Origin of the sequence: Streptococcus mitis (assembly GCF_005144795.1) — a bacterium.
Taxonomy (GTDB): domain Bacteria; phylum Bacillota; class Bacilli; order Lactobacillales; family Streptococcaceae; genus Streptococcus; species Streptococcus mitis_BB.
In genome coordinates, this window is sequence record NZ_SWFJ01000012.1 from 1 (window position 1) to 57,671 (window position 57,671).

Annotated in this window: 54 protein-coding genes, 1 other RNA gene, 3 pseudogenes and 1 riboswitch; of the genes and pseudogenes, 42 read left to right on the top strand and 16 right to left on the bottom strand. The window is 41.6% G+C overall.

Features of this window, described 5'->3' with window-relative positions:
* Positions 1-189: 189 nt before the first annotated feature.
* Positions 190-2,379 (bottom strand): penicillin-binding protein PBP1A, encoded by a 2,190-nt coding sequence (gene pbp1a / locus FBF73_RS08485; protein ID WP_136937542.1) that lies wholly within the window; start codon positions 2,377-2,379, stop codon positions 190-192.
* Complete coding sequence (gene recU / locus FBF73_RS08490; protein ID WP_136937543.1) at positions 2,376-2,972, bottom strand: Holliday junction resolvase RecU; 597 nt, start codon at positions 2,970-2,972, stop codon at positions 2,376-2,378. The genes pbp1a and recU overlap by 4 nt, the downstream gene beginning before the upstream one ends.
* A gap of 66 nt (positions 2,973-3,038) precedes the next feature.
* On the opposite strand from recU, the gene FBF73_RS08495 reads away from it, so the two are divergent.
* The 17 genes and pseudogenes from FBF73_RS08495 (at position 3,039) to tig (ending at position 18,256) form a co-directional block, all read left to right on the top strand.
* On the top strand, positions 3,039-3,566 hold the full coding sequence (locus FBF73_RS08495; protein WP_124787540.1) for an SLOG family protein: 528 nt from the start codon (positions 3,039-3,041) through the stop codon (positions 3,564-3,566).
* A 69-nt stretch (positions 3,567-3,635) separates the two neighbouring features.
* Positions 3,636-3,965 (top strand): cell division regulator GpsB, encoded by a 330-nt coding sequence (gene gpsB, locus FBF73_RS08500; protein ID WP_124787539.1) that lies wholly within the window; start codon positions 3,636-3,638, stop codon positions 3,963-3,965.
* Between the two features lie 20 nt (positions 3,966-3,985).
* Positions 3,986-4,367: RNase P RNA component class B (rnpB, locus tag FBF73_RS08505), an RNA gene on the top strand.
* Positions 4,368-4,451: 84 nt separating this feature from the next.
* Positions 4,452-5,609: a THUMP domain-containing class I SAM-dependent RNA methyltransferase gene (locus FBF73_RS08510; protein ID WP_136937544.1), complete on the top strand. Its 1,158-nt coding sequence runs from the start codon at positions 4,452-4,454 to the stop codon at positions 5,607-5,609.
* Positions 5,610-5,621: 12 nt separating this feature from the next.
* On the top strand, positions 5,622-7,058 hold the full coding sequence (gene mapZ, locus FBF73_RS08515; protein WP_136937545.1) for a cell division site-positioning protein MapZ: 1,437 nt from the start codon (positions 5,622-5,624) through the stop codon (positions 7,056-7,058).
* A gap of 75 nt (positions 7,059-7,133) precedes the next feature.
* Positions 7,134-8,558 (top strand): NADP-dependent phosphogluconate dehydrogenase, encoded by a 1,425-nt coding sequence (gene gndA, locus FBF73_RS08520; protein ID WP_000158778.1) that lies wholly within the window; start codon positions 7,134-7,136, stop codon positions 8,556-8,558.
* 11 nt (positions 8,559-8,569) lie between these two features.
* The gene (locus FBF73_RS08525) at positions 8,570-9,259 is read left to right on the top strand and encodes a response regulator transcription factor (protein ID WP_136937546.1); all 690 of its coding nucleotides are present in this window, start codon (positions 8,570-8,572) and stop codon (positions 9,257-9,259) included.
* Positions 9,260-9,358: 99 nt separating this feature from the next.
* A pseudogene (locus FBF73_RS08530) lies at positions 9,359-9,886 on the top strand (hypothetical protein).
* A 121-nt stretch (positions 9,887-10,007) separates the two neighbouring features.
* Positions 10,008-10,886: a mevalonate kinase gene (mvk, locus tag FBF73_RS08535; protein WP_136937547.1), complete on the top strand. Its 879-nt coding sequence runs from the start codon at positions 10,008-10,010 to the stop codon at positions 10,884-10,886.
* Complete coding sequence (mvaD, locus tag FBF73_RS08540) at positions 10,868-11,821, top strand: diphosphomevalonate decarboxylase (RefSeq protein ID WP_136937548.1); 954 nt, start codon at positions 10,868-10,870, stop codon at positions 11,819-11,821. Before mvk ends, mvaD begins: the two co-directional genes overlap by 19 nt.
* A complete protein-coding gene (locus FBF73_RS08545) occupies positions 11,808-12,815 on the top strand; it encodes a phosphomevalonate kinase (protein ID WP_136937549.1) in 1,008 nt (335 codons plus the stop codon). Before mvaD ends, FBF73_RS08545 begins: the two co-directional genes overlap by 14 nt.
* Complete coding sequence (gene fni / locus FBF73_RS08550; RefSeq protein ID WP_136937550.1) at positions 12,799-13,809, top strand: type 2 isopentenyl-diphosphate Delta-isomerase; 1,011 nt, start codon at positions 12,799-12,801, stop codon at positions 13,807-13,809. The genes FBF73_RS08545 and fni overlap by 17 nt, the downstream gene beginning before the upstream one ends.
* A 76-nt stretch (positions 13,810-13,885) precedes the next feature.
* A complete protein-coding gene (gene liaF, locus FBF73_RS08555; protein WP_136937551.1) occupies positions 13,886-14,584 on the top strand; it encodes a cell wall-active antibiotics response protein LiaF in 699 nt (232 codons plus the stop codon).
* On the top strand, positions 14,581-15,576 hold the full coding sequence (locus FBF73_RS08560; RefSeq protein WP_136937552.1) for a sensor histidine kinase: 996 nt from the start codon (positions 14,581-14,583) through the stop codon (positions 15,574-15,576). Before liaF ends, FBF73_RS08560 begins: the two co-directional genes overlap by 4 nt.
* Before the next feature lie 13 nt (positions 15,577-15,589).
* Positions 15,590-16,222: a response regulator transcription factor gene (locus FBF73_RS08565; protein WP_077804270.1), complete on the top strand. Its 633-nt coding sequence runs from the start codon at positions 15,590-15,592 to the stop codon at positions 16,220-16,222.
* Positions 16,223-16,880: pseudogene (locus FBF73_RS08575) on the top strand (DNA alkylation repair protein). It abuts the gene before it with no gap.
* Positions 16,881-16,972: 92 nt separating this feature from the next.
* Positions 16,973-18,256, top strand: a complete 1,284-nt coding sequence (gene tig / locus FBF73_RS08580; RefSeq protein WP_136937554.1) for a trigger factor — start codon at positions 16,973-16,975, stop codon at positions 18,254-18,256.
* 153 nt (positions 18,257-18,409) lie between these two features.
* Here tig and FBF73_RS08590 read toward each other — a convergent pair whose 3' ends face one another.
* The 3 genes from FBF73_RS08590 to rnhC all read right to left on the bottom strand — a co-directional run bounded on the left by FBF73_RS08590 (position 18,410) and on the right by rnhC (position 22,510).
* The gene (locus FBF73_RS08590) at positions 18,410-20,776 is read right to left on the bottom strand and encodes an ATP-dependent RecD-like DNA helicase (RefSeq protein ID WP_136937555.1); all 2,367 of its coding nucleotides are present in this window, start codon (positions 20,774-20,776) and stop codon (positions 18,410-18,412) included.
* A gap of 234 nt (positions 20,777-21,010) precedes the next feature.
* Positions 21,011-21,625, bottom strand: a complete 615-nt coding sequence (gene lepB / locus FBF73_RS08595; protein ID WP_084864825.1) for a signal peptidase I — start codon at positions 21,623-21,625, stop codon at positions 21,011-21,013.
* 3 nt (positions 21,626-21,628) lie between these two features.
* On the bottom strand, positions 21,629-22,510 hold the full coding sequence (gene rnhC / locus FBF73_RS08600; RefSeq protein ID WP_136937556.1) for a ribonuclease HIII: 882 nt from the start codon (positions 22,508-22,510) through the stop codon (positions 21,629-21,631).
* A gap of 86 nt (positions 22,511-22,596) precedes the next feature.
* Between rnhC and zapA the strand changes: the two genes are divergently transcribed.
* The 9 genes from zapA (at position 22,597) to FBF73_RS08645 (ending at position 35,073) form a co-directional block, all read left to right on the top strand.
* Positions 22,597-22,899: a cell division protein ZapA gene (gene zapA, locus FBF73_RS08605; RefSeq protein ID WP_136937557.1), complete on the top strand. Its 303-nt coding sequence runs from the start codon at positions 22,597-22,599 to the stop codon at positions 22,897-22,899.
* Positions 22,896-23,444, top strand: a complete 549-nt coding sequence (locus FBF73_RS08610; protein ID WP_136937558.1) for a CvpA family protein — start codon at positions 22,896-22,898, stop codon at positions 23,442-23,444. The genes zapA and FBF73_RS08610 overlap by 4 nt, the downstream gene beginning before the upstream one ends.
* Before the next feature lie 103 nt (positions 23,445-23,547).
* Complete coding sequence (locus FBF73_RS08615; protein ID WP_136937559.1) at positions 23,548-25,884, top strand: endonuclease MutS2; 2,337 nt, start codon at positions 23,548-23,550, stop codon at positions 25,882-25,884.
* 185 nt (positions 25,885-26,069) lie between these two features.
* A complete protein-coding gene (locus tag FBF73_RS08620; RefSeq protein WP_136937560.1) occupies positions 26,070-27,974 on the top strand; it encodes a DNA methyltransferase in 1,905 nt (634 codons plus the stop codon).
* Between the two features lie 3 nt (positions 27,975-27,977).
* A complete protein-coding gene (locus FBF73_RS08625) occupies positions 27,978-30,620 on the top strand; it encodes a DEAD/DEAH box helicase family protein (protein WP_136937561.1) in 2,643 nt (880 codons plus the stop codon).
* Positions 30,621-30,805: 185 nt separating this feature from the next.
* Positions 30,806-30,894: riboswitch (glycine riboswitch) on the top strand.
* Positions 30,895-30,984: 90 nt separating this feature from the next.
* Positions 30,985-32,307 (top strand): alanine/glycine:cation symporter family protein, encoded by a 1,323-nt coding sequence (locus tag FBF73_RS08630; RefSeq protein ID WP_136937562.1) that lies wholly within the window; start codon positions 30,985-30,987, stop codon positions 32,305-32,307.
* 131 nt (positions 32,308-32,438) lie between these two features.
* A complete protein-coding gene (locus tag FBF73_RS08635) occupies positions 32,439-32,987 on the top strand; it encodes a carboxymuconolactone decarboxylase family protein (protein WP_042901607.1) in 549 nt (182 codons plus the stop codon).
* Positions 32,988-33,001: 14 nt separating this feature from the next.
* Positions 33,002-34,066, top strand: a complete 1,065-nt coding sequence (locus FBF73_RS08640; protein WP_136937563.1) for an acyl-CoA dehydrogenase family protein — start codon at positions 33,002-33,004, stop codon at positions 34,064-34,066.
* Positions 34,067-34,173: 107 nt separating this feature from the next.
* Positions 34,174-35,073: a TDT family transporter gene (locus FBF73_RS08645; protein WP_136937564.1), complete on the top strand. Its 900-nt coding sequence runs from the start codon at positions 34,174-34,176 to the stop codon at positions 35,071-35,073.
* A 24-nt stretch (positions 35,074-35,097) separates the two neighbouring features.
* On the opposite strand, the gene serS is transcribed toward FBF73_RS08645, so the two are convergent.
* The 3 genes from serS to FBF73_RS08660 form a co-directional block, all read right to left on the bottom strand.
* Positions 35,098-36,372, bottom strand: coding sequence for a serine--tRNA ligase (gene serS, locus FBF73_RS08650; protein WP_136937565.1), 1,275 nt, complete (start codon positions 36,370-36,372; stop codon positions 35,098-35,100).
* A gap of 212 nt (positions 36,373-36,584) precedes the next feature.
* Positions 36,585-36,956, bottom strand: a complete 372-nt coding sequence (locus FBF73_RS08655) for a DUF956 family protein (protein ID WP_042751659.1) — start codon at positions 36,954-36,956, stop codon at positions 36,585-36,587.
* Positions 36,957-36,958: 2 nt separating this feature from the next.
* Entirely contained in the window at positions 36,959-38,323 is a 1,365-nt protein-coding gene (locus FBF73_RS08660) for an aspartate kinase (protein WP_070842771.1), read from the bottom strand.
* Between the two features lie 212 nt (positions 38,324-38,535).
* Between FBF73_RS08660 and FBF73_RS08665 the strand changes: the two genes are divergently transcribed.
* The 15 genes from FBF73_RS08665 to FBF73_RS08735 all read left to right on the top strand — a co-directional run bounded on the left by FBF73_RS08665 (position 38,536) and on the right by FBF73_RS08735 (position 50,177).
* Complete coding sequence (locus FBF73_RS08665) at positions 38,536-39,321, top strand: enoyl-CoA hydratase (RefSeq protein WP_124788334.1); 786 nt, start codon at positions 38,536-38,538, stop codon at positions 39,319-39,321.
* Positions 39,322-39,413: 92 nt separating this feature from the next.
* Positions 39,414-39,848 carry a MarR family winged helix-turn-helix transcriptional regulator gene (locus FBF73_RS08670; protein WP_000386351.1) on the top strand — a complete coding sequence of 145 codons (435 nt, stop codon included), beginning with the start codon at positions 39,414-39,416 and terminating at the stop codon, positions 39,846-39,848.
* Positions 39,848-40,822 carry a beta-ketoacyl-ACP synthase III gene (locus tag FBF73_RS08675; RefSeq protein ID WP_124788335.1) on the top strand — a complete coding sequence of 325 codons (975 nt, stop codon included), beginning with the start codon at positions 39,848-39,850 and terminating at the stop codon, positions 40,820-40,822. Before FBF73_RS08670 ends, FBF73_RS08675 begins: the two co-directional genes overlap by 1 nt.
* Before the next feature lie 58 nt (positions 40,823-40,880).
* Entirely contained in the window at positions 40,881-41,105 is a 225-nt protein-coding gene (locus tag FBF73_RS08680; RefSeq protein WP_000257838.1) for an acyl carrier protein, read from the top strand.
* 116 nt (positions 41,106-41,221) lie between these two features.
* Positions 41,222-42,196, top strand: coding sequence for an enoyl-[acyl-carrier-protein] reductase FabK (gene fabK, locus FBF73_RS08685; RefSeq protein WP_049500269.1), 975 nt, complete (start codon positions 41,222-41,224; stop codon positions 42,194-42,196).
* Positions 42,189-43,112, top strand: a complete 924-nt coding sequence (gene fabD, locus FBF73_RS08690) for an ACP S-malonyltransferase (RefSeq protein WP_136937566.1) — start codon at positions 42,189-42,191, stop codon at positions 43,110-43,112. Before fabK ends, fabD begins: the two co-directional genes overlap by 8 nt.
* Before the next feature lie 40 nt (positions 43,113-43,152).
* Entirely contained in the window at positions 43,153-43,884 is a 732-nt protein-coding gene (fabG, locus tag FBF73_RS08695) for a 3-oxoacyl-[acyl-carrier-protein] reductase (RefSeq protein ID WP_024057010.1), read from the top strand.
* Positions 43,885-43,905: 21 nt separating this feature from the next.
* Positions 43,906-45,141 (top strand): beta-ketoacyl-ACP synthase II, encoded by a 1,236-nt coding sequence (fabF, locus tag FBF73_RS08700; RefSeq protein WP_136937567.1) that lies wholly within the window; start codon positions 43,906-43,908, stop codon positions 45,139-45,141.
* 2 nt (positions 45,142-45,143) lie between these two features.
* Complete coding sequence (gene accB / locus FBF73_RS08705) at positions 45,144-45,629, top strand: acetyl-CoA carboxylase biotin carboxyl carrier protein (protein ID WP_136937568.1); 486 nt, start codon at positions 45,144-45,146, stop codon at positions 45,627-45,629.
* Positions 45,626-46,048, top strand: a complete 423-nt coding sequence (fabZ, locus tag FBF73_RS08710; protein WP_136937569.1) for a 3-hydroxyacyl-ACP dehydratase FabZ — start codon at positions 45,626-45,628, stop codon at positions 46,046-46,048. Before accB ends, fabZ begins: the two co-directional genes overlap by 4 nt.
* An 11-nt stretch (positions 46,049-46,059) precedes the next feature.
* Positions 46,060-47,427: an acetyl-CoA carboxylase biotin carboxylase subunit gene (gene accC / locus FBF73_RS08715; protein WP_136937570.1), complete on the top strand. Its 1,368-nt coding sequence runs from the start codon at positions 46,060-46,062 to the stop codon at positions 47,425-47,427.
* Positions 47,428-47,463: 36 nt separating this feature from the next.
* Positions 47,464-48,330, top strand: a complete 867-nt coding sequence (gene accD / locus FBF73_RS08720) for an acetyl-CoA carboxylase, carboxyltransferase subunit beta (protein ID WP_136937571.1) — start codon at positions 47,464-47,466, stop codon at positions 48,328-48,330.
* Positions 48,327-49,094, top strand: a complete 768-nt coding sequence (locus tag FBF73_RS08725) for an acetyl-CoA carboxylase carboxyl transferase subunit alpha (RefSeq protein WP_136937572.1) — start codon at positions 48,327-48,329, stop codon at positions 49,092-49,094. The genes accD and FBF73_RS08725 overlap by 4 nt, the downstream gene beginning before the upstream one ends.
* A gap of 156 nt (positions 49,095-49,250) precedes the next feature.
* Complete coding sequence (gene briC, locus FBF73_RS08730; protein ID WP_084941318.1) at positions 49,251-49,436, top strand: biofilm-regulating peptide BriC; 186 nt, start codon at positions 49,251-49,253, stop codon at positions 49,434-49,436.
* Between the two features lie 18 nt (positions 49,437-49,454).
* Positions 49,455-50,177: a CPBP family intramembrane glutamic endopeptidase gene (locus FBF73_RS08735; RefSeq protein WP_136937573.1), complete on the top strand. Its 723-nt coding sequence runs from the start codon at positions 49,455-49,457 to the stop codon at positions 50,175-50,177.
* Positions 50,178-50,225: 48 nt separating this feature from the next.
* On the opposite strand, the gene nusB is transcribed toward FBF73_RS08735, so the two are convergent.
* The 8 genes and pseudogenes from nusB to gatC all read right to left on the bottom strand — a co-directional run bounded on the left by nusB (position 50,226) and on the right by gatC (position 55,798).
* A complete protein-coding gene (gene nusB / locus FBF73_RS08740; RefSeq protein ID WP_136937574.1) occupies positions 50,226-50,648 on the bottom strand; it encodes a transcription antitermination factor NusB in 423 nt (140 codons plus the stop codon).
* Entirely contained in the window at positions 50,641-51,030 is a 390-nt protein-coding gene (locus FBF73_RS08745; protein WP_136937575.1) for an Asp23/Gls24 family envelope stress response protein, read from the bottom strand. The genes nusB and FBF73_RS08745 overlap by 8 nt, the downstream gene beginning before the upstream one ends.
* Positions 51,031-51,051: 21 nt before the next feature.
* Positions 51,052-51,612, bottom strand: coding sequence for an elongation factor P (efp, locus tag FBF73_RS08750; RefSeq protein ID WP_000568643.1), 561 nt, complete (start codon positions 51,610-51,612; stop codon positions 51,052-51,054).
* A 131-nt stretch (positions 51,613-51,743) separates the two neighbouring features.
* A pseudogene (locus FBF73_RS08755) lies at positions 51,744-52,037 on the bottom strand (glutamyl-tRNA amidotransferase); the annotation flags it as partial.
* 108 nt (positions 52,038-52,145) lie between these two features.
* On the bottom strand, positions 52,146-52,541 hold the full coding sequence (locus FBF73_RS08760) for a hypothetical protein (protein ID WP_136937577.1): 396 nt from the start codon (positions 52,539-52,541) through the stop codon (positions 52,146-52,148).
* Positions 52,542-52,584: 43 nt separating this feature from the next.
* The gene (gatB, locus tag FBF73_RS08765) at positions 52,585-54,030 is read right to left on the bottom strand and encodes an Asp-tRNA(Asn)/Glu-tRNA(Gln) amidotransferase subunit GatB (protein WP_136937578.1); all 1,446 of its coding nucleotides are present in this window, start codon (positions 54,028-54,030) and stop codon (positions 52,585-52,587) included.
* Entirely contained in the window at positions 54,030-55,496 is a 1,467-nt protein-coding gene (gatA, locus tag FBF73_RS08770) for an Asp-tRNA(Asn)/Glu-tRNA(Gln) amidotransferase subunit GatA (RefSeq protein WP_124788343.1), read from the bottom strand. The genes gatB and gatA overlap by 1 nt, the downstream gene beginning before the upstream one ends.
* Positions 55,496-55,798 (bottom strand): Asp-tRNA(Asn)/Glu-tRNA(Gln) amidotransferase subunit GatC, encoded by a 303-nt coding sequence (gene gatC / locus FBF73_RS08775; RefSeq protein WP_124788344.1) that lies wholly within the window; start codon positions 55,796-55,798, stop codon positions 55,496-55,498. Before gatC ends, gatA begins: the two co-directional genes overlap by 1 nt.
* Before the next feature lie 212 nt (positions 55,799-56,010).
* Between gatC and FBF73_RS08780 the strand changes: the two genes are divergently transcribed.
* Positions 56,011-57,555, top strand: a complete 1,545-nt coding sequence (locus FBF73_RS08780) for a peptide chain release factor 3 (RefSeq protein ID WP_136937579.1) — start codon at positions 56,011-56,013, stop codon at positions 57,553-57,555.
* The last annotated feature ends 116 nt before the right edge of the window (positions 57,556-57,671 follow it).

Here is a 57,671-nt window from a genome sequence, read left to right on the forward strand (position 1 = left end):
CATATGATTCTTTCTAATGAGTTGTTTAGTCGCTTTTCATTATAGGTCATATGGGACTTTTTTTCTACACAAAAATAGGCTCCATAATATCTATAGGGGATTTACCCACTACGAATATTATAGAGCCTCTAATTATTGATTTAACAAAGAAAAGATTGAAAAACCACCCAAAATTGGGTGGTTAGTAATTTATTGTTGAGCTGGTTGAGGATTTTGGTTAGGCTGACCTTGATTGGTACTTGGTTGTTGTGTTACCGTATTCTCATTGGTTCCAGCATTGGGAGTAGCTGTATTTGCATTTGGATTTGGATTTGCGTTTGGTGTCGCTACACTTGACTGAGAGGTTGAGGTCTCTGGAGCCTGACTCGCAGGAGCGGGTGTAGAACTTTGTTGAGTAGCAGGAGCAGTCCATGTAGGACGAGCACCGTTCTTAAAGACATATTCTCCACTTCGATATAAGCCCTCAGGCATAGTCCAATCTCCAGGATGATTATCTTCAGAAAGATAAGTCATCATTGAGCGGTAAACCTTGGCTGCAACATAGAAGCCATCACCAACAATAGGAGTAAGACGATTTGAGTAACCCGTCCATACAGCCATCGAATATTTACGAGTATAGCCGACAAACATTTCATCTGGTGCAACATAGCCTGAGTTTTTGATATATTTCTCAATTTCTTCATCTGTATAGTTTGATGTACCAGTTTTACCAGCTTGAGGTAGCCATGGAAGATAGGCACCACGACCTGTTCCGTATGCTAAAACAGTTTTCATCATTTCTGTCATCATATAGGCAGTCGTCTCTTTCATAGCCCGAGTGCCAGGGTCAGAAAATTCTTTTGAGCTGCCGTCACTAAAGACAACTTTGTTAACATACATTGGTTTATGGTAGATACCACCATTTGCAAAGGCTGCATAGGCAGCTGCCATTTTCTCACTACTTGCTCCGTACTGTTTGTTGGATTCAGTTGTATTACTAGAGATAGCATTCGCATAGTGCATACTTGGATAATCAATACCAAGTCCGTTTAGGAAGGTTTTTGCTTTATCTAAACCGACCTTATTAAGAGTTTCAACCGCTGTGACATTACGTGATTGTTGAAGAGCATACTGGATAGTAATATTTCCAAAGTAACCTTTATCCCAGTTGTAAACAGGTGTATTTGTGCCAGGATAATTATAAGGTACATCGTGAACAATTGAAGCAGTTGAATCGTAGATACCGTATTCTAAGGCAGGAGCATAGTCTGTGATAGGTTTCATAGTAGAACCCCAGTCACGGTTGGTTTCAACGGCTTGGTTGACTCCGAAAGATACATTACTTGATTGGTGACGGGCACCTAACTGAGCAATGACTTTACCATTTGTTACATCTACGATAGTTGAAGCTACTTGGAGTTCATCATCAGGATAATTAACGTATTCATCAGTATTGTAAATATCCCAGAGATGTTGTTGAACTTCGGTGTCAACATTGGTGTAGACTTCCATACCAGTAGTTAGAAGGTTGTAGCCAGTTTCTTGTTCTACTTGATCAATTACTTCTTTAAGGTAATTGTCCATGTAAGCAGGATAGCTATTACCAGATTTTAGGCTTTGTAGACCTTCAGTAATTGGTGTGTTGATTGCTTTTTCATATTGCTCAGCCGTGATGAATTCTTGTCCCTTCATCTCAGATAGGACAAGATTACGTCGTTCTTGAGCTACTTCAGGATGAGAGTATGGGTCATACTGATTTGGAGCCTGAGGCATTCCTGCGAGGAGTGCTAACTGCGGTAAGTTCAAATCTTTAAGATCTTTCCCGTAGTAGTTCTGTGCAGCAGTTTGCATTCCATAGTTACCGTTTGACATGTAGACCTTATTAATGTAGTAGGTTAGGATTTCTTGTTTCGTAGCTTTTTGCTCTAGTTGAACAGCTAGCCAAGCTTCCTGAGCTTTACGTGATAAGGTTTGATCGGCAGTTGAAGTAGAGAAATAAGTCAACTTAATCAATTGCTGAGTTAAGGTTGAAGCTCCTTGGAGTCCCCCTCCACCTCGGAGATTTCTCAATGCTGCCCCAAGAATACGAATAGTATCAACTCCACGGTGATTAAAGAAACGATGGTCCTCAATAGAAGTAATAGCATTAACTAATTCCGTTGGAATTTCATTTGATTGCGCATTGACACGACGTTCTGCTCCAAGATCGGCAATCAGTTCGTCTTTGCTATCGTATATCTTACTTGAGGTTGTCGCGACTAGTTTACTTTCGGACAGAGACGGAGACTTGCTAACATAGTAGAGGAAAAGCCCTCCGCCTAGGACAACAGCTGCGATAAATACAGTTAAGAAGCCGATGCTTATATACTTAGCTATTCGCAGGATAGTTTGTTTGTTCATCTTGTTTTACCACCTAGTAAATGTTCTTTGATAATGTCGAGATAGGGAATTTGAGGAAAGGCGCCTTGCTCAATCAAATATCCATATTCTTGAATATATCCAAGTGGCATTGACTTTTGTCCCTTGTCTTGATAATAGAAACGAATCAAGTCAATAGCCGGCAATAAATAAGTTTCTTGCTGAGAAGAAAAGTGCAGGAGCACAAAGCAAATTCCTTGCTGGGCAAGGACTTGTTCCATGTGATGAATCTGGTGAAGGTGAAAATTCTTCATCGGAATCGCATGTTTCTGCCTAGTTTCCTTAGCTTCAAAGTCGATGTAGTATCCATCATAAACACCCGAATAGTCAGTAGTTGAAGCTTGTCTAAAGTAGGCTTCGACAATCTTTGCTCGACTTCGTTGTGGATAATCGACACGTACGATTTGGATGGGAGTGGGTTTCTTGTGGATAACAGCCAGCCCATGAGACAAGTAGTAGTCGTTCGTGGCATTAATCATCTTTTCAAAGGACATTCCTCTATTTGCGAAATTTTTAGTTTTGGATAGAGGAGTGTTTCTTTTTGATGATAAAATTTTATGAGGATAGTTGACCATAATTCTCCTTATTGGTACAATAACATCACTCTATTATATCATAAAATTACAAAGAAAGGGTTAAAAATGACTACAGCTTTAATTTTAGGATATTCAGCTTTTGATCTGGGACTTTATAATGATAAAGATCCTAGGTTGAAAGTGATAAAAAAAGCGATTCAAAAAGATTTAGAATCTATGGCTCAAGAAGGTGTGACTTGGCTTGTATTCACAGGAAATCTAGGATTCGAATACTGGGTATTAGAAGTAGCTCGAGAGATGAAAGAAGATTATGGCTTTCAGCTGGCGACAATATTTGATTTTGAAACTCATGGAAGTAATTGGAATGAAGCTAACCAAATAAAATTAAGTGAGTTCAAACAAGTTGATTTTGTAAAATATGCCTATTCAAAGTATGAACATAAGGGACAATTACGAGATTATCAACATTTTCTACTAGAAAACACGGATGAATCTTATCTATTTTATGATGAAGAAAATGAGACAAAATTACGGCATTTTTATCAAATGATGAAAAATCAAGAGAACTATTTTACAAGAAGGTTAACTTTTGAATCCTTAAATGAAATGGCAGAAAATTTTTCTGAAAAGTAAGCCTTTGACCTTGATTTTTGTTTGCCTTTTTTTATATAATAATACTAGCAACCGAGAATGGAGAGGGACATGGCAAGTATTATTTTTTCAGCAAAAGATATTTTTGAGCAAGAGTTTGGACGTGAGGTCCGTGGATATAGTAAGGTTGAAGTTGATGAATTTTTGGACGATGTCATCAAGGACTATGAGACTTATGCAGCTTTGGTTAAATCACTACGTCAGGAGATAGCTGATTTGAAGAGTGAATTATCTAGTAAACCGCAGGTTACTACACCTCAGCCGGATTCAATTGAGGTAACAAGCTCTACTTCAGTAACAAATTTTGATATTTTAAAACGCTTAAATCGACTTGAAAAAGAAGTGTTTGGTAAACAAATCTTAGATAATCAAGATTTATAATAGAACTATGGATGAGTGCAATTTTTGGATAATCGCGTGAGGAGAATTGCTTTTCATGAGGAAAGTCCATGCTAGCACAGGCTGTGATGCCTGTAGTGTTTGTGCTAGGCGAAATCATAAGCCTAGGGACGAGAAATCGTTACGGCAGTTGAAATGGCTAAGTCCTTGGATAGGTCAGAGTAGGCTTGAAAGTGCCACAGTGACGGAGTCTTTCTGGAAACAGAGAGAGTGGAACGCGGTAAACCCCTCAAGCTAGCAACCCAAATTTCGGTCGGGGCATGGAGTACACGGAAACGAACGTAGTACTCTGACTGCTATCAGCTGTAGGCTGTTAGTGGTAGACAGATGATTATCGAAGGAAGTGGTCCTAGTCACTTCTGGAACAAAACATGGCTTATAGAAAATTGCATATAGGTTGGGGCTGAGAAAATTTTCTCAACCTCATTTTTTAAAGTGAACAAAAGAAAGGTCTTACAAGACTGTAAAATGAAAAAAGAATTTAATTTAATCGCGACTGCTGCAGCAGGACTCGAGGCTGTTGTGGGACGTGAAGTGCGAGAGCTTGGCTACGATTGTCAGGTTGAAAACGGTCGTGTTCGTTTCCAAGGAGATGCAAGAGCCATTATCGAAACCAACCTCTGGCTTCGGGCAGCAGATCGTATTAAGATTATTGTAGGAACTTTCCCAGCTAAGACTTTTGAGGAGCTCTTTCAAGGAGTTTTCGCATTAGATTGGGAAAATTATTTACCGCTTGGAGCTCGGTTCCCAATTTCAAAAGCAAAATGTGTTAAATCTAAACTTCACAATGAGCCCAGTGTTCAGGCTATTTCAAAGAAAGCTGTTGTCAAGAAATTGCAGAAACACTACGCCCGCCCAGAAGGTGTTCCTCTGATGGAGAATGGTCCAGAGTTTAAGATTGAGGTCTCTATTCTTAAAGACATAGCAACTGTCATGATTGATACGACAGGGACTAGCCTCTTTAAACGTGGTTATCGTACGGAAAAGGGTGGCGCTCCTATCAAGGAAAACATGGCGGCAGCCATTTTACAACTTTCTAACTGGTATCCAGATAAGCCTTTGATTGATCCGACCTGTGGTTCAGGAACTTTCTGTATCGAGGCAGTTATGATTGCTAGGAAGATGGCACCAGGACTTCGTCGCTCTTTTGCATTTGAGGAATGGAACTGGATTAGCGATCGACTAATTCAAGAAGTACGTACAGAGGCGGCTAAAAAAGTGGATCGTGAACGGGAACTGGACATCATGGGCTGTGATATCGATGCACGTATGGTGGAAATTGCTAAGGCTAATGCCCAGGCGGCAGGGGTTGCAGGAGATATTACCTTTAAGCAGATGCGCGTGCAGGATTTACGTTCCGATAAAATCAATGGAGTGATTATCTCTAACCCGCCTTATGGTGAACGCTTGTCAGATGATGCAGGGGTTACCAAGCTTTATGCTGAGATGGGACAGGTCTTTGCACCACTGAAAACGTGGAGCAAGTTTATCCTAACTAGCGATGAAGCCTTTGAGACCAAGTACGGTAGTCAAGCGGATAAGAAGCGTAAGTTGTACAATGGAACCTTAAAAGTTGATTTATATCAATATTTTGGTCAGCGTGTTAAACGCCAAGAAGTGAAGTAGAAAGGATAAGATATGGATCAGAAGAGACGTGATTGGCATGAGAAACATGACCAAGAACCACAATTTGATTTTGATGAAGCTAAAGATTTGACAGTAGGTCAAGTTATTCGTAAGAATGAGGAAGTTGAAGCTGGGGTGCTTCCAGAAGATAGTATTTTAGATAAATATATAAAGCAACATCGTGAAGAGATTGAAGCAGATAAGTTTGAAACACGACAGTTCAAAAAAGAAGAGCTAGTAGCCACTCAAAGTTTAGAGGAATTGATTCAAGCAGTTCGAGAAACGAGTGATACTACTGCAGATGAGGAGTTAGGAGAAAAAGCCTCTACAGATGCTACAGACACAAATAGTTCAGACTTTGTTTTGCCTCCTCTAGAGGAAAAAAGTCAAAAGATAGAACCTCTAGTTGTAACTAGGGAAGGTGTTGATGAAGATGACGAGGTCCAAGAAGATGAGACAGTTTTACTGTCGAGAGCTACTGCTATAGAGCCAGAAACAGAAGCAGACTCTATAAAGAAACGAGTGATGATCATCGCTTCAGTACTGATTGCAATTGTTATCTTATTGGGGAGCTATTTTGTCTACCGTCAAATCTCACGTTCAAACCAAGAGATACAATCTTCACAATCAGCTTCAACCGACCAAGCTACGCAAACAGCATTACAAGAGTTTAATACTCTCTATGATGCCTTCTATACAGATAGTAACAAAACGGCTTTGAAAAATAGCCAGTTTGATAAGCTGAGCCAACTTAAAACCTTGCTTGATAAGTTGGAAGGTAGTCGTGAATATACGCTTGCAAAATCTAAGTATGACAGCCTTGAAACGCAAATTAAGGCTATTCAAGATGTAAATGCTCAATTTGAGAAGCCAGCTATTGTTGATGGTGTTTTGGACACTAACGCTAAAGCTAAATCGGATGCTAAATTTACAGAGATAAAAACTGGAAATACGGAGCTTGATAAATTACTAGATAAGGCTATTAGTCTAGGTAAGAGTCAACAAACAGCTCCTTCAAGTTCAAGCTCAAGTCAAGCAAGTTCAAGTTCATCAACAGAGAGGGCTACAGACAACACAAGTCCATCTTCAAGCGCCTCATCAAACAATTCAGTTTCTGCACGTGATGATAGCCATGGCGGTTTATCAAGTTCTGGAGTTGACCTCCAGAGAGCTTCGAGTCGTGTGCCGTTCAATCAATCGGCTGTTGATGATAGCAATAACTCTGCTTGGGATTTCGCGGATGGCGTCTTGGAACAAATCCTAGCGACTTCACGCTCACGTGGTTATATCACTGGTAACCAATACATCCTTGAACGTGTCAATATCGTTAATGGCAATGGTTATTACAACCTCTACACGCCAGATGGAACCTATCTCTTTACTCTTAACTGTAAGACAGGATACTTTGTTGGAAATGGTTCTGGACATGCGGATGCTTTGGACTACTAAGCAGTCGTTACAAAATTCTTTCTTTTCAAAAGTAAAAATGATAAAATAAAACAAATCAAATAAGAGGAGTGTCAAATGACAAAAGCTAACTTTGGTGTCGTAGGTATGGCCGTAATGGGTCGTAACCTTGCCCTTAATATTGAATCTCGTGGTTACACAGTTGCTATCTACAACCGTAGTAAAGAAAAAACTGAAGATGTAATTGCTTGCCATCCTGAAAAGAACTTTGTACCAAGCTATGACGTTGAAAGTTTTGTAAACTCAATCGAAAAACCTCGTCGTATCATGCTGATGGTTCAAGCTGGACCTGGTACAGATGCTACTATCCAAGCCCTTCTTCCACACCTTGACAAGGGTGATATCTTGATCGACGGAGGAAACACTTTCTACAAAGATACCATCCGTCGTAATGAAGAATTGGCAAACTCAGGTATCAACTTTATCGGTACTGGGGTTTCTGGTGGTGAAAAAGGTGCCCTTGAAGGTCCTTCTATCATGCCTGGTGGACAAAAAGAAGCATACGAATTGGTTGCGGATGTTCTTGAAGAAATCTCAGCTAAAGCACCAGAAGATGGCAAACCATGTGTGACTTACATCGGTCCTGATGGAGCTGGTCACTACGTGAAGATGGTCCACAACGGTATCGAGTATGGTGATATGCAATTGATCGCAGAAAGCTATGACTTGATGCAACACTTGCTAGGTCTTTCTGCAGAAGACATGGCTGAAATCTTTACTGAGTGGAACAAGGGTGAGTTAGACAGCTATTTGATCGAAATCACAGCTGATATCTTGAGCCGTAAAGACGATGAAGGTCAAGATGGACCAATCGTAGACTACATTCTTGATGCCGCAGGTAACAAGGGAACTGGTAAATGGACTAGCCAATCATCTCTTGACCTTGGTGTGCCATTGTCACTAATCACTGAGTCAGTATTTGCACGTTACATCTCTACTTACAAAGAAGAACGTGTACATGCTAGCAAGGTTCTTCCAAAACCAGCTGCCTTCAAATTTGAAGGAGACAAGGCTGAGTTGATTGAAAAAATCCGTCAAGCCCTTTACTTCTCAAAAATCATTTCATACGCACAAGGTTTTGCGCAATTGCGTGTAGCTTCTAAAGAAAACAACTGGAACTTGCCATTTGCAGATATCGCATCTATCTGGCGTGATGGCTGTATCATCCGTTCTCGTTTCTTGCAAAAGATTACAGATGCTTACAACCGTGATGCAGACCTTGCAAACCTTCTTTTGGATGAATACTTCTTGGATGTCACTGCTAAGTACCAACAAGCAGTGCGTGATATCGTAGCTCTTGCTGTTCAAGCTGGTGTGCCAGTGCCAACTTTCTCAGCAGCTATTACTTACTTTGATAGCTACCGTTCAGCTGACCTTCCAGCTAACTTGATCCAAGCGCAACGTGACTACTTTGGTGCCCACACTTACCAACGTAAAGACAAAGAAGGAACCTTCCACTACTCTTGGTATGACGAAAAATAAGTAGGTCTGCCATGGGGAAACGGATTTTATTACTTGAGAAAGAACGAAATCTAGCTCATTTTTTAAGTTTGGAACTCCAAAAAGAGCAATACCGAGTTGATCAGGTTGAGGAGGGGCAAAAAGCCCTCTCCATGGCTCTTCAGACAGACTATGACTTGATTTTATTGAATGCTCATCTGGGGGATATAACAGCCCAGGATTTTGCAGACAAGCTGAGTCGGACTAAGCCAGCCTCAGTTATCATGGTCTTGGACCATCGTGAAGAATTGCAAGATCAGATTGAGACAATCCAACGCTTTGCCGTTTCTTACATCTATAAGCCGGTTATTATTGACAATTTGGTGGCTCGTATTTCAGCGATTTTCCGAGGTCGGGACTTCATCGACCAACACTGTAGTCAGATGAAGGTTCCAACGTCTTACCGCAATCTGCGTATGGATGTAGAACATCATACCGTTTATCGTGGCGAGGAGATGATTGCTTTGACTCGTCGTGAGTATGATCTTTTGGCTACTCTTATGGGAAGCAAGAAAGTCCTGACTCGTGAGCAGTTGTTGGAAAGTGTCTGGAAGTATGAAAGTGCGACCGAAACCAATATCGTGGATGTCTATATTCGTTATCTACGTAGCAAGATTGATGTAAAAGGTCAAAAAAGCTACATTAAAACCGTTCGTGGTGTTGGTTACACCATGCAAGAATAGAGAAGCAGTTGCAGTTTTGTAACTGCTTTTTTGAGGGGTTTTCTATATATTGACATGCGGTTTGGTCTTTGCTATAATCAGTTATGGAGGATAGGTCTAATGAAAATAATAAAAAAATTGATGCAAATCGCATTAGCAGTCTTTTTCTTCGGTTTGCTAGCAACAAGTGCAGTATTGGCGGATGATGCTGATTCAGAAGGCTGGCAATATATACCTGCTCCACACAAAGGGGTTACGATTGGTTCTTCTCTGAGGCAAGATGTTACTTTTAGACCAGATTGGTTTTACTTTAGTCAAGATGGGGTACTACAAGAATTTGTTGGAAAGTAAATTTTAGAAGCAAAAACTGCTACAAACACCAACAAACATCATGGGGAAAAATATGATAGCCCAGCAGAGAAACGAGTCTATTATTTTGAAGATCAGCGTAGCTATCATACTTTAAAAACTGGTTGGTATCAAGATGGTTCAACTTGGTACTACCTAAATGCAAGTAATGGAGATATGAAGACAGGTTGGTTCCAGGTCAATGGCAAATGGTACTATGCTTATAGCTCAGGTGCTTTAGCAGTGAATACCACTGTAGATGGCTACTACGTTAACTATAATGGCGAATGGATTCAATAATGAAAGAGGCGATTGTGAAGGAAACAATCGCTTTTTTTGTGAAAATATAATAAAATAGATAGGAAAGAATAAATACTTGTGTGAAAAATAAGACGGTCTTTCCGTCTAGTAAAAGGATAACATGACAAAAAAAGTTGGTGTCGGTCAGGCACATAGTAAGATAATTTTAATAGGGGAGCATGCGGTCGTTTACGGTTATCCTGCCATTTCCCTGCCTCTTTTGGAGGTGGAGGTGACTTGTAAGGTAGTTCCTGCAGAGAGTCCTTGGCGCCTCTATGAGGAAGATACCTTGTCCATGGCAGTTTATGCTTCACTGGAGTATTTAGATATCACAGAAGCCTGCATTCGCTGTGAGATTGACTCGGCTATCCCTGAAAAACGGGGAATGGGTTCGTCAGCTGCTATCAGCATAGCGGCCATTCGTGCGGTATTTGACTACTATCAGGTAAATCTGCCTCATGATATATTAGAAATCTTGGTCAATCGGGCGGAGATGATTGCCCATATGAATCCAAGTGGTTTGGATGCCAAGACCTGTCTCAGTGACCAGCCTATTCGATTTATTAAGAATGTAGGATTTACAGAGCTTGAGATGGATTTATCTGCCTATTTGGTGATTGCTGATACGGGCGTTTATGGTCATACTCGTGAAGCTATTCAAGTGGTTCAAAGCAAGGGGAAGGATGCCCTGCCGTTTTTGCATGCCTTGGGAGAATTGACCCAGCAGGCAGAAGAAGCGATTTCACGAAAAGATGCTGAAGGACTGGGACAAATCCTTAGTCAAGCGCATTTACATCTAAAAGAAATTGGTGTTAGTAGCCCTGAGGCGGACCATCTGGTTGAAACGGCTCTTAGCCATGGTGCTCTGGGTGCCAAGATGAGCGGTGGTGGGCTAGGAGGCTGTATTATAGCCTTGGCAGATAATTTAACACACGCACAAGAACTAGCAGAAAGATTAGAAGAGAAAGGAGCTGTTCAGACATGGATAGAGAGCCTGTAACAGTACGTTCCTACGCAAATATTGCCATTATCAAATACTGGGGAAAGAAAAAAGAAAAAGAGATGGTTCCTGCTACTAGCAGTATCTCTCTGACTTTGGAAAATATGTACACGGAGACGACTTTGTCATCTCTACCGACGGATGCGACAGCTGATGCCTTTTATATCAATGGTCAGCTACAAAATGAGGCTGAGCATGCCAAGATGAGTAAGATTATTGACCGCTACCGTCCAGATGGTGATGGCTTTGTTCGTATTGACACTCAAAACAATATGCCTACCGCAGCGGGCTTATCATCAAGTTCTAGTGGTTTGTCCGCCTTGGTCAAGGCTTGCAATGCTTATTTCAAGCTTGGATTGGATAGAAGTCAGTTAGCACAGGAGGCTAAGTTTGCCTCAGGCTCTTCCTCTCGGAGTTTTTATGGACCATTAGGTGCCTGGGACAAGGATAGCGGAGAGATTTACCCTGTAGAGACAGACTTGAAACTAGCTATGATTATGTTGGTGCTAGAGGATGAGAAAAAACCAATCTCTAGCCGTGACGGGATGAAACTTTGTGTGGAAACCTCGACGACCTTTGATGACTGGGTGCGTCAGTCTGAGAAGGATTATCAGGATATGTTGGTTTACCTCAAAGAAAATGATTTTGCCAAGGTTGGGGAATTAACTGAGAAAAATGCCCTTGCTATGCACGCTACGACCAAAACAGCATCACCAGCCTTTTCTTATCTGACGGATGCAAGCTATGAAACCATGGACTTTGTTCGCCAGCTTCGTGAGCAAGGGGAATCCTGCTACTTTACTATGGATGCTGGTCCTAATGTCAAAGTACTCTGTCAAGAGAAAGACTTGGAGCATTTATCAGAAATCTTCGGTCAACGTTATCGCTTGATTGTGTCAAAAACAAAGGATTTGAGTCAAGATGATTGCTGTTAAAACTTGCGGGAAACTCTATTGGGCAGGTGAATATGCTATTTTAGAGCCAGGGCAGTTGGCTTTGATAAAGGCCATTCCCATCTATATGAGGGGCGAGATTGCTTTTTCTGATAGTTATCGTATTTATTCGGATATGTTTGATTTCGCAGTGGGTTTGACGCCAAATCCTGACTATAGCTTGATTCAAGAAACGATTGCTTTAGTGGAAGATTTCCTCGTTTATCGTGGGCAGACCTTGCGACCGTTTTCTTTGGAAATCCGTGGAAAAATGGAACGAGAAGGGAAAAAGTTTGGTCTAGGTTCTAGCGGTAGCGTCGTTGTTTTGGTCATCAAGGCTCTGCTGGCTCTGTATAATCTTTCGGTTGATCAGAATCTCTTGTTCAAGCTGGCTAGCGCTGTTTTACTCAAGCGAGGAGACAATGGTTCTATGGGAGACCTTGCCTGTATTGTGGCAGAGGAATTGGTTCTTTACCAGTCATTTGATCGCCAGAGGGTGGCTGCTTGGTTGGAAGAAGAAAATTTGTCGACAGTTTTAGAGCGTGATTGGGGCTTTTCAATTTCACAAGTGAAACCAACTTTAGAATGTGATTTCCTAGTGGGATGGACCAAGGAAGTGGCTGTATCTAGTGATATGGTCAAGCAAATCAAGCAAAATATCAATCAGAATTTTTTAAGTTCCTCAAAAGAAACGGTGGTTTCTTTGGTAGAAGCCTTGGGGAAGGGAAAAACAGAAAAAATTATCGAGCAAGTAGAAACAGCCAGCAAGCTTTTAGAAGGCTTGAGCACAGATATTTACACGCCTCCGCTTAGACAGCTGAAAGAAGCCAGTCAAGATTTGCAAGCTGTTGCCAAGAGTAGTGGCGCTGGCGGTGGTGATTGTGGTATTGCCTTGAGTTTTGATGAGCAATCAACTGAAACCCTAAGAAACCGTTGGGCCGATCTGGGGATTGAGCTCTTATACCAAGAAAGGATAGGACATGACGACAAATCGTAAGGATGAGCACATCCGCTATGCTCTTGAGCAGAAAAGTTCTTATAATAGCTTTGATGAGGTGGAGTTGATTCATTCTTCCTTGCCTCTTTACGACCTGGATGAAATCGATCTGTCGACAGAGTTTGCTGGTCGAAAGTGGGATTTTCCTTTCTATATCAATGCCATGACAGGTGGAAGCGATAAGGGAAGAGAAATCAATCAAAAGCTGGCTCAGGTGGCAGAAACCTGTGGAATTTTATTTGTGACGGGTTCTTATAGCGCAGCCCTTAAGGATCCAACAGATGCCTCTTTTTCTGTTAAGTCTAGTCATCCAAATCTCCTCCTTGGAACCAATATTGGATTGGACAAGTCTGTCGAGTTAGGACTTCAGACTGTAGAAGAGATGAATCCTCTCCTCTTGCAAGTGCATGTCAATGTCATGCAGGAATTACTCATGCCCGAGGGAGAAAGGTCGTTCAGAAGCTGGCAATCACATCTAGCAGACTACAGCAAGCAAATCCCTGTACCTATTGTTCTCAAGGAAGTGGGCTTTGGAATGGATGTGAAAACCATCGAAAGAGGCTATGAATTGGGCGTTCGAACCTTTGATATATCGGGTCGTGGTGGTACCAGCTTTGCCTATATCGAAAACCGTCGCAGTGGTCAACGTGATTACCTCAATCAATGGGGCCAGTCCACCATGCAGGCCCTTCTCAATGCCCAATACTGGAAAGACAAGGTCGAACTCTTGGTCAGTGGAGGGGTTCGCAATCCGCTGGATATGATTAAGTGCCTGGTCTTTGGTGCCAAAGCCGTGGGACTGTCTCGAACAGTTCTGGAATTGGTTGAAAGCTACACGGTTGAAGAAGTGATTGGCATTATTCAAGGCTGGAAAGAAGATCTGCGTTTGATTATGTGTGCCCTTAATTGTGCTACCATAGCCGATCTGCAAAAAGTAGACTATCTTCTTTATGGAAAATTAAAAGAAGCAAAGGATCAGATGAAAAAGGCGTAACCACCGCCTTTTTTCCATCCTCAGACTGAGGTGACTTTTTTGAATTGTGATAAAATAGAAGGGAGAGGATGCACCTATGAGAAAATTTAAAATCTTTTTATTTATTGAAGCCTGTCTTTTGACAGGAGCTCTGATTTTGATGGTATCAGAGCATTTTTCGCGTTTTCTGCTGATTTTATTCCTCTTTTTGCTTTTGATTCGCTATTACACTGGTAAAGAGGGTAATAATCTTTTTTTAGTAGTGGCAACCATTCTCTTCTTTTTTATCGTCATGCTCAATCCTTTTGTGATTCTAGCTATTTTTGTTGCGGTTATCTATAGCCTCTTTCTTCTTTATCCGATGATGAACCAGGAAAAAGAGCAGACCAATTTGGTTTTTGAAGAGGTGGTGACGGTTAAGAAGGAGAAAAATCGTTGGTTTGGAAATCTTCATCATTTTTCAAGCTACCAGACTTGCCAGTTTGATGATATCAATCTCTTTCGTCTCATGGGCAAGGATACCATTCATCTAGAGAGGGTCATTCTAACCAATCATGACAATGTCATTATTCTCAGAAAGATGGTAGGAACGACCAAAATCATTGTACCTGTAGATGTGGAAGTCAGTCTTAGCGTTAACTGTCTCTATGGTGATTTGACTTTTTTCAACCAGCCCAAGCGAGCCCTCCGCAATGAACACTATCATCAAGAAACAAGAGACTATCTCAAGAGTAACAAGAGTGTCAAGATTTTCTTGACCACTATGATTGGCGATGTGGAGGTGGTCAGAGGATGAAAAAACAAGCCTATGTAATGATTGCTCTCACCTCCATTTTGTTTGTCTTATTTTTCTCCCACAGCTTGCTGGAAATGCTTGACTTTGACTGGTCTATTTTCTTGCATGATATAGAAAAAACAGAAAAATTTGTTTTTTTATTATTGGTCTTCAGTATGTCCATGACCTTTCTCTTAGCCTTGTTTTGGAGAGGTGTTGAAGAGCTTTCTCTAAGAAAAATGCAGGCTAATCTCAAGCGTTTGTTGGCAGGGCAAGAAGTGGTTCAGCTTGCAGATCCAGATTTGGATGCCAGCTTCAAGTCCTTGTCAGGCAAACTTAACCTCTTGACAGAAGCTCTTCAAAAAGCTGAAAATCACAGTCTTGCTCAGGAAGAGGAAATCATCGAGAAAGAACGGAAGCGGATTGCTAGAGATTTGCATGATACAGTCAGTCAGGAGTTGTTTGCGGCTCACATGATTTTATCGGGTATCAGTCAGCAGGCTTTGAAATTGGATAGAGAAAAGATGCAGACCCAGTTGCAGAGTGTCACAGCTATTTTAGAAACTGCCCAGAAGGATTTACGAGTCTTACTCTTGCATTTGCGACCGGTTGAGTTGGAGCAGAAGAGTCTGGTTGAGGGGATCCAAATCCTCTTAAAAGAACTTGAGGATAAGAGTGATCTTAAGGTTAGTTTCAAGCAAAATGTAACGAAATTACCTAAGAAAATTGAGGAGCATATCTTCCGTATCCTGCAAGAGTTGATCAGCAATACCCTCCGCCATGCCCAGGCCTCTTGCCTAGATGTCTATCTCTATCAGACAGATGTTGAATTGCAACTGAAGGTAGTGGACAATGGGATTGGTTTCCAGTTAGGGAGCTTAGACGACTTGAGTTATGGACTGCGAAACATCAAGGAGCGAGTCGAAGATATGGCAGGGACAGTTCAGTTATTGACAGCTCCCAAGCAAGGGCTGGCAGTTGATATCCGTATTCCCCTGTTAGATGAGGAATGATAAAGGAGTAAAGATGAAAATTTTACTAGTAGATGACCACGAAATGGTCCGATTGGGCTTGAAAAGCTACTTTGACCTCCAAGACGATGTAGAGGTTGTGGGCGAGGCGGCAAACGGGTCTCAAGGTATTGACTTAGCCTTGGAATTGCGTCCAGATGTCATTGTCATGGATATTGTCATGCCTGAGATGAATGGGATTGATGCGACCTTAGCTATCCTTAAAGAATGGCCTGAAGCCAAGATTTTGATTGTGACTTCGTACTTGGACAATGAAAAAATAATGCCGGTTTTGAATGCTGGTGCTAAAGGCTATATGCTTAAGACTTCTAGTGCAGACGAACTACTCCATGCCGTCCGTAAGGTGGCTGCTGGGGAGCTGGCCATTGAGCAAGAGGTCAGCAAGAAGGTCGAGTATCACCGCAATCACATAGAACTACATGAGGACCTGACTGCGCGTGAGCGAGATGTTCTCCAACTCATCGCCAAGGGCTACGAAAATCAGCGTATCGCAGACGAACTTTTTATCTCTCTCAAGACGGTCAAGACCCATGTGTCTAATATCCTAGCCAAACTTGAAGTCAGCGATCGTACCCAGGCTGCAGTCTATGCCTTTCAGCACCACTTGGTGGGGCATGAGGAGTTTTAGATGAGTCTAGCAGATTTGTTTGTGGAGCTAGAAGCCGCAAAAGATTCTCAAAAAGCAGGGGCCATGGAAGCCTATATGCGCCATCAATTTTCCTTTCTAGGCATTGCGGCGCCTGAAAGAAATAAACTCTATAAAAAATACTTTCCAAAAGCGAAAAAAAACAAGGGCCATCGATTGGGATTTTTTAGATACTTGCTGGGAAAAAGAATCTAGAGAATACCAGTATGTGACTGCAAATTATTTGAAAGCCATGCAGTCTTATCTAACGGAGAACGATTTACCTAAGCTTGAGCGTCTGGTCGTCACAAAATCCTGGTGGGATACGGTGGATATCCTAGACCGAGTAGTAGGGAGTTTGGTGTATGACCGCCCTGAACTAGAAGAAATAATCTTAAAATGGAGCCTGTCAGACAATATCTGGCTGAGACGAGTCGCTATTGACCACCAGTTGTTAAGAAAAGAGAAGACCAATGTTCAATTAATGGAAAAGATTCTGCTTCATAACTTGAACCAAACAGAATTCTTTATCAATAAAGCCATTGGCTGGGCTCTGCGAGACTACTCCAAAACCAATCCAGCTTGGGTAGCAGGCTTCATTGAGAAAAACAAGGAAAGAATGGCTGACCTTAGTATCAAAGAAGCAAGCAAGTACCTCTAGCGTCATTGAAAAGCGCATTCATTACTTGAAAAAAGTCGCCCATTTATGTTATAATAGACTGTATTTAAAAAATTTTAAGGAGAAATGACAGAATGTCTGTATCATTTGAAAACAAAGAAACAAACCGTGGTGTCTTGACTTTCACTATCTCTCAAGACCAAATCAAACCAGAATTGGACCGTGTCTTCAACTCAGTGAAGAAATCTCTTAATGTTCCAGGTTTCCGTAAAGGTCACCTTCCTCGTCCTATCTTCGACAAAAAATTTGGTGAAGAGTCACTTTATCAAGACGTTATGAACGCTCTTTTGCCGAATGCTTATGAAGCAGCTGTAAAAGAAGCTGGTCTTGAAGTGGTTGCTCAACCAAAAATTGACGTAACTTCAATGGAAAAAGGTCAAGACTGGGTTATCACTGCTGAAGTCGTTACAAAACCTGAAGTAAAATTGGGTGACTACAAAAACCTTGAAGTATCAGTTGATCTAGAAAAAGAAGTGACTGATGCTGACGTTGAAGAGCGTATCGAACGCGAACGCAACAACTTGGCTGAATTGGTTATCAAGGAAGCTGCTGCTGAAAATGGCGACACTGTTGTCATCGACTTCGTTGGTTCTATCGACGGTGTTGAATTTGATGGCGGAAAAGGTGAAAACTTCTCACTTGGACTTGGTTCAGGTCAATTCATCCCTGGTTTCGAAGACCAATTGGTAGGTCACTCAGCTGGCGAAACTGTTGATGTAGTTGTAACATTCCCAGAAGACTACCAAGCAGAAGACCTTGCAGGTAAAGAAGCTAAATTCGTAACAACTATCCACGAAGTAAAAGCTAAAGAAGTTCCAGCTCTTGACGATGAACTTGCAAAAGACATCGACGAAGAAGTTGAAACACTTGCTGAATTGAAAGAAAAATACCGTAACGAATTGGCTGCTGCTAAAGAAGAAGCTTACAAAGATGCAGTTGAAGGTGCAGCAATTGATAAAGCTGTAGAAAACGCTGAAATCGTAGAACTTCCAGAAGAAATGATCCACGAAGAAGTTCACCGTTCAGTAAATGAATTCCTTGGAAACTTGCAACGTCAAGGTATCAACCCTGACATGTACTTCCAAATCACAGGAACTACTCAAGAAGACCTTCACAAACAATACGAGGGAGAAGCTGAATCACGTACTAAGACTAACCTTGTTATCGAAGCAGTTGCGAAAGCTGAAGGATTTGACGCTACTGACGAAGAAATCCAAAAAGAAATCGAGCAATTGGCTGCAGATTACAACATGGAAGTTGCACAAGTACAAAGCTTGCTTTCAGCTGATATGTTGAAACATGATATCACAATCAAAAAAGCTGTTGAGTTGATTACAAGCACAGCAACAGTTAAATAATCTTATACTCTTCGAAAATCAAATTCAAACCACGTCAGCGTCGCCTTACCGTACTCAAGTACAGCTTGCGGCTAGCTTCCTAGTTTGCTCTTTGATTTTCATTGAGTATTAATAAACAAAAATCCCACCTGAATTGGTGGGTTTTCTTATGCACTATTTTCCAAAAATCTCTTTGAGGTCTGCATCTGTAATCCCAATCATGGCTGGGATGCTGTCCCAGTTTTCTTCGGTTAGGATGTAGGATTCTTCAGAGGTACTTGATGTGGCAGTTTCAGAGACCGCTGGTTGCTTTTCTTCAACAGTTTCCAATAAATCACTGAAGCGTTCAATCAGATAGGTTTTTCGGGCAGTTCCAATGTGTTGGGTAGCATAGTCGAAGGCCTGTAATTCGCCTAGTAAGATAAGCTTGCTTTTGGCGCGTGTAATGGCCGTATAGATGAGATTGCGCTCCAGCATACGCCTGCTAGCACTGGTGATAGGTAGGATGACAACAGGAAATTCACTTCCCTGCGATTTATGGATACTCATGGCATAGGCCAGGCGAATTTTGTACCATTCGTTACGTGGGTAAGAGACCTCATTGCCATCAAAATCAATGACAATTTCGTCTTGTTTCGACTCGGTGTATTTACCAGGAATCAGGTCTGTGATAGCTCCTAAATCTCCATTAAAGACATTGATTTCAGCATCATTGACCAAGTGAATGACCTTGTCGCCCTTACGATAGTGGCACTGGGGAGCTTCAAAACTGAGTTGTTCTTTTTGTGGTGGGTTCAGGAGGTCTTGCATGAGCTGGTTGATGGCATCAATTCCTGCAGTTCCTCGGTACATAGGAGCCAGAACTTGGATATCTCGGGCAGGGATGCCGCTTCTGAGGGCAGCGCCTAAGATTTTCTCAATAGTGGCGGGAATATGTCCGCTAGCAATTTCAAAGTAGGAACGGTCAGCTTTTTTCTGGGTGAAATCAGCTGGCAAGATTCCCTGTCGAATCTGACTAGCTAGGGTGACGATAGTTGATTCTTCGCTTTGTCGGTAAATTTTTTCCAAGCGAGTCTGAGGAATCAAGGGAATATGAAGCAGATCAGCTAGAACTTGTCCAGGACTGACAGACGGGAGCTGGTCGCTGTCGCCCACGATGAGGATTTTACTGTTAGAAGAGATGTTGGAGAAGAGTTGGTTGGCCAGCCAAGTATCCACCATTGAAAATTCATCCACGATGATAAAGTCAGCATCTAGATAATCTTCCAGATGACTGGTATCATCGTCACCTGTCATTCCCAAGTGGCGGTGTATGGTCGCGCTAGGCAAACCTGTCAATTCATTCATGCGCCGAGCTGCTCGGCCAGTTGGAGCGGCAAGAAGAATCGGCAGATTGCTTTTTTTCCTGAGGTCAAGTCCTTCTAAAAGGGCATAAACAGCGATGATACCATTGATAACAGTTGTTTTACCAGTACCAGGCCCACCTGTCAGGATAAAGATCTTGTTCTGGATAGCATCACAGATAGCTTGTTTTTGAATGCTATCATACTCAATTCCCAGCTCTTCCTCGACAGTAGTGATATGTTTTTGAATGGTTTCTAAATCCTGGCTCTTCTGTTTTCCTTTTTCAAGGATACGAACCAAGTGACTGCGGATGCCTTCCTCAGCGAAAAAGAGGCTGTTGTCAAAAATCTTGGTATCAACCTGCTGAACCTTGTCTTCTTCAATCAGGTAGGAGAGTTCTTGGGCAACTTGGCTGGGATCCAGTTCCACGGGACGAGAAGACTCAAGGAGAGTAAGGGTTTGTTCCAGCAAATCCCGTGCTTCAACATAGGTGTCCCCTGTTTCCATACAGGCCTGAAAAAGACTATGTACTAGACCGGCGCGGAAGCGTTCAGGAGCCTGACTTTCGATGCCTAGTTCTTCCGCTAATTGGTCAGCAATGGTAAAGCCCAAACCCTTGATATCCTCGACCAACTGGTAGGGATAATTTTCAACCACATCAAGGGTTTCTTCCTTGTAAAAGTCTTGAATCTGAAAGGCTAGTTTGTTGGGAATGCCGTAGTTGGCAAGTTTGGCCAAAACCATCTCGGTTCCGTAGTTGAGATGAAGAGTGGAGACGAATGCCTCGCGATTTTTGGCAGAGAGCCCTGAGATACCTTCTAGCTTTTCTGGGTGTTGCAGAATTTCGTCAATGGTATTGTCACCATAGGTGTCCACGATTTTCTGAGCTGTCTTGAGACCAATTCCCTTGAAATGGCTACTTGAAAAGTACTTAACCAAGCCCTTGCTAGTTGGTTTTGCGCGTTCATACCGGCTGATTTGCAGTTGTTCCCCGTACTTGGAGTGCTGGACAATTTGTCCCCAAAAAGTATAGTCTTCTCCCTCAATCACATCAGCCATGGTGCCCGTGATAATGATTTCAAAATCATCAAAATCTTCTGCGTCCGTATCTTCGATTTCTAGGAGGAGGATGCGATAAAAATTGCTGGGATTTTCAAAAATAATCCGTTCAATGGTTCCTGAAAAATAAACTTCCATAAAATTCCTTTGTATGAATAGGTGATAGTTGGGGTTGTTTTTATTTTATACTCAATGAAAATCAAAGAGCAAACTAGGAAGCTAGCCGCAGGTTGCTCAAAACAGTGTTTTGAGGTTGCAGATAGAAGCTGACGTGGTTTGAATTTGATTTTCGAAGAGTATTAGTCAATAAACAATCACTTCTCATGATAGAAGAAGAGGCTGAGATTGCTGATTCTCGGCCTCTTAGGTCTCTTAAAATGTTCCGATACGGGTGATTGGCCAGAAGCGGAATTTAGCTTCCCCTGTGATATCTTTTGCTTTAAAAGTACCTACGTGGCGGCTATCGCTAGAAACCAAGCGGTCATCTCCGAGGAGAAGGTACTCTCCTTCTGGGACAGTAAAGCTAAAGTTGGTGTTGTAGTTGACATCAACTGTGAAGGCTTGAGCTTTTTCAGCGATACTTCTAAAGAAAGTTCCTTTATTTCCTTCAAAACCCTTGCCTGAATAGGTGCTTTGGAGTTTGTCATTCTTGAAACGTTTGATGTAGTCAGCTAGATAAGGTTCGTCCGTCTCTTTGTCATTGATGTAAAGTTTATCGTTTTCGTAACGGATGGTGTCACCAGGCATTCCAATCACACGTTTGACAATGTCCTTATTGCCATCTTCCTCATGGGCAACCACGATATCAAAACGGTCAATAGGGAGATGCTTAACAACAAAGAGGATTTCGCCATCCGCTAGGGTAGGATCCATGGAATGCCCTTCTACGCGAACATTGCTCCAAAAAAAGATACGACTTAAAGCTAGTAATGACAGAATTAGGAGGAACAATCCCCACTCTTTTAGGAAATGTTTAAATGAATTCATAACTTACCTTTCTAAGCGTTTTTTCGCTTTTTCAGTGTTTTTAAAGTGCAGTTTGGCGCAGAAGTTGAGTCCCTGCATACCATAGGCTTGCAAAATCTGGCTAGCCACCTTATCAGAAGCCGTTCCAGCTCCACTTGGAAGTTGATAGCCCAGTTCTCGTCCTAGATTTTCAAGATTTTCCAGAAAGAGATCACGCGCAATGATGGAAGAAACTGCGACAGCCAAGTATTTGCCCTCAGCCTTTTCTTCTAAGCTGATAGGATTGCTGAAACGATTGGTCTCTTGTGCCAAGTACTTGTCATAATTTTTAGCACTGGTAAAGGCATCAATCACAATTTTCTCAGGCTGAATACCTTTTTGAAGGAGGAGATAGATAGCCTGGTTATGGAGGGCTACCTTAACCGAAACAGCATTGTAGCGGTCTCCGATGACCTCGTTGTACTTGCTTGGTGAGAGAAGCAGTGCCTGGTGCTGGATTTTTTCTTTGAGGATAGGGGCAATCTGACGGATCTTTTGGTCGGTCAGTGTCTTGGAATCCCCCACACCTAGTTTTCGTAAGAAGGCATGCTGGTCAGGTGTAACAAAGGAAGCCACAACTGCAAGTCCACCAAAGTAGGAACCATTCCCTACCTCATCTGTCCCAATCAAAGGGAGATTTTGTCCGCTGGTTTCCTCTACAACTTGATAGCCAAAGAAACTAGCATATTTCTCAGCTCCTTCACCCTGAAGCAAGACCTTTCCAGAAGTATAGATAGAAACCGTTGCTTGAGGTAGTCTCAAAAAGTAGCGGATATAGGGATTCTTGCTGGGAGCCAGACTGGTTTGATAGTGTTCAAGAAAAGCCTGAATCTCCTTTTCACTTGGTGTGAGTGTTATACTTGCCATAGTTTCTATTGTACCACAAAAGCAGGCAAATTTGTAAAAACTGACAAAATTAGCGAATTTTGGTATAATATCGTGAGGTGAATTTTATGGCAAATCTAAATCGATTCAAATTTACATTCGGGAAAAAATCATTAACCTTGACAAGCGAGCATGATAACCTTTTTATGGAGGAAATCGCCAAGGTTGCGACAGAAAAATACCAAGCAATTAAAGAACAAATGCCTAGCGCAGATGATGAAACAATCGCTCTTTTGTTGGCAGTCAACTGTTTATCAACTCAGCTCAGCCGTGAGATTGAATTTGATGATAAGGAGCAAGAATTAGAAGAGCTCCGTCACAAGCTTGTGAATTGCAAGCAAGAACAGAGCAAGATTGAGGATTACTTATGATTTCATTCCTTCTTCTATTGGTCTTGGCTTGGGGATTTTATATCGGCTATCGGAGAGGCCTGCTCTTACAGGTTTATTACCTGATTTCAGCCATGGCATCTGCTTTTATGGCTGGCCAGTTTTACAAGGGGCTGGGAGAGCAGTTCCATTTATTGCTCCCTTATGCAAATCCGCAGGAAGGTCAGGGAACTTTCTTTTTCCCATCGGATCAACTCTTTCAGTTGGATAAGGTCTTTTACGCAGGGATCGGCTATTTGCTTGTATTTGGGATTGTCTATAGCATCGGTCGTTTGCTTGGTCTCCTCTTACACTTGATTCCTAGTAAAAAACTGGGTGGTAAGTTGTTCCAAGTTTCAGCAGGTATCTTGTCCATGTTGGTGACCTTATTTGTCTTGCAAATGGCCTTGACCATACTAGCAACCATTCCCATGGCAGCTATACAAAATCCTCTTGAAAAGAGTATCGTCGCAAAACATATCATCCAGAGCGTACCAGTAACAACCAGTTGGCTCAAACAAATCTGGGTGACAAATTTAATCGGATAAAAAGGGCAGGAGTTTTCCTAGCCCTTTGTTTACAGATTTGACTCGAATCTATCAGAATGTAAAAAGCTATCACACCTAGACATTCAAAGACAAGGAAATAAAGATGAATAAGAAAATATTAGAAACATTAGAGTTCAATAAGGTCAAGGCTTTGTTTGAACCCCATTTGTTGACCGAGCAGGGCTTGGAGCAATTGAGACAGCTAGCTCCGACAGCCAAAGCAGATAAAATCAAACAGGCTTTTGCTGAGATGAAGGAAATGAAGGCTCTTTTTGTTGAGCAACCGCATTTTACCATTCTTGCAACCAAGGAAATCGCAGGAGTTTGCAAGCGGTTGGAGATGGGGGCGGACCTCAATATCGAGGAGTTCCTACTCTTGAAGCGCGTGCTTCTTTCTAGCAGAGAACTGCAAAGTTTTTATGCCAATCTGGAAAATGTCAGCTTGGAAGAATTAGCCCTTTGGTTTGAGAAATTACATGATTTTCCGCAATTACAAGGAAATCTCCAAGCCTTTAATGATGCAGGTTTCATTGAAAATTTTGCCAGTGAAGAATTGGCACGAATCCGCAGAAAAATCCATGATAGCGAGAGTCAGGTCCGCGATGTTTTGCAAGATTTGCTTAAGCAAAAAGCGCAGATGTTGACAGAAGGGATTGTTGCCAGCAGAAATGGCCGTCAGGTTTTACCAGTCAAAAACACCTACCGTAATAAGATTGCAGGTGTCGTTCATGATATTTCTGCTAGTGGAAATACCGTCTATATCGAACCCCGTGAGGTGGTCAAACTGAGCGAAGAAATTGCCAGTTTGCGAGCAGATGAGCGCTATGAAATGCTTCGCATTCTCCAAGAAATCTCGGAGCGTGTTCGCCCTCATGCGGCTGAGATTGCCAATGATGCTTGGATTATCGGTCATCTGGACTTGATTCGTGCCAAGGTCTGCTTTATCCAAGAAAGACAAGCGGTCGTTCCTCAGCTGTCAGAAAATCAGGAGATTCAACTGCTCCATGTCTGCCATCCTTTGGTCAAAAATGCCGTCGCAAATGATGTCCATTTTGGTCAAGATTTAACAGCCATTGTCATTACAGGTCCCAATACAGGTGGAAAGACCATCATGCTTAAAACTCTGGGCTTGACGCAGGTCATGGCCCAGTCTGGTTTGCCGATTTTAGCAGACAAGGGAAGTCGTGTGGGTATTTTTGAAGAAATATTTGCTGATATTGGAGATGAGCAGTCTATTGAGCAGAGCTTGTCTACCTTCTCTAGTCACATGACCAATATTGTGGATATTCTTGGCAAGGTCAATCAACATTCACTCTTGCTCTTGGATGAGTTGGGGGCTGGTACCGATCCTCAAGAGGGAGCCGCCCTTGCCATGGCTATTCTGGAGGACCTTCGCCTGCGTCAAGTCAAGACCATGGCGACCACCCACTATCCGGAACTCAAGGCCTACGGTATTGAGACAGCCTTTGTGCAAAATGCCAGCATGGAGTTTGATACTGCAACTCTTCGCCCGACTTATCGCTTTATGCAGGGAGTTCCTGGCCGAAGCAATGCCTTCGAAATTGCCAAACGTCTGGGCCTATCTGAAGTTATCGTAGGGGATGCCAGTCAGCAGGTCGATCAGGACAATGATGTCAATCGGATTATTGAGCAGTTGGAAGAGCAGACGCTGGAAAGCCGTAAACGTTTGGATAATATTCGTGAGGTGGAGCAAGAAAATCTCAAGATGAATCGTGTTCTCAAAAAACTTTACAACGAACTCAATCGTGAAAAGGAAACCGAGCTCAACAAGGCGCGTGAACAGGCTGCTGAGATTGTAGACATGGCTCTCAGTGAAAGTGACCAGATTCTCAAGAATCTCCACAGCAAATCCCAACTTAAACCCCACGAAATCATTGAAGCCAAGGCCAAGCTGAAAAAATTGGCTCCTGAAAAAGTGGACTTGTCTAAAAATAAGGTCCTTCAAAAAGCTAAGAAAAAACGAGCTCCAAAGGTGGGAGATGATATCGTGGTTCTCAGTTATGGCCAGCGTGGTACCCTGACTAGTCAACTCAAGGACGGCCGCTGGGAAGCCCAAGTTGGCTTGATTAAGATGACCTTGGAAGAGAAAGAGTTTGACCTTGTTCAAGCCCAGCAAGAAAAGCAAGTCAAGAAGAAACAAGTCAATGTTGTGAAACGAACTTCTGGGCGAGGACCTCAAGCCAGACTGGATCTTCGAGGCAAACGTTACGAAGAGGCCATGAATGAGCTAGATGCCTTTATTGACCAAGCCTTGCTTAATAATATGGCTCAAGTTGATATCATCCATGGTATCGGAACAGGAGTCATCCGTGAAGGTGTCACCAAATACCTACAAAGAAACAAGCATGTCAAGAGTTTTGGCTATGCCCCACAAAATGCTGGAGGCAGTGGTGCGACCATTGTGACTTTTAAAGGATAAGAAAAGCCTGAGGAAATATGTGGTTCCTCAAGGCTTTTTTATCATTTCTTTTAAACATGCTCAAATATGCTATAATAGAACTAGAAAATTGAATAAAACCGAAGGGTATACCCTTCCTTTATATATACATATAAAGGAATACTATCAGCCCTTCACAAATTTTAAGTGAGAAGGAGATTCCGTATATGAAACACGAATTGGAGCAGGTTCTCTCTAAAAATCCTAAGTTTTTAGTGGACGGTGTGCTAAATAAAAATAGGCTGGCTGAGCTGGCAAGGCAGTACAGTCCTGAGTTGCTCAATCAGTTGATGAGTAATGAAAAAATAACCAATCATTTCTTTTCAAAACTACAAAATGGGGCATTGGTCTTTAAAAAAGATATCTTTTTGCAATTTCTAAATAACAAGGAGTTCTTGCCTGACAGCTTTACAGCCTACAAAACAAAAATAGGTCTTGGGACGTCAGACAGAAATTATCTTTCTGAAAACAAAGAAGTTGTGCTGAATTTTCCTTATAAAGATTGTGTGCTTGAGGGAGGGCAAACTAAGGACGATGTGAAACGTCAAGAGATTTTCTTTAATGAGACGCTTGCTCCAGCGGAAATCAATCGCTTGCTAGACGAGAAGGTGTTTAGCAATTTCAAGCGTTACGATAAAGACGGTGAGCATGAGGTTGAGGAGTTAAAGGATATAGATAACCTTATTATCAAGGGGAATAATCTGCTTGCACTGCATAGCCTCAAGAAACGCTTTGCTGGGAAGGTCAAGTTGATTTATATTGACGTTCCATATAATACTGGTTCGGATAGTTTTGGTTATAATGATAGGTTTAATCACTCAACGTGGTTAACCTTTATGAAAAATCGTTTGGAGATTGCAAAAGCAATGCTCAGTAATGATGGCGTTATTTTTATTCATTTGGATAATAATGAAGTAAAGTATTTGGGAATCTTATTGGATGAGATTTTTGGGCGAGAAAATTTTGTTGAATTAGTAACTGTTGTTAATAATCCACGTGGTCGAGACTACGGTGGCATTGCTAATATGCATGAGTTTATTTATGTTTATAAAAAGCCTTTTGCTGAACTAAACTTAGTAGATGATCCGAATAAACAGTTTAAATATTCTGATGAATATGGCGGTTTTGATATTAGAGAGTTACGAAATCGTAATACTGCATTCCATATTGGAAATCGGCCAAATCTTGTTTATCCGATCTATGTTGATCCGACCTCTGAAGATGAGTCTGGATTTTATAAAGTTTCTGAAATGCAAACGGAGAACTATTCAATTGAAGTTTTACCTAAAAAGTCACGAGGGATACAAACAGTTTGGAGATGGGGAAAACCCAAATTTATTGAAAATAAAAATATTAACGTAATGGCTAAAGCAATGAAAGATGGCGGATGGTCAATACAAGAAAAATATAGAAAGAGCAGTGTAATGGCTCGTTCAGTTTGGTGGGATAAAGATGTTAATAGCGAAAAAGGAACAATTCATATTCAAGAATTATTTGGAGAAAAAGTATTCATGTTTCCTAAGCCAGAAGGGACGATTAAACGAATTATTGAGATAGCAACAAACGAAGGAGATATCGTTCTCGATTTCTTCATGGGGAGCGGTACAACAGTTGCTGTTGCCCACAAAATGAACCGTCAATACATCGGAATCGAACAGATGGATTATATTGAGACGGTTTCAGTTGAGCGATTGAAAAAAGTAATTGACGGTGAACAGGGTGGCATTTCTAAAGACGTCAACTGGACTGGTGGCGGTTCTTTCGTTTATTGTGAACTGAAAAATGATGCTCAAGATTTCAAAAATACAGTCTTAGAGGCAAGAGAGTCTGAAACTCTATCTCAACTATTTGAACAGGCTAAAAAGTCTTCGTTCCTATCTTATCGTGTCGACCCTAAAAAGTTGAAAAAGTCAGCGTTCGAAAAACTTTCACTAGCTGAACAAAAACAAGTCTTGCTGGAGTTGGTGGATAATAATAACCTGTATGTTAATTACTCAGAGATAGATGATAGCGGCTATGGCATTTCACTAGAAGAGAAAAAACTCAATAGAGACTTCTATGGAGAGGAGTAAGCGATGGCTTTTGTGTATGAAATTTATAAGCAAGCTAGTGAAAATGGCTTTATTGACTTTAAGGCAAGCATTCCAGACTACATCACGCAAAATCTGAAATTTCCACTGCGTCCTTACCAGAAAGAGGCGGTAGGGAGGTATCTCTACTACAAAAGGGATGAGAAAAATCGAAAAAAACCAGAACAAGTCCTTTACAATATGGCGACAGGTTCAGGAAAAACTTTGCTGATGGCAGCGATTATCCTTGAAAAATTTAAACAGGGTGAACGGAATTTTATTTTTTTTGTGAATAACGACAATGTCCTTACCAAGACAAGGGCAAACTTCTTGCCTAATGAGATGGGAAAATACTTGTTTGCGGATAAAATAACGATTGATAATCAAGTGGTGGGAATACGTGAAGTGACAGATTTTTCCGATAGTCAACCTGATAGTATCAATATTGTTTTTACAACCATTCAAAAACTTCACCAAGATTTAAATACCCCAAGGGAAAATCGCCTAACTTATGAGCAATTTGAAGATTTGTCGCTTGTGTTATTGGCAGATGAGGCTCATCACTTGAATGCTGGACTTGGTAAAAAAGAAAAAGACGAGAACGACAGCTGGACGGCGACGATTGAAAATATTCAAAGTACAGCACGTAAATCTTCTTTATTTGAATTTACAGCAACCATTGACTTAGCAAATCCAGATATTGCCCAAAAATATGAAAAATCTTTGATTTTCAAGTATGACTTGAAAGAGTTCCGCTTGGATAAGTACTCTAAAGATGTTCTTTTCCACTTGGTAGATAATGAACTTCCAATTCGTATGTTGCAGGCAATCATTATCAGCCAATACCGCAAGAAAATCGCCTTGAAACATGGCATCAACCTCAAACCTTTGGTCTTGTTTAAGTCGCAAAAAATTGCTGAAAATAAAGGAAACTTAGAGGCTTTTTTGGATATGTTAGCCAATCTGTCAGTAGAACAAGTACAGTCTCAAAAAAACTTAACTGCAAATGATGAGGAGCAAAAAAATATCTTGGAAAAAGCATTTGCTTTTTTTGAGGAGTCTGGACTTTCTTTTCAAGATTTAATTGAGGAATTGCAGGAAGATTTTCGCCGTGAACGCTTACTCGTGATTGATGGGAAAAACAAGACTAGCAACAATTTAGTGGAGTTGAATACTCTGGAACTCCCTTCAAATGAAATTCGTGCTATTTTTGCAGTTGATATGCTCAACGAAGGCTGGGATGTTTTGAATCTTTTTGATATTGTTCGCCTTTACGATATTCGTGATGGTAAGACAACAAAGAACGGTTTTGTCGCAGGGAACACTACCAATGCAGAAAAGCAACTCATTGGTCGTGGTGCACGTTATTATCCCTTTGTGATTGATAATCAAATCGAGGAGAAGTTCACTCGTAAATTTGATGAAAATGAAAACAATGAACTTCGTGTCATAGAACAGCTTCATTATCATTCTGCCAACAATCCTCGCTATATTTCTGAATTAAAGCAAGTCTTGCGTGAGTCTGGAATTTTTGATGATGTCAATTTAGAAGAGCGTGAATTAAAGCTAAAAAAATCTTTCAAACAAACACGAACCTATACAGATGGTCTGGTTTGGATGAATAAACGTCTTTCTTATCAAGAATATGTTGAACAACGACAAGAAAGTTTGTTGGATACCTCTTTCATTCCGAGTTCCTTTGAGGTACGTTTACCGACTTTCAACACAAGAGATTTTGAAGCTTTCTCAGAAGATGATGTTTTTGCGACGGATTCGATAAACACCTTAAACTTTGAGTTTGGAAAAGAAATTACTTCCAATATTGTTCGAGCGGCTATCAATCGCAATAAACAGTATACCTTTAAAAACTTGCAGAAAGCTTTCTTTGGCTTGAGTGGTGTATCTGCCTTCATCGAAATGCTTTCAAAAGTTAATATTATAGTAGAATCTTCTTTATCACAAATAAGTGAGTTAACTTCAGACCAAAAACTCTATATTACAGAACAGCTTTTGTATAGCATTGAAAAAGATATCGTTCCAACTGAAGAGCGCTTTTATGGCTCAGCTAATTTTGAATCTGTTCCTGTACGTGAAGTTTTTGAAGAGAATATCTTGAGAAAGTATACTGTTAATGTAAGTGGGAATGCAGAGTTTGGACGGTCACAAAAAACTAAGTCTGAAACAGAGATTTTTGAAAATATCGATCAACTAGATTGGTATGCCTATGATGATAACTTTGGAACAAGCGAGGAGAAATATCTGGTGCGTGCTATCCGTGAATTGATGAATGATTTGCAGGAAAAGTGGTCTGATATTTATCTTTTGCGAAATGAGAAAGCAGTGAAAATCTATAGTTTTGACGAAGGGCGTGCTTTTGAGCCTGACTTTATCTTGCTTGCAAATGATAAAAAAGTTGGAAATACTTCTTGGCAGATTTTCATTGAGCCAAAAGGAAGTCAATTTTTGGATAGTAATAATACCTTCAAAAATAGTAAAGAAGGCTGGAAAGAGAAATTCTTACTGCAAATTACTGAAAGAGATGAGGCAAGAACTTTGTTGGACGATGAACGTTATCGTATCGTCGGTCTTCCTTTCTTTAATAATGAGATGAGCAGAGAAGTTGTAAATAGTAATTTAAAAGATTTATAGCGTAAATTGGGGAGTTTATGATTTCGAAAATGATTGCCAAGTTTAGTTAACTGAGTCAAATAAGATTTTTCCAAAATCCATTGACAAAAGCCAACATTTTTTGTAAAATAAGAATCAATTAAATACCAACACCGAATGAAGTTTAATAGAAGTGGCAAATCGTTTGATTTTCCATGACTGTAAATGGACGGAACTCTGGAGAGACCGTAAAGGCACCGAAGGGGCAAGGCAGGCAACTGCTCAAACTCTCAGGTAAAAGGACAGAGCTAGGATAGACCGCTTTTTAGCATTTATCTAAGCATTCCAGAGTACATGTATCTTGCATGTGCTCTTTCTTTTGGGGTTGAAAAGATAGGAGAAGGAAATGTTAGAATTGCTTAAATCAATTGATGCTTTTGCTTGGGGACCACCCCTCTTGATTTTATTGGTTGGGACAGGGATTTACCTAACTGCTCGTCTAGGACTCTTGCAGGTTTTGCGTCTCTCTAAGGCCTTTCAGCTTATTTTTATCAAGGATAAGGGGCATGGGGATGTATCCAGTTTTGCGGCCTTATGTACAGCCCTGGCAGCGACAGTTGGTACGGGAAATATTATCGGGGTGGCGACAGCTATCAAGGTCGGTGGACCAGGAGCTCTCTTTTGGATGTGGATGGCGGCTTTCTTTGGAATGGCAACCAAGTATGCGGAAGGTTTATTAGCTATTAAATACAGGACTAAGGACGATAACGGTGCTGTTGCAGGAGGTCCCATGCACTATATACTTTTGGGTATGGGAGAAAAGTGGAGACCACTTGCCATCTTTTTTGCTCTGGCAGGTGTGTTAGTAGCTTTGTTAGGAATCGGAACCTTCACCCAAGTAAACTCGATTACAGAATCTATCCAAAATACAACGACTATTTCGCCAGCTATCACGGCTCTTGTTTTGTCTATCTTAGTAGCGATTGCTGTTTTTGGAGGACTCAAGTCTATTTCAAAGGTTTCGACAGCCGTTGTTCCTTTTATGGCTATCATCTATATTTTGGGAACACTTACAGTTATTTTCTTCAATATTGGCAAACTCCCTGCTACAATCGCTTTAATCTTGACATCAGCCTTTAGTCCTGTTGCTGCGGTAGGTGGATTTGCTGGTGCTAGCATTCGGATGGCTATCCAAAATGGTGTGGCGCGTGGTGTCTTTTCAAACGAATCTGGTCTAGGTTCTGCTCCCATTGCAGCTGCTGCAGCTAAGACAAATGAACCAGTAGAGCAAGGTTTGATTTCCATGACAGGAACCTTTATTGATACCCTCATCATTTGTACTCTAACTGGTTTGACCATCTTGGTAACTGGAGTATGGAATAGTGACTTGAATGGAGTGGCTTTGACTCAGTCAGCCTTCTCAACAGTATTTTCACACTTTGGGCCTGTCCTCTTGACCATTTTCCTTGTGCTTTTTGCCTTTACAACGATTCTAGGTTGGAACTACTATGGAGAACGCTGTTTCGAGTTCCTCTTTGGTGTTCGTTTTATCTGGCTCTACCGTGTGATTTTTGTGCTCATGGTCTTGCTGGGAGGATTTATCGAGTTGGATATGGTTTGGATTATCGCAGATATTGTCAATGCCTTGATGGCTCTGCCAAACTTGATTGCCCTCTTAGTCTTGTCGCCAGTCGTTATTGCTGAAACTAAAAAGTATTTTAATAAATAATGGAATCACACATCGCGTGTGATTTTTTGCTTTCATAAAAAATTTCTATCAGTGCAATTTAAAATATATATTATACACGGTATAGAATCTGTGATAGACTAGGTTTCAACAACATGAAAAGAGGTTTTATGATGACAACATTTACAATCCATACAGTAGAATCAGCACCAGCAGAAGTGAAAGAAGTTCTTGAAACAGTAGAAAAAGACAACAATGGCTTTATTCCAAATCTAATCGGACTCTTGGCTAATGCTCCTACTGCCCTAGAGGCTTACCGTACTGTCGGAGCTATCAACCGTCGCAATAGCTTAACACCCGTTGAACGTGAAGTGGTGCAAATCACGGCTGCCGTGACAAATGGTTGTGCCTTCTGCGTCGCAGGTCACACAGCCTTTTCAATCAAACAAATCCAGATGAACGATGACCTTCTGCAAGCCCTTCGCAATCGTACTCCAATTGAAACAGATCCTAAATTGGACACCCTAGCTAAGTTTACCTTGGCAGTTATCAATACCAAGGGTCGTGTAGGAGATGAAGCCCTATCTGAGTTTCTAGAAGCTGGCTATACCCACCAAAATGCCTTGGATGTGGTTCTTGGTGTCAGCCTAGCAAGCCTCTGTAACTATGCCAACAATCTAGCTAATACACCAATTAATCCAGAATTGCAACCTTATGCTTAAAAGGAGGAAAGACTATGGGATTTTTTTCAGAAGAATTTTTGAGCTGGTTGGACCAGCATGCTGATGAAATCGACAAACAGTCTTGTCAAGCTGGAGAGCAACTGATTGAAAGGATTGCAGCAGAGGGAGCCTTTCGTGTAGGAATTTCAGAATCTCTCGGAGGTTCAGGAGGAAGTGATCAAGATGTCATTGATATCCTTGCAGAGCTTGCACAACATTCCTTAACAGCTTCTTTTATTTCATGGGGACAACGCACTCTAATTGACAATATTCTTCATACAGATAATTCCTATTTTAAAGAAAGCTATCTGGAAAAACTCTTGTCTGGAGAATATGCAGGTGCTACTGCCTTGTCCAATGCCGTCAAGTATCTATCTGAACTAGAAGAACTGAATGTTCGGATTATTGAAGAAAATGGACAATTGTATCTAAAAGGAAGACTGCCATGGGTAACTAATGCTCGAAGAAATCGATTTTTAACTATTTTTGTGGCAGGTTTTACAGATGATCCAAGTACAAGTTATGTGGTGGCTGTACCATCAGATGCAGAGAATTTTAGTCGTTCCGAAGATTTAGAATTTGTTTCTCTTCAAGGAGGAAACACAGCTGCTCTGACTTTTAATAAGGTTCTTTTAAAAGAGGAATGGATTCTATCCAAAGATGCTCATCAATTTTTGGCACAAAATCGTCCAGCTTTCTTAGGTTACCAATTTGGTCTAGCATTTGGTTTAGCTGAGCGTTCCCTATCAGAAGTAGAAAAAGAGTTGGGGAAACGCAGTGTGTTAACAGATGAATGGAAACATCAGGTAGAACAGTTAGATGCTATTCGTCGAGAGCTTTATCAAGGTTTGTCTGACAGGTCTTATTTTGTTGCCAATCCGCGTGAACTATTTCAGTTAAGAATAAACATTGTGGATGTTGTTGCTCAGAGTCTTCTATTAGAGTTACAAGCAGGTGGAGGTAGAGGCTACTTTAGCAAATCAACATCTGGATTTATCCGTAGATGGAATGAAGGAGCTTTTCTTCCAATCGTTTCTCCAAGCGCTGTTCAACTACGCCATATTCTAGCAACGAGTTAAAAAATAGTGGAATAAAAACGAAGCTTGAATTTTCAACTTCGTTTTTTATCCCCTCATTTAAGCGCTTTTATGCTATACTGAAACTAACATGATTATTGGAGGTTAGAATGAAAAAACTCCCCTTGGTATTTTCTGGATGTTTGCTAGGTTTAGCAGGAGCTGGAAATCTTATTTTAGATACGTTGCCGGTTCTGTCACATCTTTTTAGTCTGACAGGTTTGGTTTTGTGGATTTACTTTCTGATTTTTCATCTCTTTAATTGGAAAGAAACCAAGCAAGAATTGACCAAGCCCCCTCTTTTGTCAGGAATGGCGACCTTTCCCATGGCTGGGATGATTTTATCGACTTATATCTTTCGCTTGTTTCCTCATCTTCCTTTAGTTGCGCAAGGACTCTGGTGGTTTTCATTTCTCTTGGATGTGGCCTTAATTGCTGGTTTTACCATCAAATTTGCCTATCCTGGTCGGAGGGTTCATTCCACTCCTAGCTGGACGGTTCTCTATGTGGGGATAGCGGTGGCTGCCTTGACCTATCCTCTTGTAGGCATCATCGAAATTGCCTATGCGACCTTGAGTTTTGGTTTTCTCCTAACCTTCTATCTCTATCCGCTTATTTATAGCGATTTAAAGAAACATCCACTCTCACTAGCCATGCTTGGACAGGAAGGAATCTACTGTGCTCCTTTCTCTCTGCTCTTGGCTTCTCTAGTTCGAGTTGGAGGAGCCAGCCTACCGACTTGGCTCTTGATTGCCATGATTTTGGCTTCTCAATCCTTCTTTTTCTTTGTTTTGACTCGATTACCCAATATTTTAAAACAAGGCTTTCAACCAGCCTTCTCAGCCCTCACTTTCCCGACCATTATCACAGCTACTTCGCTCAAGATGGCTCAGGGACTCTTGAAAATTCCATTTTTGGATTATTTGGTACTTGCTGAAACTATTATATGCCTAACTATTTTATTCTTTGTATTAGGTGCTTATCTGATTTGGTTACGAAAAAAGGTCTAGCTAGAAATAGCTAAACCTTATTTTTTATGGTTTGATAACTTCAGCTCCACCCATGTATGGACGAAGTGCTTCTGGTATAGTTACAGAACCATCTTCATTTTGGTAGTTTTCGAGAATAGCAGCAACCGTACGTCCAACTGCAAGTCCAGAACCGTTCAAGGTGTGGAGCAATTTCACCTTGCCGTCTGCTTCATCACGATAACGGATTTGGGCACGACGGGCTTGGAAATCTTCTGTGTTTGAACAGCTTGAGATTTCACGGTAATTGTTTTGTGCTGGAATCCAAACTTCCAAGTCGTAAGTCTTAGCAGCTGAGAAGCCCATATCTCCAGTAGAGAGAGCAACGACACGGTATGGAAGGTTCAGTTTTTGAAGGATGTTTTCAGCGTTGGCTGTCATTTTTTCCAATTCTTCGTAAGATTCTTCTGGTTTGGCAAATTTAACCATTTCAACCTTGTGGAATTGGTGCAGACGAATCAAGCCACGAGTATCACGACCAGCTGAACCAGCCTCAGAACGGAATGATGGACTCATAGCAGTGAAGTAGATTGGCAGGTCTTTACCGTCCAGGATTTCATCACGGTAGTAGTTTGTCAGAGGAACTTCAGCTGTAGGAATAAGGACATAATTGCTGTCGCTGAGTTCAAAAGTATCTTCCTTGAATTTTGGATATTGCCCAGTACCAAACATAGAATCGTGGTTAACCATGTAAGGTGTGATGACTTCAGTATAGCCTTCTTTACCATGCTCATCCAACATAAAGTTGTAGATAGCACGTTCCAAACGAGCGCCGAGACCTTTATAGAAGAGGAAGCGAGCTCCTGTTACCTTACCACCGCGTTCCCAGTCAAGGATACCAAGATCTTCACCAAGATCCCAGTGAGCTTTAGGTTCGAAATCAAACTCGCGTGGAGTACCCCAACGGCGAACTTCCACATTGTCATCTTCATCAGCTCCGATAGGAACACTATCAGCTGGGATGTTTGGAAGAGTCGTTGTAAATTCTGTCAATTTAGCATCGATGTCTGCTAACTCGGCATCCAAGGCTTTGACTTCAGCAGATAGGTTTTGCATGGCAGCAATCTTGTCATCTGCATTTTCCTTGTTGCGCTTAGCTTGGGCAATCTCAGCAGAAACTGTGTTACGTTCTGCTTTGAGAGTTTCAACCTTGACCAAAATGTCACGACGTTTAGCATCGATTTCTTTCATCTCATTCAAGATAGCAGCATCTACACCACGTGTAGCCAATTTTTCTGCGACAGCATCAAAGTCTGTACGAATGCGTTTGATATCTAACATAAGAACTCCTTTATGAAAAAGCACACCTGACAAAGCGTTGGAGTGGCAGGGCCACGGTTCCATCCAACTTCACAGGTGTGCACTTGATTGTGTATGTAATTGTTACTAACGGTAGAATTTCACCTATCCCTCCTATCTGCTCGCAGCACCCGCAGACTTTCTGAAAGAAGAAGATAACCTACTTATCCGTTGCTATGATTATACTAAAGTTTCTACTTTTTTGCAAATAGATTTTTAAATTTTTGACCAATGGTCTGAATTAGGGTAGGAAGTTTGACGACCTTGTCATTACCCAGTTTTTCTCGAGCAATTTTAAGAATAGCACCTGAGTCTTTTGAAGCAAAAAGGAATTTTCCTCTGTCTGTAAAGACTTCGAAGTGGCGACTGATTTTGCGACCAGTGACATTGGCTCCAATCTGGTTGATATGGTCCCAAGGAATCTGGATAAATTGTTCGACATTAACATCTGGGTAAAATTCCAGAGCCTGATCTCCGACAAGGAATTTCCCAACTTTCCCAGCTATAGAGAGGTAGGAAGTTCCTGTCGTACTGAGAAGCACTGTTTTGTTAAGAGATTGGGCCATGATTAGTCTTCCTTACTTTCACCGAAAAAGGCATTGTAGAGCGCTTTAATTGCAGCTTTTTCTTGATCTTTATTGACAACAAACATGATAGAAACTTCACTAGAACCTTGAGACATCATCTGGATATTGATCTTGTTTTCAGATAGAGCGCGTGTCGCAGTAGCAGTTACTCCGATATGACTCTTCATTTTTTCTCCAACAATCATAATGATTGAAAGGTCGTGTTCGATTTCTGCATGGTCTACTTCAGCTTTTTGAACCAATTGACGCAGGATTTCTTCTTCCTTGATAGGAGTTAGTTCACGAGAACGGAGAATGATTGAAAGATCGTCGATACCAGTTGGCATATGTTCCCAACCGATGTTGAGGTCTTCAAGGATTTGCAGAACCTTGCGACCAAATCCAATCTCGCGGTTCATGAGGTATTTAGACATGTTGATGCTGACAAAGTCAGAATCACCAGCAATTCCTACAACTGGAAATTCATCACTACTGTGTTTTAAAACGATACGAGTACCTGGATGGTCAGGATTGTTGGTATTCTTGATAACCAGAGGAATTTTTCCACGGTAGGCAGGAAGAAGAGCTTCGTCATGAAGAACTGAGAATCCTGCATAGGCCAACTCACGCATTTCACGGTAGGTCAACTCAGGAATCGAGTGTGGTTGGTGGATAATTCCTGGGTGAGCTGCAAAGATACCATCAACATCCGTAAAGTTTTCATAGAGATCAGCTTTAACCCCTGCAGCAATGATAGAACCTGTAATGTCTGATCCTCCACGCGAGAAGGTACAGATTTGATTTTCCTTGGTAACTCCAAAGAAACCAGGAATGACAAGGACTTCATTTGCATTTGTCAATTCTTCAATCTTGTCATAACTTGATGGCACGATGCGAGCGTTGCCCGGCTCACTTGTTACCACAATCCCAGCTTCTCTAGGGTGAACATAGCGTGCATCAATACCGTTTTGGTTAAAATAGGCAGCAATCAATTTGGCATTGTTGTTTTCACCCGCTGCTAGGAAAGTATCGTAGAGAAATTCATTTTCTTCGATAGGAAGAGTGGCCAAGGCACGAATGCTTTTTGAAATTTTTTCTAGAACAGCTGGTTTCAGTTCCAATTCACTAACCATAGCGGCATAGCGTTCAATAATCCAGTTCTGACTTTTGCTAATATCGTTACCAGCAACATAGTCGCGGTAGTATTTAATCAAGGCATCCGTAACCTTAGTATCTTCAGCATTGCGTTTACCAGGCGCAGAAACGACTACAAAACGACGCTCTGAATCGCTTTTGACAATGTTTAAAACTTTTTCTAACTGACTAGCAGAGGCAAGAGAACTACCTCCAAATTTAACAACCTTCATAAGGACTCCTAAAGTAAGTATTTTATACGATTATAGCAGAAAGAAAGCCTTTTTTCAAATGAAGAAAATAAGCTATTTTACAGGGAAAGATAAGGAATCTAAAATCGGCTGAGACACTTATTACATTCTTATTCTTGCTTTTTTAGAATAAAAAAGATATACTTTGATAATGAAATAATTTAACTTGCTTATAAAAATAAAAAGGAGTCCAGATGGAACATATTATTTATCAGCTTGAAGAGGATTTGGCAATTATTACTTTAAACCGTCCTGATGTCGCTAATGGTTTCCATATTCCCATGTGTGAGGAAATTTTAGAAGCCTTGACTCTGGCGGAAGAGGATTCAGCTGTGCATTTTATCTTGATCAATGCGAATGGCAAAGTCTTCTCAGTTGGGGGAGATTTAGTAGAGATGAAGCGGGCAGTGGATGAGGATGATATTCCATCATTGACGAAAATTGCAGAACTAGTCAATGCTATTTCTTATAAAATCAAGCAAATTGCAAAGCCTGTTTTGATGGAGGTTGATGGGGCTGTTGCAGGTGCCGCAGCCAATATGGCTGTTGCTGCAGATTTCTGTTTAGCGACCGATAAGGCTAAATTTATCCAAGCCTTTGTTGGAGTTGGTTTGGCTCCAGATGCAGGAGGAATTCATCTCTTGAGCCGAAGTATTGGTGTGACGCGTGCTGCTCAACTAGCCATGACAGGAGAGGCTTTGACAGCAGAAAAAGCTCTAGAGTGGGGTGTGGTTTACCGTATTTCTGAAGCTGATAAGTTAGAAAAAACCAGAGAACAGCTTCTTAAAAAATTAAGACGTGGTTCAAGTAATTCCTATGCAGCCATCAAGAAGTTGGTTTGGGAGAGCCAATTTAAAGATTGGCAAGATTATGCTGTTTTAGAACTGCATCTACAGGAATCACTGGCCAAAACAGAGGATTTCAAAGAGGGAGTTCGGGCTCATTCGGAGAGAAGAAGGCCTAAATTTACAGGAAAATAAAAAAATACTTGCGCCATTCTTTGAAGTTTGATATAATTCTTTTGTCAAATGTTTTGATTGTAAAAGTTTTTTGAGAAGGAGGGAAAGAAGGATTGGACTACCAACGAATTAATGAATATTTAACATCTATATTTAACAATGTCCTCGTCATTGAGGAAGTTAGCTTGAGAGGTAGTCGTTTCAAGGATATCTCCATCAAAGAAATGCATACGATTGATGTGATTGGGAAATTCCCAGACGTGACACCAAGTCAAGTGTCGAAAGAGTTGATGGTGACTCTTGGGACAGTTACGACTAGTTTGAATAATCTCGAACGCAAGGGTTACATTGAACGCATTCGTTCAGAACATGATCGTCGTGTGGTGCATCTGCATTTGACAAAGAAAGGTCGCTTGGTTCATAGGTTACATAAACGCTTCCACAAGGCCATGGTTGAAAAAATCATTGATGGTATGAGTAAGCAAGAAATTGAGGTTATGAGCAAAGGTTTGACCAATCTTTATCAATTTTTGGAGGATTTGAGATAATGGCTTTTGCAAAAATAAGCCAGGTTGCTCATTATGTGCCTGAGCAAGTGGTTACAAATCATGATTTGGCTCAGATTATGGATACCAATGATGAGTGGATTTCAAGTCGGACGGGAATACGACAAAGGCATATCTCAAGAACAGAATCTACTAGTGATTTGGCTACAGAGGTTGCTAAGAAACTGATGGCAAAAGCTGGAGTCACAGGAGAGGAGTTGGATTTTATCATTCTAGCTACCATTACTCCTGATTCGATGATGCCCTCTACAGCTGCTCGTATCCAAGCTAATATTGGTGCTAATAAGGCCTTTGCTTTTGACTTAACAGCTGCTTGTAGTGGATTTGTATTTGCTCTTTCAACTGCTGAAAAGTTTATCGCTTCTGGTCGCTTTCAAAAAGGCTTGGTGATTGGCAGTGAAACTCTCTCTAAAGCAGTCGATTGGTCGGACCGATCAACAGCTGTTTTATTTGGAGATGGTGCTGGTGGTGTCTTGCTAGAAGCTAGCGAGCAAGAGCATTTCTTGGCTGAGAGTCTCAATAGTGATGGAAGTCGCAGCGAATGTCTAACGTATGGACATTCAGGCTTACATTCTCCATTTTCAGATCAAGAAAGTGCAGATTCATTTTTGAAGATGGATGGACGCGCAGTCTTTGATTTTGCTATTCGGGATGTAGCCAAGTCTATTAACCAGACTATTGAAGAATCTCCTGTAGAGGCGACAGACTTGGATTATCTGCTACTTCATCAGGCTAATGACCGTATTTTAGATAAGATGGCTAGGAAAATCGGTGTCGACCGAGACAAACTTCCAGCCAATATGATGGAATATGGCAATACCAGTGCAGCAAGTATCCCGATTTTACTTTCAGAGTGTGTAGAACAAGGCCTCATCCGTTTAGATGGTAGTCAGACTGTTCTGCTATCAGGCTTCGGTGGAGGCTTGACCTGGGGCACGCTCATTCTTACAATTTAGGTAATCATGTGGTGAACACATTGTTATAAAAAACTATTTATTTTAAAGGAGTCCTATTATGGCAGTATTTGAAAAAGTACAAGAAATTATCGTTGAAGAACTTGGAAAAGACGCATCAGAAGTAACACTTGAATCAACTTTTGATGACTTGGACGCAGATTCATTGGACTTGTTCCAAGTAATCTCAGAAATCGAAGATGCTTTTGATATCCAAATCGAAGCAGAAGATGACTTGAAAACAGTTGGTGACTTGGTTGCCTACGTTGAAGAGCAAACAAAATAAACAGAATATAGATAGAAGGAGTAGGGAAACCCGCTCCCTCTTGTTTAGGCAATAGTTTGATTTTCAAATTATGACGATATCGAACTATTACGTAAGCAAGAAACGATGGAGGCACTATGAAAACGCGTATTACAGAATTATTGAACATTGATTATCCTATTTTCCAAGGAGGGATGGCCTGGGTTGCTGATGGTGATTTGGCAGGAGCTGTTTCCAAGGCTGGAGGACTAGGGATTATCGGTGGGGGGAATGCCCCTAAAGAAGTTGTCAAGGCAAATATTGATAAAATCAAATCATTGACTGATAAACCCTTTGGTGTCAACATCATGCTCTTGTCTCCCTTTGTGGAAGATATTGTAGACCTCGTTATCGAGGAAGGGGTTAAGGTAGTTACAACAGGCGCAGGAAATCCAAGCAAATACATGGAACGTTTCCATGAAGCTGGTATTACGGTTATTCCTGTTGTGCCAAGTGTTGCCCTAGCGAAACGCATGGAAAAAATCGGTGCGGATGCCGTTATTGCAGAAGGAATGGAAGCTGGGGGGCATATTGGTAAATTAACAACCATGACCTTGGTGCGCCAGGTTGCTGCTGCTGTATCTATTCCTGTTATTGCTGCAGGAGGGATTGCGGATGGTGAAGGTGCTGCTGCTGGCTTTATGCTAGGTGCAGAAGCTATTCAGGTTGGAACTCGCTTTGTCGTTGCAAAAGAGTCTAATGCCCATCCAAATTATAAGGCGAAAATTTTAAAAGCTAGAGATATTGATACTACGATTTCAGCTCAACACTTTGGACATGCTGTTCGTGCGATTAAAAATCAGTTGACTCGTGATTTTGAACAAGCTGAAAAAGATGCTTTTAAACAAGAAAATCCAGATTTGGAAATTTTTGAACAAATGGGAGCAGGTGCTCTAGCCAAAGCGGTTGTTCACGGAGATGTGGATGGAGGCTCTGTCATGGCAGGTCAAATTGCAGGGCTTGTTTCCAAAGAAGAAACTGTTGAAGAAATCCTAAAAGATTTGTATTACGGAGCAGCTAAGAAAATTCAAGAAGAAGCCTCTCGTTGGGCAGGAGTTGTAAGAAATGACTAAAACAGCCTTTTTATTTGCTGGCCAAGGTGCCCAGTATCTAGGTATGGGACGGGATCTCTATGATCACTACCCTATTGTCAAAGAAACGATTGATCAAGCAAGTCAGGTGCTTGGTTATGATTTGCGTCATCTTATTGATACAGAAGAAGAAAAACTCAATCAGACTCGCTATACGCAACCAGCTATTTTAGCGACTTCAGTTGCTATCTATCGTTTATTGAAAGAAAAGGGCTATCAGCCTGATATGGTTGCTGGTTTGTCACTTGGAGAATACTCTGCCTTGGTAGCCAGCGGTGCCTTGGATTTTGAAGATGCGGTTGCCTTGGTAGCTAAGCGTGGCGCCTATATGGAAGAAGCGGCTCCTGCTGGCTCTGGTAAGATGGTGGCAGTTCTCAATACGCCAGTAGAGGTCATTGAGGAAGCTTGTAAGCAAGCCTCTGAACTTGGAGTGGTTACTCCAGCCAACTATAACACGCCTGCACAAATCGTTATTGGTGGAGAAGTGGCTGCAGTTGACCGAGCTGTCGAACTCTTGCAGGAAGCAGGTGCCAAACGCTTGATTCCTCTCAAGGTTTCAGGACCTTTTCATACCGCTCTTCTTGAACCTGCTAGCCAAAAACTAGCTGAAACTCTTGCTCAAGTAAGTTTTTCAGATTTTACTTGTCCCCTAGTTGGTAATACAGAAGCTGCTGTCATGCAAAAAGAAGATATAGTTCAACTCTTGACGCGTCAGGTCAAGGAACCAGTTCGTTTCTATGAAAGTATTGCAGTTATGCAAGAAGCAGGAGTAACCAACTTTATCGAGATTGGCCCAGGGAAAGTCTTGTCAGGCTTTGTCAAAAAAATTGATAAAACGGCTAAACTAGCCAATGTTGAAGATCAGGCGAGTTTGGAAGCCTTGCTAGAAAACGAGTAATCCCTTCTCCCACAAATACAAGAGGAAACAGGAGAAAAGAATGCAACTAAAAAATAAAAATATCTTTATTACAGGTTCGAGTCGTGGAATTGGTCTTGCCGTTGCCCATAAGTTTGCTCAAGCAGGAGCCAACATTGCCTTAAACAGTCGTGGGGCAATCTCAGAGGACTTGCTTGCTGAATTTGCAGACTATGGTGTCAAGGTGGTCCCTATTTCAGGAGATGTATCAGATTTTGCAGACGCTAAACGTATGGTTGAGCAAGCTATTGCAGAGCTGGGTTCAGTAGATGTTTTGGTCAACAATGCAGGGATTACCCAAGATACCCTGATGCTCAAGATGACAGAAGCGGATTTTGAAAAAGTGCTCAAGGTTAACTTGACTGGAGCTTTTAACATGACACAATCAGTCTTGAAATCGATGATGAAAGCCAGAGAAGGTGCTATCATTAATATGTCTAGTGTTGTTGGTTTGATGGGAAATATCGGTCAAGCTAACTATGCAGCTTCTAAGGCTGGTTTGATTGGTTTTACCAAGTCTGTGGCGCGTGAAGTGGCCAATCGCAATATCAGGGTTAATGCTATTGCACCTGGAATGATTGAGTCCGATATGACAGCTGTTCTATCAGACAAGGTAAAAGATGCCATGCTGGCGCAAATTCCTATGAAAGAATTTGGGCAGGCAGAGCAGGTTGCAGATTTGACAGTATTTTTAGCAGGTCAAGATTATCTAACTGGTCAAGTGGTTGCCATTGATGGTGGCTTAAGTATGTAGCAGAAGCTAGAGGTGAAAAAGATGAAACTAAATCGCGTAGTAGTAACAGGTTATGGAGTAACATCTCCAATCGGAAATACACCAGAAGAATTTTGGAATAGTTTGACAACTGGAAAAATCGGAATTGATCAAATTACAAAATTTGATCATAGTGACTTTGATGTGCATAATGCAGCAGAAATCCAAGATTTTCCTTTTGATAAATACTTTGTAAAGAAAGATACCAATCGTTTTGATAACTACTCTTTGTATGCCTTGTACGCAGCCCAAGAAGCTGTTAATCATGCCAATTTGGATGTAGAGGCTCTTGATAAAGATCGTTTTGGTGTTATCGTTGCATCTGGCATTGGTGGAATCAAAGAAATTGAAGATCAAGTGATTCGCCTAAATGACAAAGGACCAAAACGTGTGAAACCATTGACCCTTCCAAAAGCCTTGCCAAATATGGCTTCAGGAAATGTTGCTATGCGTTTTGGAGCAAACGGTGTTTGTAAATCCATCAATACTGCCTGCGCTTCATCAAATGACGCGATTGGGGATGCCTTCCGCTCAATTAAATTTGGTTTCCAAGATGTTATGTTGGTAGGTGGTTCAGAAGCTTCTATCACACCTTTTGCTATTGCTGGTTTCCAAGCCCTAACTGCTCTCTCAACTACAGAGGACCCGACTCGTGCTTCCATTCCATTTGATAAGGACCGTAATGGTTTTGTCATGGGTGAAGGTTCTGGGATGTTGGTTCTTGAAAGCCTTGAACACGCTGAAAAACGTGGGGCTACTATCCTTGCTGAAGTGGTTGGTTACGGAAATACCTGTGATGCCTACCATATGACTTCTCCTCATCCAGAAGGTCAAGGAGCTATCAAAGCCATCAAACTAGCCTTGGAGGAAGCTGAGATTTCTCCAGAGCAAGTAGCCTATGTCAATGCTCACGGAACGTCAACTCCTGCTAATGAAAAAGGAGAAAGTGGTGCGATCGTAGCTGTTCTTGGTAAGGAAGTACCTGTATCATCAACCAAATCTTTCACAGGACATTTGCTGGGGGCTGCAGGTGCAGTAGAAGCTATCGTAACAATCGAGGCCATGCGTCATAACTTTGTACCAATGACAGCTGGAACAAGTGAAGTATCAGATTATATCGAAGCCAATGTCGTTTATGGACAAGGCTTGGAGCAAGAAATTCCATACGCCATTTCAAATACTTTTGGTTTTGGTGGCCACAATGCAGTTCTTGCTTTCAAACGTTGGGAGAATAAATAACTATGAATTTAAACGATATTAAAGACTTGATGGCTCAATTTGACCAGTCAAGTTTGAGAGAGTTTTCTTATAAGAATGGGACGGATGAGTTGGAGTTTAGCAAGAATGAAGCTAGACTTGTATCTCAAGTTGCACCTCAAGTTGCTCCAGCACCCGTTCTAGCAACACCAAGTCCAGTAGCTCCTACATCTGCTCCAGCAGAGACTGTAGTGGAAGAGACTTCGACGCCAGCTGAAACAAGTGTGGCTGCTGAGGGAGATGTTGTAGAGAGTCCACTTGTTGGGGTGGCTTACTTGGCTGCTGGTCCAGATAAACCTGCCTTTGTAACAGTTGGTGATAGTGTTAAAAAAGGTCAAACATTGGTAATTATCGAAGCCATGAAAGTCATGAATGAAATTCCAGCACCTAAGGATGGTGTGGTAACGGAAATTCTCGTTTCTAACGAAGAAATGGTTGAGTTTGGTAAAGGATTGGTACGTATCAAATGATCGATATTCAAGGAATCAAAGAAGCTCTTCCCCACCGTTATCCTATGCTCCTAGTAGACCGTGTCTTGGAAGTGAGCGAGGATACCATTGTTGCCATCAAAAATGTTACCATCAATGAGCCCTTCTTCAACGGTCATTTTCCTCAATACCCTGTCATGCCAGGTGTTCTGATCATGGAAGCATTGGCGCAAACAGCTGGTGTCTTGGAGATGTCAAAACCTGAAAATAAAGGAAAACTGGTCTTTTACGCTGGTATGGACAAGGTTAAATTCAAGAAGCAAGTTGTACCAGGTGACCAAGTAGTTATGACGGCAACGTTTGTAAAACGTCGCGGTACCATTGCCGTGGTTGAAGCAAAGGCTGAAGTGGATGGCAAGCTTGCAGCTAGTGGTACTCTTACCTTTGCAATAGGGAACTAAGGAGGTTCTCCATGTTTCGAAAAATTTTAATTGCCAATCGTGGTGAAATTGCGGTTCGTATTATCCGTGCGGCGCGTGAATTGGGCATTACGACGGTGGCGGTTTATTCAACTGCTGATAAGGAAGCCCTTCATACGCTTTTGGCAGATGAAGCAGTTTGTATTGGCCCTGGTAAGCCAACAGAGTCTTATCTCAATATTAATGCGGTTCTATCAGCTGCAGTCTTGACTGAGGCAGAAGCTATTCACCCAGGTTTTGGATTTCTTAGTGAAAATTCCAAATTCGCGACCATGTGTGAAGAGGTAGGAATCAAGTTTATCGGCCCATCTGGTCATGTCATGGATATGATGGGGGATAAGATCAATGCGCGCGCTCAGATGATCAAAGCAGGTGTGCCTGTCATTCCAGGTTCGGATGGAGAAGTGCATGACTCTGAGGAAGCCTTGATTGTTGCTGAAAAAATTGGCTATCCTGTTATGCTCAAGGCTTCAGCAGGTGGAGGTGGTAAAGGGATTCGTAAGGTTGAAAAACCAGAAGACCTCGTTTCAGCCTTTGAAACGGCCTCTAGTGAAGCTAAGGCCAATTATGGCAATGGTGCCATGTACATTGAACGGGTTATCTATCCAGCTCGTCACATTGAGGTTCAAATCCTAGGAGATGAGCATGGACATGTGATTCATTTAGGTGAACGGGATTGTTCTCTTCAACGGAATAACCAAAAGGTTTTGGAAGAAAGTCCTTCGATTGCAATCGGAAAAACGCTGCGCCATGAAATCGGTGCTGCTGCTGTTCGAGCGGCAGAGTCTGTTGGCTATGAGAATGCAGGGACCATTGAGTTTCTTCTTGATGAAGCCAGCGGTAAATTCTATTTTATGGAGATGAATACTCGTGTACAAGTAGAACATCCAGTAACAGAATTTGTTTCAGGTGTGGATATTGTTAAGGAACAAATTCGCATTGCAGCAGGTCAACCTCTGTCTGTTAAGCAAGAAGATATTGTTCTACGCGGTCATGCTATTGAATGTCGTATCAATGCAGAAAACCCAGCCTTTAACTTTGCTCCAAGTCCAGGTAAGATTACCAATCTCTATCTTCCAAGTGGTGGAGTTGGTTTGCGCGTGGATTCAGCAGTTTATCCAGGCTATACCATTCCACCTTATTATGACAGTATGATTGCCAAAGTCATCGTTCACGGTGAAAATCGTTTTGATGCCTTGATGAAAATGCAACGTGCCCTCTATGAATTAGAGATTGAAGGGGTGCAGACCAATGCAGATTTCCAGCTTGACCTCATTTCAGATCGCAATGTCATTGCTGGAGATTATGATACTTCCTTCTTGATGGAAACCTTCTTACCTAAATATCAAGAAAAAGAATAAAATGACTTTAAGAGTTTAAACCGAAAAGGGGAATCAATGGCTCTATTTAGTAAAAAAGATAAGTATATTCGAATCAATCCTAATCATTCGGTTAGGGAAAAACCTCAAGCCAAGCCAGAGGTTCCAGATGAATTATTTTCTAAGTGTCCAGGTTGTAAGCATACCATTTATCAGAAGGATCTGGGAAGTGAGCGTATCTGTCCGCACTGTAGCTATACCTTTCGTATTTCTGCCCAAGAACGCTTGGCTTTGACGATTGATATGGGAACTTTCAAGGAATTGTTTACAGGGATTGAAAGCAAGGATCCCTTGCATTTCCCTGGTTATCAAAAGAAACTAGCAACTATGCGTGAAAAAACAGGTCTGGATGAAGCCGTTGTGACAGGAACAGCTCTTATAAAAGGTCAGACTGTGGCTCTTGGGATTATGGATTCCAACTTTATCATGGCTTCTATGGGTACAGTTGTAGGTGAAAAAATCACTCGCTTGTTTGAGTATGCAACTGTTGAACAATTGCCAATTGTTCTCTTCACCGCATCTGGTGGAGCCCGTATGCAGGAAGGAATCATGAGTCTCATGCAGATGGCCAAGATCTCTGCAGCGGTTAAACGCCATTCAAATGCTGGTCTCTTTTATCTGACTATTTTGACAGATCCAACGACAGGTGGTGTGACAGCTTCTTTCGCTATGGAAGGAGATATCATCCTAGCTGAACCACAAAGTTTGGTTGGTTTTGCTGGGCGTCGTGTCATTGAAAATACGGTTCGTGAAAGCTTGCCTGAGGATTTCCAAAAGGCAGAATTCCTATTGGAACATGGCTTTGTGGATGCTATTGTCAAAAGAAGAGACTTACCAGATACGATTGCTAGCCTAGTCAGATTGCACGGAGGGAGTCCAAGATGAATATTGCAAAAATAGTCAGAGAAGCGCGTGAGCAGAGTCGCTTGACGACCTTGGACTTTGCGACAGGCATTTTTGATGAATTTATCCAATTACACGGTGACCGTTCTTTTCGTGATGATGGTGCAGTTGTTGGTGGTATTGGCTGGCTTGGGGACCAAGCTGTAACGGTGGTTGGTATCCAAAAAGGCAAGAGTTTACAAGATAACCTCAAGCGTAATTTTGGACAACCGCATCCAGAAGGTTACCGCAAGGCCCTACGGTTGATGAAACAGGCTGAAAAATTTGGCCGTCCAGTAGTGACCTTTATCAATACAGCAGGTGCTTATCCTGGTGTCGGAGCGGAAGAACGTGGACAGGGAGAAGCTATTGCTCGCAATCTCATGGAAATGAGTGATCTAAAAGTTCCGATTATCGCCATCATTATCGGTGAAGGTGGTTCAGGTGGAGCTCTGGCTCTAGCTGTCGCGGACCGTGTTTGGATGCTGGAAAATTCTATCTATGCCATTCTCAGTCCAGAAGGCTTTGCTTCCATTCTATGGAAGGACGGCAGTCGTGCCATGGAAGCGGCAGAACTGATGAAAATCACTTCGCATGAACTGTTAGAAATGGACGTGGTAGACAAGGTGATTTCTGAAGTAGGACTTTCTAGTAAAGAACTGATTAAGAGTGTCAAGAAAGAACTTCAAGCTGAGCTAGCTAGACTTTCGCAAAAACCGCTATCAGAGTTGTTGGAAGAACGCTATCAACGATTTAGAAAATACTAAGAATGACTAAATGAGACTAGAAAGGTCTCATTTTTTTAGAAAAATGCAGTTCAGACCGAAAAATTGACAGTTGAGGGGAAGATTAATAAAATAGACAAAAAAGATGTATACTGTAGATATAAGCTTACAAAAATTTATTTTAAGGAGGTACTTGCAATGACAGGTACAGAAACATTTACAGTTCTTTCAACTGAGGACTTAGAGCAAACTTCAGGTGGTCTTGCCGTTTGGGAAGATGGTTATGGTAGATGGTTATATTATAGAGAATTTGCTCCCTATATGGGGCAAGGGGCACTTAATTCTTATAGGGATGCTTGGAAGTACGGTTTCCGAGCAGGATAATCTTTCAAAAAAAGTACGATGAGAAACACAAAGAAACTAAGACAATTTGGAATATTTTTGCTTATTATTTTACTATCTACCTATTTACCACAAACAATTGGATTGTATGTGACGATAATTTTAGGGTTAGGCGCTGATGTTTACTCTCTTATTTTAACAATGGGATTAGTAGGAAATTTCCTTCTATTAATTTGGTGGTTAAAAAAGAAAAAGATGCTCTTTATCTTTGAGAAAAAGATCTGGAACTGGTCAACTATCTTCTACTTATTTGCAGGTTATGTGGTTTATCAGATTCTCGGTAATTTTTGGGCACGCTATGCTCATTTGATTAATCATAGGAATATTCATGATGAGTATTTTACCGTGGTTCTTTCAAATGGACAACCAACTTTTTTATCGACTATCTTATCTTTTGTACTTCCTGTAATCATCGGCCCTATTTTTGAGGAGACTCTTGATAGAGGGTATTTTATGAACACCTTCTTTCCTAAGTCAAAGTACTATTTAGATGTCATCTTATCAGGTCTTATCTTTGGACTCAGTCATTTGATACTATCTCACCGAGACCCAATTAGTTTATTATATTATAGTCTGATTGGTCTCTTTTTCGCTCTTGTCTATCGCTATACATCTAATATACGATTGACCATTCTCTGTCATAGTTTTTTCAACTTTCTCAATCATGCAAAACCTATCTGGATTTTTATTTACAATTATATCTATTACCACTTTTTTAGATAGTGGGAGGCAAAGAAAAAGTGTTTGACAGCTGTCAAACACTTTTTCTGTTTACTGTTCTTCTGTTACAAATTGACTAAGCAGTCCGTTGATAAAGCGGGCTGATTTTTGATCTGAAAAATTCTTAGCAAGTTCAATGGCTTCATTGACTGCTACCAGCTGAGGTGTATCAAATGATGTGATTTCAAAGATTCCCAAGCGTAGTAAGTTTTTTTCGACCAAGGTCAAGCGTTCAACTGTCCAGCCTGACTTGAGGTGCTGGTTGATTTGTTTATCCAATTCGTCTTTTTGAGCTTGAACGCCAGAAACCAAGTTCAGAAGAAAGGCAGGAATTTGCACATCTGCATCTTCACGGTCATGCGTGTAGGCAAAGTGACAAGCTGTTTCCACATCTGTCCCGAATTCAAGGCTCATGAGGGTTTGAAAAGCGCATTTACGAAGTTCACGTCTAGATTCTAATAATGGACTAGTCATTGAGGAAGTCCTCGTTAAATAGATCTTTCAACTCAGGTTTTGGTGTTTTATCTGGAACGATTCCTGCAACATGGATGTTAACAGCAGAAAGTTCCACATCAGACATATCACGGACAGCGTCTTTGACTGCTTTTTGAATAGCAAGAGCAACTTTTGGTACCTTCACACCGTACTCAATATAGAGATAGATATCAGCTGTCAGCTCTTCTTCGATATTTTTAAGATAAACGCCACGACCTAGAGAAAATTTTGATAGGGTATCAGATACGGATTTATTTGAAAATGAGTGGACACCCTCAACTTTAGCAGTTGCGATAGCAATGATTTTTTCAAGTACACGTGGAGCGATAACGATTTCGCCAAATTGTTCTTCAATTCCCATAGAATGACCTCTTTCTAGAGATTAGGCACGAGAAACGTAAGTTCCTTCTGCAGTGTTGATGATCAATTTTTGTCCAGCTTCGATGAAGTCGGGAACGTTGACAACAAGTCCAGTTTCCATAGTTGCTGGTTTACCAGAACCTGTAACAGTAGCACCTTTGATAGATGGTTGTGTTTCAGCGACTGTCAATTCAACAGTAGTTGGTACAGTTACACCGATTACTTCAGTTCCGTAGAATTGAATTTTCACATCAGAGTTTTCAAGGATGTAAAGCAATTCATTTTCAACATTTACGACTGGGATTTCGTATTGGTCGTAAGTTTCAGTGTTCATGAAGTAGGCAGTTTCATCCATTTTGTACAAGTATTGAGCTGGAACAGTTTCGATAATAGCTTGTTCGAATTTTTCTTCTGGACGGTAGCTTGTGTCAAATGTAGAACCAGTACGGACATCACGCAATTTCATACGCATAATCGTGTTCCCTTTACCTGGTTTGTGGTGGCTAGCTTCCAAAACGCGGATCAATTTTCCGTCTGCAGTTTCAAATGTCATACCAGCTTTCAATTTGCTTGCTTCAATCATGTTTTTACCTCTTTAATAAATATTATTACTCTTCATTCTACCATAAAATCTTCTGGAAATAAAGCCAAAATAGTTATTGGGAGATGGTAGGAGCGAAAAAAACCAACCTCAGGGCTGGTTTCTTTTACGTGTTAATCTTCTTTCAACTTCGCTAATTCCTGGGCAAGGAGTTTAAGGGCCACTTGTGGGTTGGCTTGGCCTTTGGTTGCTTTCATCAGGAATCCTGTAAAGGCCTTATCTGCGTTACGTTTCCCTGACTTGAAGTCGGCAACTGCGGCTGCGTTATCCGCAAAGACTTGGTGGATAATTGGAATCAAGATATCTGGATCTGAGATTTGAACCATGCCTGCTTTTTCCACGTATTCACGCGCGCCTCCGCCATTTTTAGCTAGGTGGACAAAGACTTTCTTGGTCGTAGCTGGGCTCTTCAAGAAGGATATGGGATTGAGGCTATTGAAAAGGTAGATCTCTTAATTTGAATGATTATTAAACTATATTATAACCTTTAAAAATCATCTAAGATATACTTGTCGTTATTTACTAGCAGTTATCTTCTTTATGGAATGATTTTCAATGAGCCACCCTACAATCCACCCCGTCGCTAGCAAGTAATTTTCGAAAGCACCGATAGCATTTACAGGAGAATGATACTCCATAAAATTGACTAAGTGATTTGTTCCTATTCCAATCCCACCGAAGATGAGAGCGAGAAGCACGATTCGTAGATAGAACCAATCATACTTAATATTGACACCGAGAATAAGAATCAATACAGCTAGGTTCCATATTCCAATTTCTCGTTGCCAACCAGCAGAGATTCCGTACCCGGAGTGACTTCCCATGTATGATGGAAAGAAAATTTGCAGTATAGAAGCGCCTAGCATAGCGATGATGACTAAAACAAATAGCAATCGTAAAAATTTGTTCATTTTTTCTTCTTTCTAAAATAGAAAAAGGTATATAAAAAGTCTGTTATTCATCTTCTTTCAACTTCGCTAATTCTTGAGCAAGGAGTTTAAGAGCAACTTGTGGGTTGGCTTGGCCTTTGGTTGCTTTCATAAGGAATCCTGTAAAGGCCTTGTCTGCATTCCGTTTGCCTGACTTGAAGTCGGCAACTGCGGCTTCGTTATCTGCAAAGACTTGGTGGATAATTGGAATCAAGACAGCTGGATCTGAGATTTGGACCATACCTGCTTTTTCCACGTATTCACGCGCTCCACCGCCATTTTTAGCTAGGTGGACAAAGACTTTCTTGGCAATCTTAGAAGAGATGGTGCCGTCTTCGATGATGGCAATCATTTCCACCAAGTTTTCTGGTGTTAGTTCGATTTGTTCCAGTGTCTTGCCTTCAGCATTCAAGAATTGAGCGACTTCACCTTGGAGCCAGTTAGAGACTTGTTTGGCGTCGCCACCTAGGGCAACAGCTTTTTCAAAGAAGTCAGAAGTGACTTTATTTGCAGTCAACTGGCTAGCATCGTAGTCTGACAAGCCAAGGTCAGATACATAACGCGCACGGCGTTCTTTTGGAAACTCTGGCAATTCAGTACGCATTTCCTCAATCCACTCATCTGAAATTTCAAAGAGAGGTAAGTCTGGCTCTGGGAAGTAGCGGTAGTCTGCAGCACCTTCCTTGACACGCATGAGGATGGTTGCTTTGTTAGCCTCATCGTAACGACGTGTTTCTTGGCGGATTTGACCACCTGAGCGAAGGATTTCAGCTTGACGTTGAACTTCGTATTCAAGACCTTTGCGAACGTTTGAGAAGGAGTTGAGGTTCTTCAACTCAGTTTTGGTACCGAATTTTTCTTGACCATAAGGGCGAAGGGAGATATTGGCATCCACACGCATAGAACCTTCTTCCATCTTAACGTCAGAAATACCAGCATACTGGATAACTTCCTTGAGGGCTGTTAGGTAAGCGTAGGCTTCTTCAGGAGAACGCATGTCAGCTTCAGATACAATCTCAATCAATGGCACCCCTTGGCGGTTGAGGTCAACATAAGAATAGCCATCTGTACCGTGGGTGTTTTTACCAGCGTCTTCTTCTAGGTGGGCACGTTCGATACCGATTTTCTTAGTTGTACCGTCTTCTAGATCGACTTCAATCCAACCGTTATAACCGATTGGCTCATCAAACTGAGAAATTTGGTAGGCTTTGGGATTATCAGGGTAGAAGTAGTTTTTGCGGTCAAAGTGCATCTTTTTGTGGATGTCCATGTTGAGGGCAAGAGCTGCCTTGATACCTGCATCAACAACACCTTTATTGAGAACTGGCAGAACTCCTGGGAAGGACCAGTCAATCACGTTAGTGTTGGCGTTTTGGTCATTTCCGAAGTGGGCAGAAGTAGGTGAGAAGATTTTTGAATTGGTGTTGAGCTCTACGTGGACTTCAAGTCCAATGACTGTTTCAAAGTTCATTAGTTGTCACCTCCAAAAATCACGGGTTGTTGTTTGTGGTAGTCTGTTGTTGCTTCAAAGGCAGCAGCAGCTTGGTAAATGGTTTCTTCTGAGTACTTAGGACCAATCAATTGCAGACCGACAGGTAGACCTTGAGAGAATCCAGCAGGAATCGAAATTCCTGGCAGACCAGCTAAGTTGACTGGGATGGTCAAGAGGTCAGCTAAGTACATAGCAACTGGATCGTGGTTGAGAGAATCCAAGTCATAGGCAACACTTGGAGCAGTTGGACCCAAAATCAAGTCGTAATCCGCGAAGACTTTTTCGAAATCTTGAATGATGAGGGTACGAACCTGACCAGCTTTCTTGTAGTAGGCATCGTAGTAACCTGATGAAAGGCTGAAAGTACCCAGCATGATACGACGTTTCACTTCTTCACCAAAACCTTGGCTACGGCTGTTTACATAGATTTCATCAAGGTTGGTTGCATCTTCTGCGCGGTAGCCGTAACGGATACCGTCAAAGCGTTGCAAGTTTGATGAAGCTTCAGATGAAGCGATAATGTAGTAAACGGCCACACCGTATTTAGAGTGAGGAAGGCTGACTTCCTCAACGATAGCGCCAAGTTTTTCAAAATGTTTGGCCGCATTCAGGATGGTTTCTTTAACCTCTGGGTCAATTCCTTCGCCAAGATATTCTTTAGGCAAAGCGATTTTCATGCCCTTGATGTCTTGACCGATTTTTGAAGTAAAGTCGTCAATACGGACAGGAGCCGAAGTAGAGTCTTTGGCATCTTCGCTGGCAATAGCATTGAGCAAGAGGGCATTTTCCTTAACGGTAGGAGCAAAAGGTCCAATCTGGTCTAATGAGCTACCAAAGGCAATGAGACCGAAACGAGAAACCGTTCCGTAGGTTGGTTTGAGACCAACAATCCCGTTGAAGGCAGCAGGTTGGCGGATGGAACCACCGGTATCAGAACCAAGTGACAAGCGGACTTGCCCAGAAGCTACAGCTGCGGCAGAACCACTAGACGAGCCACCAGGAACCTTGCTGTGGTCCCAAGCATTTTTAGTGGCACCATAGTAAGAAGTTTCACCTGAACCACCCATGGCAAATTCGTCCATGTTGGTTTTTCCAACGACAATCATACCTTTTGATTTAGCATTTGACACAGCTGTCGCATCAAAGATTGGCTCGTAGTTGTAGAGCATTTTTGAGGCAGCAGTTGTGAGAATACCGTCTGTAGAGATGTTGTCTTTAACAGCAAGTGGAATTCCTGAAAGGACATTATCAGCGTCAATTCCAGTTTCATCAATAGCTTTAGCTTGAGCAAGAGCTTGCTCCTCAGCGATGGTAACAAAAGCGTTAATAGCTGTCTCGCGAGACTTGATATCTTCAAGCGTAGCTTGGGTCAATTCAGTTGCAGAAATTTCCTTAGAAACAAGGAGATCGTGCAAGTCTTCAATGGTTTTATTGTTGAAAGTCATTAGGCATCTCCTCCATCGTCTAGGATAGCTGGTACCTTGATATAGTAGTTGTCTTTTTCAGGTACGTTTTTAAACAGGCGATCACGGTCAGTTCCTTTTTCGGCCACATCAGGGCGGAGTACAGTCTTGCGGTCAGCCATGGTCGTAGTTGGTGCAACACCAGTTGTGTCAACTTCGCCCAGCAATTCAACCATGTCTACAATCTTAGACAAGGTAGTCGCAAAGGCAGCAGTTTCTTCTTCAGAGAATCTTAATTTTGAAAGATTGGCAACGTGTGTTACCTCTTCTTGCGTAATTTTCATCTTGCATCCTTTCGTGAAATGATGATTTTTAGTCTGTTCTATTTTACCATATTTTCCTATAAATAAGGGAGGGATAAGTGAAAAGAAATAGAAATTGAAAAAATTGCTAAAATCCGATATAATGGAGTGTTGAAAGGAATGGTAAAATCCAATGTAAAAATCATTCTTAGCTATCGAAACAAGAAAAATAGAGAATCAAAGAAAGAGAACTTATGAATATTCAAGAAGAAATTAAGAAACGTCGTACCTTTGCCATCATCTCCCACCCGGACGCGGGGAAAACAACCATCACTGAGCAGTTGCTCTATTTTGGGGGCGAGATTCGTGAGGCTGGTACTGTAAAAGGAAAGAAAACAGGGACTTTTGCCAAGTCTGACTGGATGGATATCGAGAAGCAACGTGGGATTTCGGTGACATCATCTGTTATGCAGTTTGACTACGACGGCAAGCGCGTCAATATCCTCGACACCCCAGGGCATGAGGACTTTTCAGAAGATACCTATCGTACCTTGATGGCGGTGGACGCTGCTGTTATGGTTGTGGACTCTGCAAAGGGTATCGAGGCTCAAACCAAGAAATTGTTTGAAGTTGTCAAACACCGTGGTATTCCAGTCTTCACCTTTATGAACAAGCTAGACCGTGATGGTCGTGAGCCGCTGGATCTCTTGCAAGAATTGGAAGAAGTTCTAGGTATTGCGAGCTATCCGATGAACTGGCCAATTGGGATGGGGAAAGCTTTTGAAGGCTTATATGACCTCTATAACGAACGATTGGAGCTCTACAAGGGGGATGAGCGTTTTGCCAGTCTAGAAGATGGGGACAAGCTTTTTGGTAGCAATCCTTTCTACGAGCAAGTCAAAGATGATATTGAGCTTTTAAATGAAGCTGGAAATGAGTTTTCAGAGGAAGCAATCCTTGCTGGAGAATTGACACCAGTCTTCTTCGGTTCAGCCCTTACTAACTTTGGTGTGCAGACCTTCCTTGAGACTTTCCTTAAGTTTGCTCCAGAACCACATGGACACAAGAAAATAGATGGTGAAATTGTGGATCCTTATGACAAGGATTTCTCAGGATTTGTCTTTAAAATCCAAGCCAACATGGATCCTCGTCACCGTGACCGTATTGCCTTTGTCCGTATCGTATCAGGAGAATTTGAGCGTGGCATGAGTGTCAACCTACCTCGTACTGGTAAGGGTGCTAAACTGTCGAATGTGACTCAGTTTATGGCGGAAAGTCGTGAGAATGTGACCAATGCCGTGGCAGGTGATATTATCGGGGTTTACGATACAGGTACTTATCAGGTTGGGGATACCTTGACAGTTGGAAAAAACAAGTTTGAGTTTGAACCCCTGCCAACCTTTACTCCTGAAATTTTCATGAAAGTTTCTGCCAAGAATGTCATGAAACAAAAATCCTTCCACAAGGGAATTGAACAATTGGTGCAAGAAGGAGCTGTTCAGCTTTATAAGAATTACCAAACAGGTGAGTACATGCTAGGGGCTGTGGGTCAACTTCAGTTTGAAGTCTTTAAGCACCGTATGGAAGGCGAGTACAATGCGGAAGTCGTTATGAGCCCAATGGGTAAAAAAACTGTTCGTTGGATCAAGCCTGAGGACTTGGATGAACGGATGTCGTCAAGTCGAAATATCTTGGCCAAAGACCGTTTTGACCAACCAGTTTTCCTCTTTGAAAATGACTTTGCACTCCGCTGGTTTGCAGATAAGTATCCAGATGTAGAGTTGGAAGAGAAGATGTAACTCAGTACCAACAATTGGAACTGAAGTTCCTAATTGTTGGACGCTAGCCGCTATTTTGCGGTTTAGCTACCTGCCTTACTAACTCATCGGCGAAAAATAATCGTTTTCGCCTCTTC

Bases quoted from the DNA above. Each gene is read 5' to 3' on its own strand.
- recU (WP_136937543.1), bottom strand. From the start codon at position 2,972: ATGGTCAACTATCCTCATAAAATTTTATCATCAAAAAGAAACACTCCT.
- FBF73_RS08735 (WP_136937573.1), top strand. From the start codon at position 49,455: ATGAGAAACACAAAGAAACTAAGACAATTTGGAATATTTTTGCTTATT.
- accD (WP_136937571.1), top strand. From the start codon at position 47,464: ATGGCTCTATTTAGTAAAAAAGATAAGTATATTCGAATCAATCCTAAT.
- FBF73_RS08510 (WP_136937544.1), top strand. From the start codon at position 4,452: ATGAAAAAAGAATTTAATTTAATCGCGACTGCTGCAGCAGGACTCGAG.
- FBF73_RS08655 (WP_042751659.1), bottom strand. From the start codon at position 36,956: ATGGCCCAATCTCTTAACAAAACAGTGCTTCTCAGTACGACAGGAACT.
- fabZ (WP_136937569.1), top strand. From the start codon at position 45,626: ATGATCGATATTCAAGGAATCAAAGAAGCTCTTCCCCACCGTTATCCT.
- tig (WP_136937554.1), top strand. From the start codon at position 16,973: ATGTCTGTATCATTTGAAAACAAAGAAACAAACCGTGGTGTCTTGACT.
- mapZ (WP_136937545.1), top strand. From the start codon at position 5,622: ATGGATCAGAAGAGACGTGATTGGCATGAGAAACATGACCAAGAACCA.
- pbp1a (WP_136937542.1), bottom strand. From the start codon at position 2,379: ATGAACAAACAAACTATCCTGCGAATAGCTAAGTATATAAGCATCGGC.
- FBF73_RS08645 (WP_136937564.1), top strand. From the start codon at position 34,174: ATGAAAAAACTCCCCTTGGTATTTTCTGGATGTTTGCTAGGTTTAGCA.
- FBF73_RS08660 (WP_070842771.1), bottom strand. From the start codon at position 38,323: ATGAAGGTTGTTAAATTTGGAGGTAGTTCTCTTGCCTCTGCTAGTCAG.
- FBF73_RS08635 (WP_042901607.1), top strand. From the start codon at position 32,439: ATGACAACATTTACAATCCATACAGTAGAATCAGCACCAGCAGAAGTG.
- FBF73_RS08640 (WP_136937563.1), top strand. From the start codon at position 33,002: ATGGGATTTTTTTCAGAAGAATTTTTGAGCTGGTTGGACCAGCATGCT.
- FBF73_RS08745 (WP_136937575.1), bottom strand. From the start codon at position 51,030: ATGGGAATTGAAGAACAATTTGGCGAAATCGTTATCGCTCCACGTGTA.
- gatC (WP_124788344.1), bottom strand. From the start codon at position 55,798: ATGAAAATTACGCAAGAAGAGGTAACACACGTTGCCAATCTTTCAAAA.
- liaF (WP_136937551.1), top strand. From the start codon at position 13,886: ATGAGAAAATTTAAAATCTTTTTATTTATTGAAGCCTGTCTTTTGACA.
- FBF73_RS08625 (WP_136937561.1), top strand. From the start codon at position 27,978: ATGGCTTTTGTGTATGAAATTTATAAGCAAGCTAGTGAAAATGGCTTT.
- briC (WP_084941318.1), top strand. From the start codon at position 49,251: ATGACAGGTACAGAAACATTTACAGTTCTTTCAACTGAGGACTTAGAG.
- fabF (WP_136937567.1), top strand. From the start codon at position 43,906: ATGAAACTAAATCGCGTAGTAGTAACAGGTTATGGAGTAACATCTCCA.
- fabG (WP_024057010.1), top strand. From the start codon at position 43,153: ATGCAACTAAAAAATAAAAATATCTTTATTACAGGTTCGAGTCGTGGA.
- accB (WP_136937568.1), top strand. From the start codon at position 45,144: ATGAATTTAAACGATATTAAAGACTTGATGGCTCAATTTGACCAGTCA.
- serS (WP_136937565.1), bottom strand. From the start codon at position 36,372: ATGTTAGATATCAAACGCATTCGTACAGACTTTGATGCTGTCGCAGAA.
- FBF73_RS08560 (WP_136937552.1), top strand. From the start codon at position 14,581: ATGAAAAAACAAGCCTATGTAATGATTGCTCTCACCTCCATTTTGTTT.
- gatB (WP_136937578.1), bottom strand. From the start codon at position 54,030: ATGAACTTTGAAACAGTCATTGGACTTGAAGTCCACGTAGAGCTCAAC.
- efp (WP_000568643.1), bottom strand. From the start codon at position 51,612: ATGATTGAAGCAAGCAAATTGAAAGCTGGTATGACATTTGAAACTGCA.
- gndA (WP_000158778.1), top strand. From the start codon at position 7,134: ATGACAAAAGCTAACTTTGGTGTCGTAGGTATGGCCGTAATGGGTCGT.
- FBF73_RS08565 (WP_077804270.1), top strand. From the start codon at position 15,590: ATGAAAATTTTACTAGTAGATGACCACGAAATGGTCCGATTGGGCTTG.
- FBF73_RS08675 (WP_124788335.1), top strand. From the start codon at position 39,848: ATGGCTTTTGCAAAAATAAGCCAGGTTGCTCATTATGTGCCTGAGCAA.
- FBF73_RS08610 (WP_136937558.1), top strand. From the start codon at position 22,896: ATGATTTCATTCCTTCTTCTATTGGTCTTGGCTTGGGGATTTTATATC.
- FBF73_RS08680 (WP_000257838.1), top strand. From the start codon at position 40,881: ATGGCAGTATTTGAAAAAGTACAAGAAATTATCGTTGAAGAACTTGGA.
- rnhC (WP_136937556.1), bottom strand. From the start codon at position 22,510: ATGGCAAGTATAACACTCACACCAAGTGAAAAGGAGATTCAGGCTTTT.
- mvaD (WP_136937548.1), top strand. From the start codon at position 10,868: ATGGATAGAGAGCCTGTAACAGTACGTTCCTACGCAAATATTGCCATT.
- FBF73_RS08525 (WP_136937546.1), top strand. From the start codon at position 8,570: ATGGGGAAACGGATTTTATTACTTGAGAAAGAACGAAATCTAGCTCAT.
- FBF73_RS08725 (WP_136937572.1), top strand. From the start codon at position 48,327: ATGAATATTGCAAAAATAGTCAGAGAAGCGCGTGAGCAGAGTCGCTTG.
- mvk (WP_136937547.1), top strand. From the start codon at position 10,008: ATGACAAAAAAAGTTGGTGTCGGTCAGGCACATAGTAAGATAATTTTA.
- gatA (WP_124788343.1), bottom strand. From the start codon at position 55,496: ATGACTTTCAACAATAAAACCATTGAAGACTTGCACGATCTCCTTGTT.
- fabD (WP_136937566.1), top strand. From the start codon at position 42,189: ATGACTAAAACAGCCTTTTTATTTGCTGGCCAAGGTGCCCAGTATCTA.
- FBF73_RS08615 (WP_136937559.1), top strand. From the start codon at position 23,548: ATGAATAAGAAAATATTAGAAACATTAGAGTTCAATAAGGTCAAGGCT.
- FBF73_RS08665 (WP_124788334.1), top strand. From the start codon at position 38,536: ATGGAACATATTATTTATCAGCTTGAAGAGGATTTGGCAATTATTACT.
- lepB (WP_084864825.1), bottom strand. From the start codon at position 21,625: ATGAATTCATTTAAACATTTCCTAAAAGAGTGGGGATTGTTCCTCCTA.
- FBF73_RS08495 (WP_124787540.1), top strand. From the start codon at position 3,039: ATGACTACAGCTTTAATTTTAGGATATTCAGCTTTTGATCTGGGACTT.
- FBF73_RS08780 (WP_136937579.1), top strand. From the start codon at position 56,011: ATGAATATTCAAGAAGAAATTAAGAAACGTCGTACCTTTGCCATCATC.
- gpsB (WP_124787539.1), top strand. From the start codon at position 3,636: ATGGCAAGTATTATTTTTTCAGCAAAAGATATTTTTGAGCAAGAGTTT.
- FBF73_RS08590 (WP_136937555.1), bottom strand. From the start codon at position 20,776: ATGGAAGTTTATTTTTCAGGAACCATTGAACGGATTATTTTTGAAAAT.
- zapA (WP_136937557.1), top strand. From the start codon at position 22,597: ATGGCAAATCTAAATCGATTCAAATTTACATTCGGGAAAAAATCATTA.
- nusB (WP_136937574.1), bottom strand. From the start codon at position 50,648: ATGACTAGTCCATTATTAGAATCTAGACGTGAACTTCGTAAATGCGCT.
- FBF73_RS08620 (WP_136937560.1), top strand. From the start codon at position 26,070: ATGAAACACGAATTGGAGCAGGTTCTCTCTAAAAATCCTAAGTTTTTA.
- FBF73_RS08545 (WP_136937549.1), top strand. From the start codon at position 11,808: ATGATTGCTGTTAAAACTTGCGGGAAACTCTATTGGGCAGGTGAATAT.
- fabK (WP_049500269.1), top strand. From the start codon at position 41,222: ATGAAAACGCGTATTACAGAATTATTGAACATTGATTATCCTATTTTC.
- FBF73_RS08630 (WP_136937562.1), top strand. From the start codon at position 30,985: ATGTTAGAATTGCTTAAATCAATTGATGCTTTTGCTTGGGGACCACCC.
- fni (WP_136937550.1), top strand. From the start codon at position 12,799: ATGACGACAAATCGTAAGGATGAGCACATCCGCTATGCTCTTGAGCAG.
- accC (WP_136937570.1), top strand. From the start codon at position 46,060: ATGTTTCGAAAAATTTTAATTGCCAATCGTGGTGAAATTGCGGTTCGT.
- FBF73_RS08760 (WP_136937577.1), bottom strand. From the start codon at position 52,541: ATGAACAAATTTTTACGATTGCTATTTGTTTTAGTCATCATCGCTATG.